48 protein-coding genes, 1 tRNA gene and 1 riboswitch (1 of these 50 running past the window's edge) are annotated in these 57,671 nt (G+C 30.8%); of the genes, 42 read left to right on the forward strand and 7 right to left on the reverse strand.

Annotation, left to right across the window (positions count from 1 at the left end; all coding sequences use genetic code 11):
* Positions 1-607: 607 nt before the first annotated feature.
* The 6 genes from RBH29_RS02015 (at position 608) to RBH29_RS02040 (ending at position 11,995) form a co-directional block, all read left to right on the forward strand.
* Complete coding sequence (locus RBH29_RS02015; RefSeq protein WP_306694772.1) at positions 608-1,990, forward strand: KAP family P-loop NTPase fold protein; 1,383 nt, start codon at positions 608-610, stop codon at positions 1,988-1,990.
* Between the two features lie 32 nt (positions 1,991-2,022).
* The gene (locus tag RBH29_RS02020; RefSeq protein WP_306694773.1) at positions 2,023-3,588 is read left to right on the forward strand and encodes a hypothetical protein; all 1,566 of its coding nucleotides are present in this window, start codon (positions 2,023-2,025) and stop codon (positions 3,586-3,588) included.
* A complete protein-coding gene (locus tag RBH29_RS02025; RefSeq protein ID WP_306694774.1) occupies positions 3,575-5,542 on the forward strand; it encodes a coiled-coil domain-containing protein in 1,968 nt (655 codons plus the stop codon). Before RBH29_RS02020 ends, RBH29_RS02025 begins: the two co-directional genes overlap by 14 nt.
* A gap of 1 nt (position 5,543) precedes the next feature.
* Positions 5,544-6,620, forward strand: a complete 1,077-nt coding sequence (locus RBH29_RS02030) for a hypothetical protein (protein ID WP_306694775.1) — start codon at positions 5,544-5,546, stop codon at positions 6,618-6,620.
* Between the two features lie 4 nt (positions 6,621-6,624).
* Complete coding sequence (locus RBH29_RS02035) at positions 6,625-7,812, forward strand: DEAD/DEAH box helicase (protein ID WP_306694776.1); 1,188 nt, start codon at positions 6,625-6,627, stop codon at positions 7,810-7,812.
* A gap of 262 nt (positions 7,813-8,074) precedes the next feature.
* The gene (locus RBH29_RS02040) at positions 8,075-11,995 is read left to right on the forward strand and encodes a DUF1998 domain-containing protein (RefSeq protein ID WP_306694779.1); all 3,921 of its coding nucleotides are present in this window, start codon (positions 8,075-8,077) and stop codon (positions 11,993-11,995) included.
* A gap of 120 nt (positions 11,996-12,115) precedes the next feature.
* On the opposite strand, the gene RBH29_RS02045 is transcribed toward RBH29_RS02040, so the two are convergent.
* Both RBH29_RS02045 and RBH29_RS02050 read right to left on the reverse strand, forming a co-directional pair.
* The gene (locus tag RBH29_RS02045) at positions 12,116-12,766 is read right to left on the reverse strand and encodes an RloB family protein (protein WP_306694781.1); all 651 of its coding nucleotides are present in this window, start codon (positions 12,764-12,766) and stop codon (positions 12,116-12,118) included.
* Positions 12,753-14,036: an AAA family ATPase gene (locus tag RBH29_RS02050; RefSeq protein ID WP_306694782.1), complete on the reverse strand. Its 1,284-nt coding sequence runs from the start codon at positions 14,034-14,036 to the stop codon at positions 12,753-12,755. The genes RBH29_RS02045 and RBH29_RS02050 overlap by 14 nt, the downstream gene beginning before the upstream one ends.
* Before the next feature lie 812 nt (positions 14,037-14,848).
* Here RBH29_RS02050 and RBH29_RS02055 point away from each other — a divergent pair.
* On the forward strand, positions 14,849-16,129 hold the full coding sequence (locus RBH29_RS02055) for a stalk domain-containing protein (protein WP_306694783.1): 1,281 nt from the start codon (positions 14,849-14,851) through the stop codon (positions 16,127-16,129).
* A 185-nt stretch (positions 16,130-16,314) separates the two neighbouring features.
* Here the strand turns inward: RBH29_RS02055 and RBH29_RS02060 are convergent.
* Positions 16,315-16,397: transfer RNA gene (locus RBH29_RS02060), tRNA-Leu, on the reverse strand.
* A 168-nt stretch (positions 16,398-16,565) separates the two neighbouring features.
* Positions 16,566-16,743: riboswitch (Lysine riboswitch) on the forward strand.
* A 107-nt stretch (positions 16,744-16,850) separates the two neighbouring features.
* Between RBH29_RS02060 and RBH29_RS02065 the strand changes: the two genes are divergently transcribed.
* The 4 genes from RBH29_RS02065 to RBH29_RS02080 all read left to right on the forward strand — a co-directional run bounded on the left by RBH29_RS02065 (position 16,851) and on the right by RBH29_RS02080 (position 20,125).
* Positions 16,851-17,849, forward strand: coding sequence for an aspartate-semialdehyde dehydrogenase (locus RBH29_RS02065; protein WP_306694787.1), 999 nt, complete (start codon positions 16,851-16,853; stop codon positions 17,847-17,849).
* 29 nt (positions 17,850-17,878) lie between these two features.
* The gene (gene dapA, locus RBH29_RS02070; RefSeq protein WP_306694788.1) at positions 17,879-18,757 is read left to right on the forward strand and encodes a 4-hydroxy-tetrahydrodipicolinate synthase; all 879 of its coding nucleotides are present in this window, start codon (positions 17,879-17,881) and stop codon (positions 18,755-18,757) included.
* A gap of 72 nt (positions 18,758-18,829) precedes the next feature.
* Positions 18,830-19,591: a 4-hydroxy-tetrahydrodipicolinate reductase gene (gene dapB, locus RBH29_RS02075; RefSeq protein ID WP_306694789.1), complete on the forward strand. Its 762-nt coding sequence runs from the start codon at positions 18,830-18,832 to the stop codon at positions 19,589-19,591.
* A gap of 60 nt (positions 19,592-19,651) precedes the next feature.
* Positions 19,652-20,125, forward strand: a complete 474-nt coding sequence (locus RBH29_RS02080) for an ACT domain-containing protein (protein ID WP_306694790.1) — start codon at positions 19,652-19,654, stop codon at positions 20,123-20,125.
* A gap of 50 nt (positions 20,126-20,175) precedes the next feature.
* Here the strand turns inward: RBH29_RS02080 and RBH29_RS02085 are convergent, their stop codons facing one another.
* Positions 20,176-20,706: a cob(I)yrinic acid a,c-diamide adenosyltransferase gene (locus tag RBH29_RS02085; RefSeq protein ID WP_306694791.1), complete on the reverse strand. Its 531-nt coding sequence runs from the start codon at positions 20,704-20,706 to the stop codon at positions 20,176-20,178.
* 239 nt (positions 20,707-20,945) lie between these two features.
* Between RBH29_RS02085 and RBH29_RS02090 the strand changes: the two genes are divergently transcribed.
* The 9 genes from RBH29_RS02090 (at position 20,946) to RBH29_RS02130 (ending at position 30,323) form a co-directional block, all read left to right on the forward strand.
* Entirely contained in the window at positions 20,946-22,562 is a 1,617-nt protein-coding gene (locus tag RBH29_RS02090) for a SpoIID/LytB domain-containing protein (protein ID WP_306694792.1), read from the forward strand.
* A 101-nt stretch (positions 22,563-22,663) separates the two neighbouring features.
* On the forward strand, positions 22,664-23,689 hold the full coding sequence (queA, locus tag RBH29_RS02095; RefSeq protein ID WP_306694794.1) for a tRNA preQ1(34) S-adenosylmethionine ribosyltransferase-isomerase QueA: 1,026 nt from the start codon (positions 22,664-22,666) through the stop codon (positions 23,687-23,689).
* 15 nt (positions 23,690-23,704) lie between these two features.
* A complete protein-coding gene (gene tgt, locus RBH29_RS02100) occupies positions 23,705-24,823 on the forward strand; it encodes a tRNA guanosine(34) transglycosylase Tgt (RefSeq protein ID WP_306694796.1) in 1,119 nt (372 codons plus the stop codon).
* A 62-nt stretch (positions 24,824-24,885) separates the two neighbouring features.
* Positions 24,886-25,170: a preprotein translocase subunit YajC gene (gene yajC / locus RBH29_RS02105; protein WP_306694797.1), complete on the forward strand. Its 285-nt coding sequence runs from the start codon at positions 24,886-24,888 to the stop codon at positions 25,168-25,170.
* Positions 25,171-25,392: 222 nt separating this feature from the next.
* Positions 25,393-26,148, forward strand: coding sequence for an ABC transporter ATP-binding protein (locus tag RBH29_RS02110; protein ID WP_306694798.1), 756 nt, complete (start codon positions 25,393-25,395; stop codon positions 26,146-26,148).
* The gene (locus RBH29_RS02115) at positions 26,148-27,791 is read left to right on the forward strand and encodes a putative ABC transporter permease subunit (RefSeq protein ID WP_306694799.1); all 1,644 of its coding nucleotides are present in this window, start codon (positions 26,148-26,150) and stop codon (positions 27,789-27,791) included. The genes RBH29_RS02110 and RBH29_RS02115 overlap by 1 nt, the downstream gene beginning before the upstream one ends.
* 62 nt (positions 27,792-27,853) lie before the next feature.
* Positions 27,854-28,837 (forward strand): ABC transporter substrate-binding protein, encoded by a 984-nt coding sequence (locus RBH29_RS02120; RefSeq protein WP_306694800.1) that lies wholly within the window; start codon positions 27,854-27,856, stop codon positions 28,835-28,837.
* On the forward strand, positions 28,812-29,591 hold the full coding sequence (locus tag RBH29_RS02125; protein ID WP_306694801.1) for an ABC transporter permease: 780 nt from the start codon (positions 28,812-28,814) through the stop codon (positions 29,589-29,591). Before RBH29_RS02120 ends, RBH29_RS02125 begins: the two co-directional genes overlap by 26 nt.
* Positions 29,592-29,606: 15 nt before the next feature.
* Complete coding sequence (locus RBH29_RS02130; RefSeq protein ID WP_306694802.1) at positions 29,607-30,323, forward strand: ABC transporter ATP-binding protein; 717 nt, start codon at positions 29,607-29,609, stop codon at positions 30,321-30,323.
* Positions 30,324-30,472: 149 nt separating this feature from the next.
* Here the strand turns inward: RBH29_RS02130 and trmB are convergent, their stop codons facing one another.
* Both trmB and RBH29_RS02140 read right to left on the reverse strand, forming a co-directional pair.
* The gene (gene trmB, locus RBH29_RS02135) at positions 30,473-31,156 is read right to left on the reverse strand and encodes a tRNA (guanosine(46)-N7)-methyltransferase TrmB (protein WP_306694803.1); all 684 of its coding nucleotides are present in this window, start codon (positions 31,154-31,156) and stop codon (positions 30,473-30,475) included.
* A 181-nt stretch (positions 31,157-31,337) separates the two neighbouring features.
* On the reverse strand, positions 31,338-31,805 hold the full coding sequence (locus RBH29_RS02140) for a carbohydrate-binding protein (RefSeq protein WP_306694804.1): 468 nt from the start codon (positions 31,803-31,805) through the stop codon (positions 31,338-31,340).
* 228 nt (positions 31,806-32,033) lie between these two features.
* Between RBH29_RS02140 and RBH29_RS02145 the strand changes: the two genes are divergently transcribed.
* From RBH29_RS02145 to RBH29_RS02190, 10 genes are all read left to right on the forward strand, one after another.
* Positions 32,034-32,444, forward strand: coding sequence for a TIGR04086 family membrane protein (locus RBH29_RS02145; protein WP_306694805.1), 411 nt, complete (start codon positions 32,034-32,036; stop codon positions 32,442-32,444).
* Positions 32,445-32,774: 330 nt separating this feature from the next.
* Positions 32,775-33,329, forward strand: a complete 555-nt coding sequence (gene pyrR, locus RBH29_RS02150; protein WP_306694806.1) for a bifunctional pyr operon transcriptional regulator/uracil phosphoribosyltransferase PyrR — start codon at positions 32,775-32,777, stop codon at positions 33,327-33,329.
* A 393-nt stretch (positions 33,330-33,722) separates the two neighbouring features.
* A complete protein-coding gene (locus tag RBH29_RS02155) occupies positions 33,723-34,661 on the forward strand; it encodes an aspartate carbamoyltransferase catalytic subunit (RefSeq protein WP_306694807.1) in 939 nt (312 codons plus the stop codon).
* Entirely contained in the window at positions 34,645-35,931 is a 1,287-nt protein-coding gene (locus RBH29_RS02160; RefSeq protein ID WP_306694809.1) for a dihydroorotase, read from the forward strand. The genes RBH29_RS02155 and RBH29_RS02160 overlap by 17 nt, the downstream gene beginning before the upstream one ends.
* Positions 35,932-35,962: 31 nt before the next feature.
* Positions 35,963-36,898 carry an orotidine-5'-phosphate decarboxylase gene (gene pyrF / locus RBH29_RS02165; RefSeq protein WP_306694811.1) on the forward strand — a complete coding sequence of 312 codons (936 nt, stop codon included), beginning with the start codon at positions 35,963-35,965 and terminating at the stop codon, positions 36,896-36,898.
* A gap of 26 nt (positions 36,899-36,924) precedes the next feature.
* Entirely contained in the window at positions 36,925-38,013 is a 1,089-nt protein-coding gene (locus RBH29_RS02170; protein WP_306694812.1) for a carbamoyl phosphate synthase small subunit, read from the forward strand.
* Positions 38,014-38,058: 45 nt separating this feature from the next.
* Positions 38,059-41,274 carry a carbamoyl-phosphate synthase large subunit gene (gene carB / locus RBH29_RS02175; RefSeq protein WP_306694813.1) on the forward strand — a complete coding sequence of 1,072 codons (3,216 nt, stop codon included), beginning with the start codon at positions 38,059-38,061 and terminating at the stop codon, positions 41,272-41,274.
* A 1-nt stretch (position 41,275) separates the two neighbouring features.
* The gene (locus RBH29_RS02180; protein WP_306694814.1) at positions 41,276-42,061 is read left to right on the forward strand and encodes a dihydroorotate dehydrogenase electron transfer subunit; all 786 of its coding nucleotides are present in this window, start codon (positions 41,276-41,278) and stop codon (positions 42,059-42,061) included.
* The gene (locus tag RBH29_RS02185) at positions 42,054-42,965 is read left to right on the forward strand and encodes a dihydroorotate dehydrogenase (protein WP_306694815.1); all 912 of its coding nucleotides are present in this window, start codon (positions 42,054-42,056) and stop codon (positions 42,963-42,965) included. The genes RBH29_RS02180 and RBH29_RS02185 overlap by 8 nt, the downstream gene beginning before the upstream one ends.
* A gap of 267 nt (positions 42,966-43,232) precedes the next feature.
* Positions 43,233-46,202, forward strand: coding sequence for a GH36-type glycosyl hydrolase domain-containing protein (locus tag RBH29_RS02190; RefSeq protein WP_306694816.1), 2,970 nt, complete (start codon positions 43,233-43,235; stop codon positions 46,200-46,202).
* Between the two features lie 85 nt (positions 46,203-46,287).
* Here the strand turns inward: RBH29_RS02190 and RBH29_RS02195 are convergent, their stop codons facing one another.
* Positions 46,288-46,644: a hypothetical protein gene (locus tag RBH29_RS02195; RefSeq protein ID WP_306694817.1), complete on the reverse strand. Its 357-nt coding sequence runs from the start codon at positions 46,642-46,644 to the stop codon at positions 46,288-46,290.
* 331 nt (positions 46,645-46,975) lie between these two features.
* Here RBH29_RS02195 and RBH29_RS02200 point away from each other — a divergent pair, with 331 nt between their 5' ends.
* The 12 genes from RBH29_RS02200 to fabG all read left to right on the forward strand — a co-directional run.
* Positions 46,976-47,401, forward strand: a complete 426-nt coding sequence (locus tag RBH29_RS02200) for a hypothetical protein (protein ID WP_306694818.1) — start codon at positions 46,976-46,978, stop codon at positions 47,399-47,401.
* Positions 47,402-47,810: 409 nt separating this feature from the next.
* Complete coding sequence (locus RBH29_RS02205) at positions 47,811-48,491, forward strand: histidine phosphatase family protein (protein WP_306694819.1); 681 nt, start codon at positions 47,811-47,813, stop codon at positions 48,489-48,491.
* Between the two features lie 150 nt (positions 48,492-48,641).
* The gene (locus RBH29_RS02210; RefSeq protein WP_306694821.1) at positions 48,642-49,637 is read left to right on the forward strand and encodes a metallophosphoesterase family protein; all 996 of its coding nucleotides are present in this window, start codon (positions 48,642-48,644) and stop codon (positions 49,635-49,637) included.
* Positions 49,630-51,366, forward strand: coding sequence for an AAA family ATPase (locus RBH29_RS02215; protein WP_306694823.1), 1,737 nt, complete (start codon positions 49,630-49,632; stop codon positions 51,364-51,366). Before RBH29_RS02210 ends, RBH29_RS02215 begins: the two co-directional genes overlap by 8 nt.
* Entirely contained in the window at positions 51,366-51,617 is a 252-nt protein-coding gene (locus RBH29_RS02220) for a hypothetical protein (protein ID WP_306694824.1), read from the forward strand. Before RBH29_RS02215 ends, RBH29_RS02220 begins: the two co-directional genes overlap by 1 nt.
* A 145-nt stretch (positions 51,618-51,762) precedes the next feature.
* Complete coding sequence (gene rimO, locus RBH29_RS02225; RefSeq protein WP_306694825.1) at positions 51,763-53,109, forward strand: 30S ribosomal protein S12 methylthiotransferase RimO; 1,347 nt, start codon at positions 51,763-51,765, stop codon at positions 53,107-53,109.
* On the forward strand, positions 53,093-53,710 hold the full coding sequence (gene pgsA, locus RBH29_RS02230; RefSeq protein WP_306694827.1) for a CDP-diacylglycerol--glycerol-3-phosphate 3-phosphatidyltransferase: 618 nt from the start codon (positions 53,093-53,095) through the stop codon (positions 53,708-53,710). The genes rimO and pgsA overlap by 17 nt, the downstream gene beginning before the upstream one ends.
* A 222-nt stretch (positions 53,711-53,932) precedes the next feature.
* Complete coding sequence (gene fapR / locus RBH29_RS02235; protein ID WP_306694829.1) at positions 53,933-54,502, forward strand: transcription factor FapR; 570 nt, start codon at positions 53,933-53,935, stop codon at positions 54,500-54,502.
* A gap of 119 nt (positions 54,503-54,621) precedes the next feature.
* Complete coding sequence (plsX, locus tag RBH29_RS02240; RefSeq protein ID WP_306694831.1) at positions 54,622-55,632, forward strand: phosphate acyltransferase PlsX; 1,011 nt, start codon at positions 54,622-54,624, stop codon at positions 55,630-55,632.
* Position 55,633: 1 nt separating this feature from the next.
* Entirely contained in the window at positions 55,634-56,620 is a 987-nt protein-coding gene (locus RBH29_RS02245; protein ID WP_459076749.1) for a beta-ketoacyl-ACP synthase III, read from the forward strand.
* A 44-nt stretch (positions 56,621-56,664) separates the two neighbouring features.
* Positions 56,665-57,597 (forward strand): ACP S-malonyltransferase, encoded by a 933-nt coding sequence (gene fabD / locus RBH29_RS02250; protein ID WP_306694835.1) that lies wholly within the window; start codon positions 56,665-56,667, stop codon positions 57,595-57,597.
* A 49-nt stretch (positions 57,598-57,646) separates the two neighbouring features.
* Positions 57,647-57,671, forward strand: partial view of a 3-oxoacyl-[acyl-carrier-protein] reductase gene (gene fabG, locus RBH29_RS02255; protein ID WP_306694837.1) — the 5' end (the start) only. The gene runs 728 nt beyond the window's last position; only the first 25 of its 753 coding nucleotides appear in the window; the start codon lies at positions 57,647-57,649; the stop codon falls past the right edge of the window.

The following is a 57,671-nucleotide window of genomic DNA, read 5'->3' on the forward strand; positions in this document are numbered from 1 at the left end:
TTACTTCGTGCAATTTTTCTGACCGACATCTGTCTTGACAAACGTCGGGCAAATATTTTAATGTTCAATAATTAAAAGCAGTCAGTTTTCTTAGTGAAATTATAGAAATTTCTTATATTAAGGCTTTAAAGTGGGGAATTTACTCCGCTTTAAAGCCTTCTTTATATATCAAAGTATTTAAAGGAAAATAAAAGAATGTATTGGCTTAAGTAAAAAAATAGAAGATAGTATTAATTAATATTAAAATAAAAGTGTTTTTTCATTCAGAACAGACTGATAAAAGCTATCTTAAATTTTATATTATACAAATTAACAACTCATTAACAATAATAATTATACTTACAGAAGGGACATTTTAGGCTGATCAATGTCGTGCTTTTCCCACAACTAGGGTATTTTTTCTTTTTAAAATGATAATAATTTATTTGCAATTAAGCATGTAGTTATGTTTATTAGAATAAATTAAAAAAAACACTGGCAAAATGCGACAATTAATGATAAAATAGCACTAAGTCTATATGTTTAGTTTAATTGTTTATTAACTAGCAAAAATCCAAATGTTCTCAAGGCGATTTTTCTAGCTCTTTTATTTTACGGAGGTGTTTTAATGAGTAATAGTTTTGAACACATTGAAATTAATGCTGAAAATCCTTTTAAAAATGATAAATTTAACAGAGAAGTTGTAGCAGATAATTTAGAAAGCCTGATAAAAAAGTCTAATGACAATTTGGTTATTAGTATTGATGCAAATTGGGGAATGGGCAAAACAACTTTTGTAAATATGTGGAGAAAAAAGCTTGATAATATTGGAGACTATAAGACTGTATATTTTAGTGCTTGGGAAAATGATGATTCAAATGACCCACTAGTATCAATTATATGTAATATGGAAAAAAGTTTGTCGTCAATGGAAAATTATAAAACTGAAAAAATAAAAGAAGTGGGAAAACATCTTATAAAAAAGTCAGTTCCAATAGCATTAAAAATTTTAACCCATGGTTTAATAGATACTGAAAAACTTAATATAAGTGATTTTAATAAAGAAAAAATAGTTGAATTAGCAGGAGAAATAGGGAGTATTGAGTTAGAAAAATATAAGGAAGAAGCTCAGGCGAAAGAAAAATTTAAAGAAGAATTAAAAAATTATCAACAATCAATAGATAAAAAAATTATTTTTTTTATTGATGAACTTGATAGATGTAGACCTACATATGCTATAGAAACTCTTGAAAGAATAAAACATCTATTTAATATTGAAGGGTATATTTTTATTCTTTCACTTGATAAATCTCAATTAAGACATTGTGTAAAGTTGTTGTATGGAAATGAAGTGGATTCTGTTGGTTATTTAAGAAGATTTATTGATCTTGAGTACTCATTACCAGAGCCAGACAGAAGTATTTACCTTGATTTTTTAATTAATAAATTTGAATTTAAAAGTGAGGTAACAGAGAAGTTTTTTATTCCATATTTAAAGGCCTTAGTTACTCAGTATAATTTGAGTTTGAGAGATATAAATAAGTTGATGTATTATTTGCATATTATTTTTCCAAGGAGTAACTTTTGTGATTTATCAAATGACTATAAATTTTCACCGTATAGTATGATGAAATTACAAATTTTGAGTAGTATTTATTCCTTATTTCCTGTTTTACGAATAGGTGCATATGATAAATATCAAAAGTTTTTAGAGGGTGATTATAAATTTGAATTAGATTTTACTGATGAAATTATTCCTTTTAGTCCAAAAGATGTATATAAAAACAAAGATAGAAAAGATTTTGATAGTATTTTTAAACATATAGTTCATAATATACTAAAATTACACAAAGATAGTATTGAGGGTACTATTGATAAGCGTCATAATAATTATTCAGTTAATTTTCATGAGGATGCAATGGAGTTAGATTTGAGTGAATTATTGGATTCAAAAAGAGAAAAATTGAAATTTATTAATAATCTTGAATTTGCAGACAGATTTGATTTTTAGTCAAAAAAAATCAATAAATATAGGAGGTTGTTATGCAGTATGCTCTTGATGCAAATGGAAAAAAAGTTCATCATTATAATGCAGATTCTTCTATAGAGTATAAATGTCCAGATTGTTTAGATACTGTATATATTCGAAAAGGACTAAATGCTTGTTTTTATCATAAGCCTATTCATGATAGAACACCTCTTCAGAGGACATGTCCAGAATATCATGAAAATAACAAAATAGAAAATAATGTGGACAAGCTCTATATTAACAATGGAGGAGTCCCTCTTTATTTGTGCAGTCAAAATGATATTTTTGAATTGCGGGCATATTTTCCTAGTGTAAGTGTCTCAGTTTTAAATGAATTAAAAAAAGTTAGAGCAAAAGTCCATATAAACACAAATGCAAAAAATAATTTTGACAGAGTAGTTTATAGCATTGATAATTTAAATTATTATAGAGTAACAACTATAGAACCATGGATTGATATAAAGTGTGAGCCTGAAATGGATGATTTGTTAGAAATTAAAAGAAAATGGCTTTGGGGCATTAGAGGTATAGATATAAAAAATGACCTATATCATTCGTGCAAAAACGGAGGGTATAGATTGGCAATAAAGTCAGATGTATATGTAGGTAAATCGTATAGAATAATTTTAAATAAAATACCGTCTGTTTGTGGAATAGAATTCACAAAAACAGGTTCTATATCACTTAGAAAAAGTTTAAACAAAGTAATATATAGTGTTTATGAAATGAAAGTAGAGTTTTTTACAAAAGAAGCTCAAAATTTTATTGAAGGAAAGGGATATAAATTATGCCAAAAAGCAGATGAATTAATACCAGTGTGGCCTCCGAGTATATTTACTGGAAATGATTTAACTTTTAATCAAAGAGAAGCATTCCTTTTACATTTGAAAAATTCAAGTAGTAATTATGTTTATTGTGAAGATTCTTGCAAAGTGAGTGAAATAAGCAAAAAAAAGGATATGATTAAAATGTTTATTTCTAACAATAATGCTATTGGTTTATCTAATGGAAAAAGCAGTTTGCCTGAAATTAAATATAATATTTTATATAACCATAAACTTTTGAAAAAGCCGACAGTTAAATTAAATATTGTTATTAAAGATAATGATGAAAATGAATTTGATTTCTTAGATAAAAATCAGCAACCTCCCGAAGATAGTATATTAAGAATTGAATCTAATGTTAAATTTATTGCTACAGTTAGTATTGGAAATTATGTTTTGTTTTCTAGCAGAAGTTATCTTGAATTTGTAAATTACTACAGACGGATAGTTATAAATAGTGGAGCGTTTGGGTTTAAACAATATCTTTTTGAGAGAAATTTTGTAAAAAAACAGATTGATAGTGAAATAGACTGGGAACAGGAGTATAAAAAGTTGTATATTTGTTGTGACTCTACAGTGAGTGCAAATAATAAAAATATTATGTTGATGCATTTGCTTTTAAAAAATTTAAATGAATCAAATAAAAATGTTTTTAGATTAGTTGAAAAGTGGATAAAAACAAATTCTGTACCTGTTTCTGCTATTAAATATCTTGATAATCTAATGAGGAGGTTGTTGTGTAATGAATCTAAATAAAAGTATATCTGAAAACAATGTATTAGATAAGCTAAATGAGGAGGAATTACAATTATTAATAGACTCACTTCCACCTGCAAGTATAATTTCTATTGTAAAAAAATATCCAAAACATTTTAGAGAGGTAACAAGAGGGTGTACTATAACGACAAAATCAAATTTATTATTTAAAAAAGTTAGAAATACTTTTTATAAAGATGCTTTAGAAGGTAATATGTTTACAATAGATTTAATTAATGATTATGCTAATTTTCAAATAACTACTGTAAAAGAAGCAGTAGAAAAAGCAAAGGATAAAAAATATTTTAATAAAGTTTTAGTAAATAATAATATTAATGATTTTGGTGATTTAATTGAAATTATATTAGATTTTTTAAAGCCTGAATATATAAAAGTATTTTTTAAACTTATAAACCATGAATTAACAGATGAACAAGAAGAATATATAAAATATGATATGAGATTTAAATTAGAGGCTAAGAAGCTTAAAGGTGAAATTGAAAGTGACTTATCAGATTCATTTAAAATACAGTTATCTGATGTAAAGAGAAAACATAAAAATGAAATTAATAAAATATTGGTAAAAAACAAAGAGTTTCAAAAGCAATTGAAAGCAAAAGAACAGGAAATAAATAAATTAAAAGAAAAAAATAATGAAGAAGAAAAAAAATATACTGAAAAAATAGCAAAATTACAAAAAGAAATTGAAATGCTAAATAGTTCAATTTTGAAATCAGAAGAAATTAAATTCAATTTAAAAAAAGATTTAGATAATAGAAATCAAACTGTTAAAGAACTAAATAAGTCTTTAGAAAAAAGGTATCGGGATTTTTCTGAAGAAGCATATAAGCTATGGAAAATTGAAAATCAAATGTTGTTAAAGTCTCAAGAAAAATTGAATAATACATGTGAAGAACTTAAAAATAAAGAGAATAAGATAGAAGATGAAATAAAAATTCTTGAAAAAAAGAAACTTGAGTTGGAGAATAAAGTTTATGAGTATAATTTAACAATTAGTGAATTTGTTAATAATATTGATGAAAGATTAATTGAAAAATCATTAGAAGATTCAATGATTAAACTCATTTCAAATAAAACTACAGATAGTTGTGTAAGAACTGTTTTACCATACATAAAAGAAAATATAAAAGCTGAAAATATTGAAAAAACTAAAGATATAAATGATTTTACTGAGTGTATAGCAGAAAATTTAGAAAATATCGGAGTTAAGTGTAAGGTTGATGAAATTGCTAATTATATAGTTGCTATTTTAGCATCTGGTATGATCCCATTAATATGTGGATATAAATCTAGAGATATAGCATCTGCTATAAGTACAGCTTATAGTGGAGAGATTCCGTATATTATAACTTTACCAAGTGGATATACAAATTCAAATGAACTTATCGAAATTTATAATTTGGCTAAAACTAATGCAGTTTTGATTGAAGATGCTGTAGGTACTATGAATGAAAATTCATTACTACCACTATTAAGGGGAAAAACAGAACATGGGGCTGATGATAAATTATTGATGATATCAACGGAGAATGAAGATTCAATAAAATATATGCCTAAAAACTTACTGTATTATTTAGCAATTGTTAGCATAGACAAATTTGGGATAGTCAAAAAAAGGGATTTTATATTTGCAAACTCTAGAAAAATATTTTATAAATTTTGCCAACTTAATAGTTTTGAAAAAGAATATAAAACAATTAAAAAGTTATTATGCAAATCAAATTTTAGTAGTTCATATTTAGTTTTAAGAGCAATTATTATTGCATATATGAATAAGTTTTCTGATATTAAAGAATCTTTTGAAATTTATGTGGAATCAGAATTGAGAGTTCTTTGTGATGCTGAAGAAATATATGAACAAATTGAAAAAAATATAATTAATCACAGCAATATTTTGGATAAATATTTAATTCATGTTCTTAAAGGAGAATAAAATGAGCAAATCTTTGATTAAAAAGATATCTAGTGATTTAAATATAATAAAATTTAAAAAAGAAACTTTAGAAGAGTATGGGAATAGACTTATATATTCAGCCCTTTGTGAATGGGCAAGAGTGCAATTGTTAGGAAAATCTTATACTGATATATCTTGCGAAAGAGAGATTAATGAGTTAGATTGTCACGATATTGATATTATGCATGTTCAATCAAATTTAGCAAAAGTTGCAGATGGACTTTTATTGTCAATATCGTGTTCTGATATGTGGATAAAATCTGATTTGCATGAAGAAAAAGCCAGCAAGTTAGCCAGTAAAATAATTAAGGATTTAATTTTCTGTAATGAGATATCTCAATTAATTGATGTTAGAAGATTAATTATTTCTCCAAAAAGGACAGCTGCATTTTCAAAATATAAGTTAATTCTAGGTGGGGCAGATATAGATTATATGAGCGAAAAGATTTGTTGTGTAGGCATGGGAAGATGGAAACAAAATTTAAATTCTTCTGAAAATTATAAAAAAATATTTATGCTGTCTGAATATAGTGCAAAAGAATATTTTGAAAAATTAATTATTAATGCGATTTGGGAAGAAAAAACACTGGATGGTATATATTTGATTTTGAGTTTGAAGCAAAGGGGTTGGTATTCAAAGACTTGGATAGATTGTAATATTTCTAAATTACCAGAAGGAGTTTCACTCCTTAAAAATAAAGACTTTAACGGAGGCTATTTTTTAATTCGTAATGATTCTAGAGGAATTAAAGTTGCAAGGATTGATCAATGGTACATAGATGAGAAGGAATTATGTAGAATAATCTATTCTATGGGTTGTTACAATAGTTTACCAGCAGTTTTTAATGCTGAAATTTGTGAAGACCATATTGTATTGCATTGTAATAGCATGCTTCCGAATACTGAAAGACGTTTATTATTGATGTTTTCCTGGCCATGGAGAAATTATAATGATATTCATTACAGAATAGTTCCAAAATTTCTCTGGAATGAACTAAAAAATATATTAAATAATTTAGGTATCATGATAAATTATAAAAATATTATTAGGAGGTAAAGGTGTGAAAGAGCTTGGTATAAGAAAAACACATGAAAGGTTAAAAGAAAAATTATCTAATTATATCAAAACGCAGTATTTTGCGGAAAATGATCTTTTAATTGAAGCAACAAAAGAATTATTGAGTAAAAATGATGTGTTGTTTAAAGAACCTTTTATAGAAGCTACAAAAAGTTATAAAATTTTAGAAGACGGATTTGAAAATTCAGCTTTACCAAATAATATAAAGAATTATTTAGATAAGCTGGTTGAAAACAATCTTGGTGTATTTAGAACTCCTTTTTACCATCAAGTCAGAGCTATTGAAGAATTTTACAAAGGCAAAGATTTACTTGTGACTACTGGAACAGGTTCAGGTAAAACTGAATGTTTCATTTGGCCTATGTTAACAGATATAATAAGAGAGTCTATTACAAAGCCAAAGACATGGGAAAAGGAAGGTATTCGAACCTTGATTTTATATCCAATGAATGCACTTGTATCTGACCAGTTAGGTAGAATACGTAATATTATTGGGCATTCAGAAGATAGATATATGAATATTATTAAATCTTATGCTGGTAATAATACAAGAAGACCTAGATTTGGAATGTATACTGGAAGAACTCCTTATGCTGGTGAAAATGATATTAATAAAAATAAGAATCTAGCAAAGTTAATTTCAAAAACTTATTTAAATTGCAATGAAGAAGTTTATTTGGAATTGTTTAAAATCGGAAGAATTCCAGCTAAAAATTTAGAGGTTTTTGTAAAAAAATTAAAAGATAATATTCAAAAAGCTTCAAGTAATGACGCAGAGTTATATACACGTGGTGAAATGCAGGATATATGTCCAGATATTTTAATTACTAATTACTGTATGCTAGAATATATGATGATGCGACCTATTGAACAAAGTTTTTGGGAAAAGACAATAGAGTGGTTAAGTTGCTGTAAAGATAATAAATTGCTTTTAGTCATGGATGAAGCTCACATGTATAGGGGAGCTTCAGGGGGGGAAGTATCCCTTTTAATAAGGCGATTAATGGATAAGTTAAATGTAAATAGAGATAAGATAAAATGTATTCTAACCAGTGCAAGCGTTCCGAAAGGTAAGGAAGAAGAATTAAAGAAATTTGCATGTGGCTTAACAGGGCAAGAATTGGTTAAAGATAATTTTTCAATAATACGAGGCATAAAGCTTTTTGTTTAAATAATGAAATTCTATGAAAACAAGAGATATTTGAAGAAAAATAAACTTTATAGAAGAAGGAGAATCTGAATGTATTGATAGGAATGAAAAAGGCAATGAAAAAGACATTTATTCTCTTCTTAAACTTGATTATGATAAATTACAGGGGAGTAATGAAGAGGTAAAAGAACAGTTAAAAATATTATCAAACGAATTTAGCTGGGGAAAGGTTGAAGAAAATATAAATGAGTGGCTTTATAATAACTTATCAAATTATCCACCAATGCTTGAGCTAATAAATTATTGTAGTGGAAAGGGAATAGAATTTAAAAAAATATCAAAGCATTTATTTAAAAATGCAAATTCTAAAGATGCAGAAAAAGCAACAGAAATCATGCTTTTACTTGGCACTATGGCAAAATCAGTTCAAGGTAAAGTATTATTACCATCAAGAGTACACTTATTATTTAAAGGATTAGGAGGCATTTTTGCTTGTATAAATCCTGAATGTAAGAATAGCCATGATGTTATGGATGTAAAACTTGGTAATATAGATGAGAAGTTGAGATTGAAATGTGAACATTGTGGTGCAAGAGTTTTTGAATTAGTATGTGATAGAAGGTGTGGTACTTTATTTATTCGTGCTTTTAAGGATGAGAGTGACTCACTATGTTTTTTATGGCAAGAACGAAATAAACTTTTATTTGAGCCTAAGGAAATTCATTTATGGGTAGTTCCAAAGGGAAGGAAAGATATATTTAAAAATGACTCAAAAAATAGTAAAGCCATGGAAAACTCTAGATTTGGTTATATTGATTCTAAAACAGGTATTTTGTTTGATGACGAAAAATATGAAGAAAATAAGCAGTTTATTAAAGTTTTAATTCCAACTAAAATAGATATGAATTCAAAAATGTATACGTTTGGAATTTGTCCTAATTGTGGAAGGGAAAAAACAAAACTTACGCCCTTTAGAACTAGAGGTAATGAGCCATTTGCAAATATTGTAACAGAACAGTTTGAATCTCAGCCAGTAAAAGATGAAAAATTGAAACATAAAGGAAAGAAAGTATTGCTATTTTCGGATAGTCGCCAACGTGCAGCTACACTTGCAAGAGATATTACAATTGCCTCAGATGGAGATGCAGGAAGACAATCATTATTTATTGCAGCGAAGCTTTTAGAAAAAAAATATGGTAGTGGAACATTTCCTTTAAGTTTATTGTATTATGCGTTTTTAAAAGTTGTTCATGACAATGAGCTTAGTTTTTTTTATGGAGATGAAAAGGCTGATTTTATGTCCCATATAGAAAAATATTCTGAATTATATGGAAGTAAAGATACGTTGCGATATACTCGAATGTCTAGTAAAATTGGAACTGCACCTAAAATGTTTTATCAATTAATTTTAAAAAATATTAGTGACAATTTTAGATCATTTAATAATTTATGTTTAGGACAAGTACTTTTAGTTGAAGGTGGTGAAGATGGCGAAGAATTAGAAGAAGATGTATTAGAAAAAGTAGAAAATCAAACTAATATTAATATTAAAGTAATAAGAGATATATATAATGCATGGATTCAAAAATTAATAGTGAAAAATATTGCAGTATTTCCAGAGTTAGAAGATGATATAAGAAATAGTATTTTACCTTATGATAAAGGAGGTTTTGGAATAGATGAAAAAGAAAATTTCCCAATATACCTTCAAAAGTTAATGAAGAGATATAGTATATCTGATCAACAAATAAAAATATTACGTGAGAAATTTGATTTGTTAACAGACACTAACAAAAGTCCAGAAAACAATCATAACAGAAAGTATATTTTACCTGGAAGACTTACACTTAAGACAAATGAAAAAGGAACATGGTACCGATGTAACAGGTGTTCAGGTACATCTACATTTAAATTGTTTGATAGTTGTATTTATTGTGGTAGCGATAAATATCTTGTGAATATATCTTGTGAAGAACTATCGAGATATGCTTTTTGGAGAAATCCTGTTTTAAATGCTGTTAATGGAATGAAGATTAAAAATGTTGTTACTGAAGAACATACAGCTCAATTGTCTCATAAAGATCAAAAAAGCAAAATAATGGTAACAACTGAAGAATATGAGATGAGATTTAGAGACATTATGGTAGAAGGTAATAGTGAGCCTATTGACATTCTTAGTTGTACTACTACAATGGAAGTGGGAATTGACATCGGATCACTTACAGCTGTAGGGCTTAGGAATGTCCCGCCTATGAGAGAAAACTATCAGCAGCGTGCAGGACGTGCAGGAAGAAAAGGTGCTGCAGTTTCAACAATTGTTACATATACAGAAGATGGACCACATGATTCATGGTATTTTAAAAATCCTGATGAAATTATTGCAGGAGAACCAAGAACACCATGGATTGATACAAGCAATTTTAGACTTGTCTATAGACATATGAATTTAGTGCTGTTACAGGAGTACTTAAATATAAATGGAAAAAGTCTTGATTTTATTGGTGTAATATATTTTTTTGACTTAGAAAATTCTTTAAATTATACTGATTTTATTAAATGGATAAAGCAAAAAACGCCATTGGATAAGGACAGAACGAAAATACTTGTTCCATATAATCTTAATTTAGATTGGACTAGCTATCAGGAAAGAATAGGAAAAGATATGTCGGTCATAAGTAAGAAAGTTAATAACAATCCTCAGATTTATAAAATAAAAGATTCTTTTATTGTTGATGAAAAAACTGGTAGTGTAATGCTTATGGATGTACTCTTCTCAGAAGGACTATTGCCAACTTATTCGTTTCCTAGAAATATAGTTCGTTTTTGGATAGAAGACAAATATGGTAAAGTGGAAAGTCCAGAAAGAAGTATTGATTTAGCACTTAGCGAATACGCACCAGGAAGAATCCTTGTTGTTAATAAAAAATCATATATATCTGGAGCATTATATGATCGTTATACTAAATATGATAAAGATTTTAGATATAAAGCAGCAGAACCTTGGTTAAAAATAAATGAGTATAATAAGCAGGTATATTGTTGTACTAATACAAATTGTGGATGGTTTGGCTTAGAGCATAAAGGATTAAATTGTCCATTATGTAGCAGTCAAATTGAAAAGCATAAATTAATAAAGCCTTGGGGATTTGCACCAAGGGATGGTGTTAATATACCTGAAACGCGTGATATGCAAGAATATTCAACTGTTAGCATTCCTTCATATTCATCAATGCCTAAGAACTTGAGTGAAATGAAAACAATATTTTCTACAGGTTTAATAAAAATGGAAAACAGAGAAAATCAGTTACTTGTAATGATAAATAAAGGGCCTAATGATGAGGGGTTTGACTTGTGTAATAAATGTGGTGCTATTGAGCCTGCGGAAAATTTAGAAGATGATAAAAGAAAAAGAAAGAGACCATATAAAATACCCTTTTTTAAAAATGATACCCAAACATGTTCTCATACAAGAGAGAATATTTATTTAGGTTATGAATTTAACACAGATATGCTGGTGTTGGAGATAAAACTTGATGCAGATAAAATTAATATTTCTCAGGAAACATTGAATATATGGGTAATACCAGCATTAACAACGTTTTCAGAAGCTCTTGCATTAGCGGCAAGTAAAGAACTTGATATAGAATTTAGCGATTTAAAATGTGGATATAGATTAAGATATAATGGAAATTGCATATATGCAGAAATTTATTTATATGATAGTTTGTCAAGTGGTGCAGGCTATTCAACTAGAGTTGGGGAGCTAATTAATGACGTTTTTGATGGTATTGAAAAAAGGTTGAATGATTGTGATTGTGAAACCGCATGTCCTAAATGTATACAACATTTTTGGAATCAATCAATAAAGGGATCTCTTGATAGAAAGTCCGGTCTAGAGTTATTACAATGGCTTAGATATGGGGAAATTGATAAGCAATTGTCTGTTAGCCAACAAAAAGAGTACTTAACCTTGCTTGATACTATAATTAAATTACAATATGGAAATGAATGCGGGATTATAGAAACACCTAAAGAAGATGGCTTTGAGATTAAAATAAATGAAAAAGTTAAGCCAATAGTTATTTACCCTGCAATGTGTGCCGTTAATTCAATTGATAATTATAAAAAAGCAATATTAGTTCCAGATAGGTTATTTAGAGTTGCTATTTCTAATGCATGGAAAATTGTAAGAGATAATTTTTAATATATTTTTTAGTTTAAAAAAATAAGAGGCTGTAGTATAAGGAGACTGATAGACTGTAAGTGAAAATGTGTAAATTAACAATATACTTACAGCTTATCAGTGTGTCTAATTAAAAGTCTATCATGAGATTTCCATCATAAGTTGTTTAACTAAGGTATGTACATTTGTATAAGGATTCATTTCAGTTATATTTAAGCTTAGTGTTTTTCCTTCTGACTTATATTTTTTTGCTAATGTTTCAGCATTTTCAATTGCTTTTTCTACATTACCTTTTAAGATGATTTCTCTTATTATTCCTTTAGCACCTTTTTTGTAATTTGTAGACAAATGATTGTTTAATTTTTGAGATATTTCATTTTTTCTAAGTTCAAATTTAACTTTCTCAAAATACATTAGTAACCATATTTCAAAAAAATAATTTGAAACTAATAGAGTGTAATCTGTATCTGATGATAGAATTTTCAAAATAACAGATTGGATGTTTGGAGGATCATCACAATCAAAAACAAGATATTTTTTATAATTCATATATTTTCTATTATTCTCTTCCTTACTCAAAAAATGTTCAGCATAATTATATACTGTTTGAGAATTCCCGTGTACATTTTGAATTTCAACTTTGATATCAGTATATTTATTGTTTTTAATTATTTCTACGAAATAATCAAAGTAATTTTTTTCTGTTTTTCCTTCGCAGAATATTAAAATCTTACCCAAATATTCTTTTTCAAACTCTACAAGCCTACGTGGTGATAATTTAGTTCTTCCCATCTTTTTCACCACCTAAAATATCATCATACTTAAAAATTGGAATAGCTCCATATTTGCCCTGTAGATAGTCCTTGTTGAAAGTAGCATCTTCTCGAATTTTTCGGTCTGAAAGAGCATATACTTTTGATTCTCCCTGATAATTTTTATCAACAAATACAACTTCATCACGTCTGAATTGTTCTTTGTTTAATAAAGAGACATCATGAGTTGTAAATATTAACTGAGCTTTCTTATTTTCACTAGATTGAAATATATCAATAATTAGTTTTGTCAAAAGTGGATGTAACCTTGCGGATAATTCATCCACAATAAACACTCCACCATTTTCGGTGAGTTCCACTATGTTTTGTATATAGGCTAAAAACCTTAGAGTTCCTGTGGATTCTTGAAATAAATCAAAGTGTTTTTCTCCAACAATATTTCCATTTTCGTCATATATATCATGGATGGTTTTTACCACTTTTTTTCTTTTTTCTTTACCATCATTCTCGTCAATAACTGTTTTTAGCTTAATATCAAGACCTTTTATTCCTATGTCTATTTTTTTTAGATACTGCTCTACCTTGAGCCTGAAGTTTTTATCATTAACTAATTTATTGCTTAAACTTACTGCTCCAACTACTTTTTTCACACTGGATTCAAACCAGATTTCAAAGAATACATTATATTCATTATTAAAAAAATCTATAAAATCCTTTAGAATTATTTCCTTGTTTTTATTTTCTAAAAAATAATCCAAAACTGACAAATATAGTCTTTCTTTTGGAACCTTACTGTATTGTTTTAAAATTTTTTGGTATTCTTTTGTGCCTAAAGATATTTCTGTTTTTTTACGTTCAAATACTTTTTTATCATTAATATAGTACCATTCATTTATAACTTCTTTAGAAGTACACTCAAACCCATATTGTATTAAGTTACCATTACGATGAAAGACAATCTCAAACTCAGAAACATCATTAACATGGTCAGTTAACAAAAACGGCTCTAATTTAACTTCTGTTTTTTTATTTTCAAAATCAGTATTTGTATTTTTAGTATTTGAAATAAATTGTTGAAAAATATACTGTTCAAAAAGAAACATAGCAGAAATTAAATTAGATTTTCCTGAAGCATTAGCACCATAAATTGCTATTGTTTTTAATAGTCCAAAATTTTCATCAATTTTTAAAACATGGGAAGGGTGCTGTTTATAAATTGTAGATCTCATGTCTAAAAATATTTCTTCTTTGAATGAAGTATAGTTTTTCACTTTAAACATTAAAAGCATGTGTTATTCCTCCACAAGTCATTATATATTAATATTATAACCAAACAATAAAAAAATCAATATTTTTACGAAAATTTCGAAGAAAACTATAGTTCTCATTAAAAATATAAAAAAATCAAGACTATAATTAGTATATTTCAAAATTTTTAGGTAACATGCATTGACAATGGTATTATATGGCGATGTATTCTAAATATTGTTAAGTATATTATGCATAATTATGAAGAATATGTATATGTTAAATAGACACTCTGAAAAGATTAGTAAACATAATGAAAGTTACTTAAATAATGCAAGCATAAATAATATAAATGATAATTTTGACAGTATTTATAGAGTGTATTCAGACGTCTTTTTTATTTTCTATATATTGAACCCTATCAGCTAACTCAAGAAGTTTAACATTTGACTTCCAAACTCTTATTAATATCTTTTGAGCTGTGAAGGAATCAATATTAGTTTTAAAATGATGTTGCATTATTTAGGACACCAAGCCACATGATACTTACGTGAATACACTATATTATTATTAGATTTATATTCAATACTTGCATTATATACCTTAATTTTAAATAATACGAGTATTATTTAAGAAGATTTTAAAAGATTTACGATTAAATCCCCATATCTGAAGAAAGGGGATTTACGCGATACATGATAAATTAGTTTAATTATTTAGGGAGGTTAATTACTCACAATAGAATTAAAAGAAAAAGAGCTGATTTTACATAAAATTAATTTTTTTTAGTGAAACAAATTATAAATAGTAGGCGTCTAATTATACAAATAAGTTTTTATGGAGGGTGATTTATATGTTTAGGTTAAAAAGGGTAGCTGCTATAGGTATTTGTTGTACAATAGTAACAACAGGTGCTGTATGGGCAGTGCTTAAGGATGAACCTGTAGATGACAAATCAAGAAATCAACCAGTTTTATTACCTGTTGATGATGAAAAAAAGGATTCAGAAGTTGAAATAAGGCCTGTAACAGAAGGTATTCCTATTCAGGTTAATGGTAATTGGCTTCAATTAGATGTAGAACCTTTTATTGAAAATGATCGAACGTTAATACCTTTACGTGGTATTATGGAAGAATTGGGTGCTGATGTGGGTTGGAATGGAGAAGAAAGATATGTTACAGTTGATAAGGATGACATTAGTATTAAATTGTATATTGGAAGTGACATTGCAACAGTTATAAGAGAGGGAGGAAAAGAAGAAAAAGTAGAACTTGATGTTGCTGCAAAAATTGTAAATGACAGAACTTTTATTCCAGGACGCTTTGTAAGTGAGACTTTAGGTGCAGAAGTTGATTGGGATTCAGCGCAAAGAGCTATGATTGTAAACACAGAAATTGAAGGGGAGATACCAGAAGATAGAGTTTCAGAAGTAGATTTTGAAATTATAGATAGAACAAAAATAAATGAAAATGAGGTCTTGTCAAAATGGTATCAAAATAACTACAAAAAAGAAGGCATATATACATTAAAGGATGGAGATTGGAAATATGCTCTTATATCTGCCGGTGAAAAAATGACAGGCGGTTATAATGTAAAAATACACAGAATAACAGAACCATCACCTACAGAAGCACATGTTTATGCCCAAGTAATGGAACCTGATGAAAATAGTTTTGTAACTATGGCAATAACATACCCAAATGTGTTGATTAGATTCAATAAAAATGATATAGTAAAAGTAGATGGAGAAATAATAGATTCAGAGAGTGGTATAGAGCCAAATGATGAGGTTGATAAGTCACTAAATGAAATGGGAAATGCTATACCTGCTGATTTAGTTAAAGAAATGAAGCTATTCTCCTTAATGAATGAAGAAATAAAGACATTTACCGATGAAGAAGCAAAGGAAATAATAGATGTATTAAATTCAGGCAAAACATATACTGGAGCATATATTATGATGCTGGCAGGTAATAATATTCAAGTGGAATTTAAAAACGGTTCAAATATTAAGTTAACAAGCTATGGAAATGAGAATCATGTAATACTATCGGGAGAAATTGATGGAGAACATATGAATTACTGTATAATTGCTCCAGAGGTTGGTAAAATTCTTTTAGATGTAAAAGATTAATTTAGACTTAGCCTTTTTAATATAGATTTATATTTTAGATTTATTTTGAGCCCCAGTAAAAATTACTGGGGTTCTTTATTTTTACTTATGAGTTTTGCAACAAAGTAAAAAATCTAAGAGAGAAGATTCAGTTTTTTCCTTTTAAAAAAGCTACTAAAATATAATTATATTTTAGTAGCTTTTTTTGGTGCGGACGGTGGGACTCGAACCCACATGCTCGCGCATACGCCCCTCAAGCGTACGTGTCTGCCAGTTCCACCACGACCGCATGATGAAATTTACTTTTTCAAGCATAATAAATTATACTAGCATATATTTTAGGTGTCAATAGTTTTAAATAAAATAACTTATAAATTTAAAACAAAAATGCAAAAACTGTTTGACATTTTGGAAGAAAGATGTTAAAATATTTGCAAATAATGATAAATGATATGGTGAGGTTGATAGAGGAGCAGTTTTCATTAGTACAATTCTTGAAAAGTTAGGGCTTTAATGATGGAGTTTGAAAGGGAAGGCTGCCGAAGAATGTACTGCCCTTTAAGAGTATGTTCTGGTTGTGTGGTTAATAGCTGTATAACTGTCATCATATAAGTTGATGGAGTGCTATCAGTTCAAAGCAAAAGGTGTTATAAAAATTTCTAATATCTTAAAATTTTGAACTGCTGGTTAAATACCAGCTTTTTTAATTTATTTTCACTGAAAAACTTAGGAGGTAATTTTAATGAAACAAGTAAACCTAGCAGTTGTAGGTGCAACTGGAATGGTTGGAAGAACATTTTTAAAAGTATTAGAGGAAAGAAAGTTGCCTATAGAAAAAATATATTTCTTTTCTTCAAAGCGTTCAGCAGGTAAAAAAATAACTTTTAATGGAGAAGAGTATACTGTTGAAGAGTTGACAGAAAAATCATTTGACAGAGGAATTGATATAGCCTTATTTTCAGCAGGGGGAAGTACAAGTAAAAAGTATGCACCTATTGCTGCAGAAAAAGGCTGTGTGGTAATTGACAATAGTAGTTGCTGGAGGATGGATTCTAAAGTTCCTCTAGTTGTTCCTGAGGTAAATCCAGAAGATATTTCTTGGCATGAAGGTATTATTGCCAATCCTAATTGTTCCACAATACAAGCTGTTGTGCCTTTAAAGGCATTAGATGATAAGTACAAAATTAAGAGAATAGTATATTCAACATACCAAGCTGTATCAGGTGCTGGGTTGGATGGGTATAAAGATTTGGAAAGAGGACTTAAAGGTGAAGAACCTGAAAAGTTTCAACATCAGATAGCAGGTAACTGTTTACCACATATTGATGTATTTCTTCCTGATGGATACACCAAGGAAGAGAAAAAAATGATTGACGAAACAAGGAAAATTTTAGGAAAAAAAGATTTAAAGGTCACAGCTACAACAGTAAGAGTACCTGTATTTAACTCTCATAGTGAATCAGTTAATGTTGAGTTTGAAAAGGAGTTTGATTTAGATGAGTTAAAAGAAGTATTAAAAAATGCTCCAGGAGTCGTTGTTGAGGACGATGTTTCAAAAAACATTTATCCATTAGCACTAAATGCAAATGGTAAAGATGAAACTTTTGTAGGAAGAATACGACGTGATGAAAGTGTTGAAAGCGGGATAAATTTTTGGGTTGTGGCAGATAATATCAGAAAAGGTGCGGCAACAAATACCGTTCAGATTGCTCAAGAATTAATTAAAAAGTGGAATGAATAGTACAATAAATCTAAAGAAGGGGTGTTTTCATGAGTAAACCAATATTTACAGGAGCAGGCGTGGCAATTATTACTCCATTTAAAGAAAATGGTGTTGATTTTGAAAAATTAGGAGAACTTATTGATTTTCAGGTTAAAGAAGGTATTGACTCATTAATTATTTGTGGAACAACAGGTGAAGCATCGACAATGCCAGATGATGAACATAAGTCAGTTATAAAATTTGCTGTGGACAGAGTAAACAAAAAAATACCTGTTATTGCAGGGACGGGAAGCAATGATACAAATCATGCGATTGACCTTAGCAAGTATGCAGAAAAGGTTGGTGCAGATGCAATACTCACAGTAACTCCATACTATAACAAGACAAACCAGAAAGGGCTTTATAAACATTTTAAAGCTATTGCAGACAGTGTTAAAATACCTGTTGTTTTATATAATGTGCCGGGGAGAACAAATCTTAATATTGAGCCTGAGACAGTAAAAGATTTGTCCCAAATTGATAATATTGTTGCAATTAAAGAATGTAACATTGAACAAGTTGCAGATATCATTAATCTTTGTGACGATGACTTTGCTGTTTATTCGGGTAATGACAACTTAGCTCTGCCGTTGTTATCTCTAGGAGGTAAAGGTCTTGTCTCTGTTATGGCAAATGTTATTCCTAAACAGACACATGATATGGTTGATAAGTATCTTTCAGGTGATACAGAAGGAGCTAGAAAAATACAGCTTAAATACATGGATTTAATTAATGCATTTTTCATGGATGTAAGCCCTATACCTTTAAAAGAGGCTATGAACCTTATGGGAATGAATGTAGGAAACTGTCGTTTGCCTTTGGTGGGCTTAGAAGAAGAAAAAGTTGCAGAATTAAAGAATGTTTTGAAAAAATACGAGTTGATTTAGTTTTTACGCCGTCTAAACGGCGTTTGCTAAATTATCAAATAGTATACTAAAGTTAAAGGAAGTGCGAACCAAATGACAAATATATTACTAAGTGGTTGCAATGGTGCAATGGGTCAGGTTATTACCAAATTGGCAGAGAAAAAGGAAAATTTAAAAATTGTTGCGGGCTATGATATGAATACATCAATTGAAAATACATATCCAGTATTTACTGATTTAAAAAAATGTGATGTAGACGTAGATGTTATGATTGATTTTTCCCATCCTGCAGCGTTTGAAAAATTAATTAATTTTGCCGTAGATAAAAAAATACCATCAGTTATTGCCACTACAGGACTTTCTAATTCGCAGATAAATACACTTAAAGATATATCAAAACATACACCTGTTTTCTATGCTGCTAATATGTCAATTGGCGTTAATCTGTTGATAGATTTAGTAAAAAAAGCAGCAAAGGTGCTTCAAAAAGATTTTGATGTAGAGATTGTTGAAAAGCATCATAACTTAAAAATTGATGCACCAAGTGGTACTGCTTTAGCAATTGCAGATGCTGCAAACTCTGTTTTGGATGAAAAACAGGAATATGTTTATGACAGACACTCAAGAAGGAAAAAAAGAAGTAAGAAAGAAATAGGAATGCATGCAGTAAGAGGTGGAACAATTGTTGGCGATCATTCAGTGATTTTTGCTGGAAATGATGAAATAATTGAGGTTAACCATGTTGCAATGTCAAAGGACATATTTGCAGAAGGTTCTTTAAATGCTGCAGCGTTTATGCATGGAAAAGATGCTGGCATGTATAGCATGGATGACTTGATACAAAGCAAGGAATAAATTAGTAATAAAATTTGATTATTCCTAAGTAGAAGCTTCAAATTTTGAGGAGGGATTAATATGAGTAAAAAACCTGTAACAAATATTGATGTTTCTCATAGTGTTGCCATGATAACTTTAGAGAATTTACCAGATGATATAATGCTTATCTCGGAAATATTCACAGCTATGTCAGATGAGGGTATTAATATTGATATGGTTAGTAAGCCAGCACCTTTTAAAGGAACAGTAAGCATGTCATTCAGTTTGCCGACAGATGATATGATGAAAGCTATTACTTTATTGAATGACTATAAGGATAAGGTAGAAGATTTTTCTGTAGAAGTAGATGCATATAACTCAAAAATATCTGTATTTGGTGAAGAAATGAAGTATATTCCAGGCGTTGCAGCAAGAGTATTTAAAGCGTTGGCTAAGGCCAAAATAGAAGTAAAGCTAATTACAACTTCTACAGTGGATATATCTTGCTTAGTTTTTGAGAGAAATGTTGATGATGCAGCGAATTCAATTAAAAAGGAATTTTCTTTAGAGTAAGAAATTAAAAACACCTTTATCTTTCTTAGATTCAAGAAGGATAAAGGTGTTTAATATTCTATACCTTTTCTTGCAGGTATTCCGTTTTCTAAGGGATGCTTTATGCTTTTGATTTCAGAAATATAATCAGCTATATCTTGTATTTCTTTTGGTGCATTTCTTCCTGTTAGAATAATTTCCATTTTTTCAGGTTTGTTTTTTAAAAGATTAATTATGCTGTTTATATTAATAAGATTATTACTTAATACACCAATAATTTCATCTAAAATCAACAAATCACAATTGCAATTAGAGATTGTATTTTTTACAAAATCAAAGGCAGTGTTTATCTGTTTTTTCAATTCCTCTATTTCTTCCTGAGTAAGATTGTATATAAAACCTTTGATTTTTTCAAAACGATACACTTTAAAATTTGGTTCTAAATTTTTTAAAGTTAATAATTCACCTGTATCTTGGCTTTTTAAAAACTGAATCATATATACTTTATTTCCTCTGCCGAAAGCACGTATCCCCTGACCAATAGCAGAGGTTGTCTTACCTTTACCGTCTCCAGTATAAACATGTATTAATCCTTTTCTCATATAAATCCCACGCTTTTATACAGTTTTCTTTATATTTTAACACTAGGCTATTAGTTTTTCAATTAATAAAATTAAAACCGGCGCATGTTATTTATGTGAATGAAAATATATACAGCTAATTAAAATCGCTCCTACATGGATGGTATATTTTACAATTGTGTTACAAGGAAGGTAAAGGTTATGTTTTGTCGAATCAAGTATAAAGTGTGCAATTACAAAAGATAAAGCAGGAGGTTATTATGAAATTAACTAATTTTTCTCAGAGTAACTTAAAAAAAATATTATTTCTTGTAGTTATTAGTATTATTTTTAATGTAAATAGTGTTAATGTTACATATGCAAGTGTACCTGAAATGGTTAGAATAGGACTTTACTTTAATGATTCACAAACTGGTCAGTATACAGCTCTTTCAAAATTTGAGGTTGATGCAGAGTATGGAATTCAGTTGGGAATTTTTGAAGATAACAAATTTACTCCTTTAGTTCAAGAAACTTTAGATGACACTGTTACAATATCAAAAGACGTGATTGAAGAGTCAACAGAAGCTTATCATATTAAAATTAGTGAGGGCTATGATGACTATGATTCTTTAATTGATGAGCTTTATGAAATAAATAAAAAAGGTATAGATGCCTATCCCGCGTATGTAGATGAATGGCAAATATGGGGAGGGGTTTATGCTGACGAGAATGAGGCAAAGGATGCAATGGAGGAACTGGAATTAGATGAAGATGACTATTCATTAGTAAAGCCTTCTTCAACAAGAATTGTAACTTTATCAGATGATGCTGAGGTTTTGCTTATGTTTGACAGCTCAGAAGGTGTATTTCATATTCGACCTGATTCGAAAAACACACCTAAGGTGCTAAGAATCAACAGGGATGATGAAAAAAGGTTCAGAGGAAGTTTTGAAGTTAAACGCCTTACAGATAGTGATATGACTCTTGTAAATATTTTGCCTTTAGAAGAGTATCTTTATGGTGTTGTGCCATATGAAATTCAAGCCAGTTCTCATCCAGAAGCTTTAAAAGCTCAGGCAGTGGCTGCAAGAACATATTCTATAAATAGTATGTACAAATATGAAAGACTAGGGTTTGGTATGTGTACAACAGTAAATTCCCAAGTTTATAATGGATATGATGGTGAAGCAGAAGAAACCAATAAGGCTATTGATGATACAAAAGGGCAAATAGTAACTTACAATGGAAGTACAGCTGCAGTATTTTACTTTAGTTCAAGTGGTGGAAGGACAGAGGATGTTAAAAATGTATGGGGAGGTAACAGCTATCCTTATCTTGTAAGTGTAGAAGATAAATATGAGTCTGGAACTTCATGGCGTTATGAATGGGAAGTATCTTATACTGCTCAAAGAATAAATGAAATAATGATAGGGAGAGGATTTGACCTTGGTAATATAAGGGGTATTAATATTACAAAAAGGTCTGAAGCTGGAAGAGCCATTGAATTAGTTGTTAATGGAAGTAGAGATAAAAGGGTATATACAAATGGTAATACCAGAAATTTTTTAAGTTTAGATAGCCAATGGTTTGACATTACTACAGATGCAGATGTACTGGTTAAAACAGATGAGGACAATTATGAGAAAACGCAATTGGCAGGAAAAAAAGTAATGACAAGCTCAGGACTTAAAACAATTGGTAATGATGTGAGTGTTGTAAGTGCAGGAAATAAAAAAACTACAATACCTGCAGTACCTACAATTTATACTTTTACAGGAAGAGGATGGGGACATGCAGTTGGAATGAGTCAAGAAGGTGCAAAGGGAATGGCTGACAATGGATATAAATATGAAGAAATACTTTCTCATTATTTTCCAGGCACAGAAATTGAGTAGAGAAGTATTTAAATTTCTAAATTTAACCTTGCGGATAAATAATTTTTAATGTATTATTCTACATATACTATGGTTAGAATCTAAAGAAAAATGGTGTTTAAATGAAAGTTAATGATTTTTATTATGATTTACCACAGGAGCTTATTGCTCAGGAACCATCAGGAGATAGACAGTTGTCTCGGATGATTGTACTAGATAAAGAAACGGGAAATATTGAACATAAAGTTTTTAAAGACATAATTCAATATTTAAATAGAGGGGATTGTCTTGTTTTAAATAATACAAGAGTAATTCCGGCAAGATTGATTGGGGAGAAGGAAGATACTGGTGGCAAAATTGAATTTGTTCTTTTAAAGAAAATTGATGGTGACGTTTGGGAAGTAATTTTAAAGCCAGGAAGAAAAGCAAAACCTAAAGCTAGGTTTGTTTTTGGAGATGGAATACTGAAAGCTGAAGTTTTAGAGATTTTAGAAGAAGGCAACAGACTTGTCAGATTTGAGTATGATGGTGTTTTTGAAGAAATTCTTGACAGGGTAGGAATAGTACCATTACCTCCATATATCACCAAAAAACTTGATGATTCTGAACGTTATCAGACAGTTTACTCAAAACACAAAGGTTCTGCTGCAGCTCCAACTGCAGGACTTCATTTTACCAAAGAGCTTTTAGATGAAGTAAAAGACAAAGGCGTTGAGATTGCTTTTGTTACTCTTCATGTGGGTTTAGGAACCTTTAGACCTGTCAAAGTAGAAAATATTAAAGAACATAAGATGCACAATGAGTTTTATTGGATAAATGAAGAAGATTGTGACAAAATAAACAGAGCTAAAAAAAATGGAAATAAAGTGATTTCTGTTGGAACAACAAGTAGCAGAGTTCTTGAGACTGTTGGTGATGAAAGTGGAATGGTAAATTCTCAAAGTGGCTGGACAGATATTTATATCTATCCAGGCTATAAGTTTAAAGTTGTAGATGCATTAATTACAAATTTTCATTTACCTGGCTCTACGCTAATTATGCTTGTAAGTGCATTAGCAGGCAGAGAAAAAATATTAAGAGCTTATGAAGAAGCAGTAAAAGAACGTTACAGATTTTTTAGTTTTGGAGATGCTATGTTTATAAAATAGAAAAGTAGGAGAGATATGAGCGCAATAAAATATGAATTTATAAAAAAGTGTAAGCAGACGGGAGCAAGGCTTGGAAGGGTTCATACACCTCATGGGTATTTTGATACTCCCGCATTTATGCCTGTAGGTACTCAGGCAACTGTAAAGGGGATGTCCCCTGATGAATTAAAAGACATTGAAGCACATATAATACTCAGTAATACATATCATTTGCATATGAGACCTGGGGAGGAAATTATAAAGGAAGCAGGAGGTCTTCATGGCTTTATGAATTGGGACAGGCCAATTCTAACAGACAGTGGAGGATTTCAAGTTTTTAGTCTTGGGGATTTTAGAAAAATTAAAGAAGAGGGAGTTACTTTTAAATCCCATATTGATGGATCAAAAAAATTTCTTTCACCAGAGAGTGCAACTAAAATTCAAAACTATTTAGGTGCAGATATTATAATGGCTTTTGATGAGTGCATTCCATATCCTGCAGAATTTGAGTATGCAAAAAAATCGTTAGAGAGAACAACTAGGTGGGCAAAAAGATGTATTAAAGCTCATGAAAATCCTGAAAAACAAGCGTTGTTCGGTATTGTACAGGGAGGTATGTATAAAGAGCTAAGACAACAAAGTGCAAATGAACTTTTAGAACTTGATTTTCCTGGTTATGCAATTGGTGGATTGAGTGTTGGAGAGCCTGGAGAAGAAATGTATGAAATGCTTGAGTGTACAGTGCCACTTCTTCCAGAGAAAAAGCCTAGGTATCTTATGGGAGTTGGAAGTCCTGATTATTTGATAGAAGGTGCAATTAGAGGGATAGATATGTTTGATTGTGTTCTTCCAACTAGAATGGGGAGAAATGGTACCATATTGACCAGCAGGGGAAGAGTGATTGTAAGAGATGCTTCAAATGCAAGAGATAATTCTCCTATGGATGCGGAATGTGATTGCTATGCTTGCAGGAATTTTTCTAGGTCATACATAAGGCATCTTATAAAAGTAGGAGAAGTTTTAGGCATTAGACTTACCACTTGGCATAATCTGAGATTTTTATTGAAATTAATGAAAAATGTAAGGGAGGCTATTAAGGAAGATAGGCTTGGAGATTTTAGGGATGAGTTTTTTGGAAAATTTGGTTACAAATAAGCTTTTACGTGCTTTTATAAAAAAGCACTAAAATAATATATAGAATTAGGAGGATTAGTATTATGGAAGGTTTAGGTGAATTATTTGGTGCATTTGCGTTTCCTTTATTTTTTGTAGTTATTATGTACTTTATTCTTATTAGACCACAAAAGAAAAGGCAACAGCAACACAGAGAAATGATTGAGGCAGTAAAAGTTGGTGAAAATGTTACAACATCAGGTGGGATAGTCGGCAAGATAATCAATATTAAAGATGATGAAGTTGTTTTAGAAACAGGTGTTGAGAAAACCCAAGTAAAGATAAAGAAATGGGCAATAAGTGACATCGAAGAAGTACAAAAGGCATAAAAAAAGGGACTTATATAAAGTTCCTTTTTTTTAGGTAAAAGAGATTGATATTTTTCTATACTTTTGCTTGAAAATTATTGTTAAAAATGCTAGAATTCTTTTAAAATAACATGCACCTAAAGTAGTGGTTAAATCAGTTTAAAAGTAAGTTTTATCATAAATAAAAATAAAGTCTTGTCAATAGATTAAAGATGTTACAAGACATATGAAAAGAGGGATTAAATGCTTGAGGTGATTGATTTAGTAAAAAATTACGGGAAAAAGCAGGCTGTTAAAGGAATTAGTTTTACAGTCAAGCCAGGTGAAATATTTGGTTTTTTAGGACATAATGGAGCAGGAAAATCAACAACAATTAAAATCTGCTCAGGCCTTTTAAAACCTACATCTGGAAATGTAAAAATATGTGGACATGATATAGCAAGTCATCCTATTGATGCAAAAAGAAATCTTGGATATGTTCCTGAAAATCCATATCTTTATAGTAAACTGACAGGAAGAGAATTTTTGATGATGGTATCAGGCATATATTCAAAAAAAGTTTCTAAAGATGAATTAAAAAGAATAGATGACTTACTTGAAGAATTGCAAATTATAGATGATGCAGATAAACTTATTGGTACTTATTCACAGGGAATGAGAAGAAAAATTACAGTAGGTGCTGCAATTTTACATAGACCTAAAGTTCTTTTGTTGGATGAGCCCACTACAGCTCTTGATGCTGTAAGTGCTAAAGTTGCAAAGGATTTATTTAGAAAGTATGCAAATGAGGGCTCTGCCATATTATTTACAACTCATATAATGGAAATTGCTGAGAGGATATGTGATAGAATAGGCGTTATTTATCAGGGAGAATTAATTGCTGTAGGCACACTGAATCAGTTAAAAGAAAAAGCCGCACTTCCTGGATCTACACTTGAAGATATTTTTGTAGAGCTTACAAAAAGTAACCAAATGGAATCTGATGGGAGTGAAGGTTGATGAATTATATTTTATGGTTTTTAAAATTAAGGTTTTTAATTTTAAAAAATATACTCTGGCGTGATAAAAAAACCATTGCCAGAACTATATTTATTGGAATACTTATTGTAATATCTCAAGTGTTTTTGATAAATATGGTTAATAGATTATTTATCAAAGATATATTTGTTGGTGATGAAAATGTAAGAATAGCTGTTGCAACTACTTTTTTTGCCATTGGAGTTGGGTGGATATATCTATTATGTTTTTTTGACAGTGCAAACAATTTAATTCGTAACTTCTATAGGTCACCGGATTTAAATTATCTTATAACCATACCAGTTCCTATAAACTATGTCTTTATGTCGAAGTTTATTGAATATATTGTAAAAAATACTTGGGGAAAACTTTTTTTGGTCTTTCCTGTTTTGTTTGCAATGGGGCAAAGTTTATCTGCACCGTGGTATTTTTATTTTCTTATAATACCTTTTTATATATTAATATCAATTGTACCTAGTGCAGCTGGAGTTATTATTGGTATGTTAGGTGTAAGATTGCTTTCATCAAAGATATACTCTTCAATAATTGTTGTTTTTTCTTTTGTTGTCAATATGGGTTTTTTTATACTCTTAGGAAGAATTGAATCTATAATAGACCTACACATGGAAAGTGTTTTGGAGTTTTTCCAAAGACCCTTTGTGATGGATTTATTTTCATTTACAGCAGGTATAAGGATATTTCTTTTTGCTGTGCTAGGTTCTATAGGTGAGCTAATGTTATCTTTGAGTTTATTAATATTGGTAACAGGTCTTATTACTGTATTAATTTTTATTTTTGCTCAAAGATTTTTTTATACAGGATGGAGTAAGAGCCAACATACTGAAGCTAAGATTTATAAAAATAAATGGGAAAAATCATATGATACTAAAAAAAATTATTTGTGGAATTGGATTAAGGGTGAATGGAAGATGGCATTTAGGAATAAAGAATTATTACCAGGGTGTGCCATGTTTTTAGGTGGATACTTAATAATGCTTATTGTATTAATTGCAAGAGATATTTTTAGCAATCCTTTATTTAATATTTATCTTTTAATGGCTATAGCAAGCTTTATTAATGTTATAGCTGTTTCAATACCTTTTATTCCTATTGAACTTGCCACAGATAAAAATCTTGTCAAAAACAGATACTGGCTTTTAAAAGTAATGCCTTTAAAGGCTTCAGATGTATTTAATATTCAATGTACAATGATTTTAGTGCCTGTATATATTATAAGTTTTACAGGAATAATGGTATATTCTATTTTAAATGGGGTAGGTATTTTGTCAATAATTTTAGCAGGTATTGCACTAGCACTTTTGCTATGTGGCTCTGTAGCTCTAACTTATGCTATAGACATATTTGTTTTGGATAAATTTTATGATAAAAATAAGATTATAGGAAATATAATAGCTATGGTTCTGCCTATAACATATTCAATTTTATCAGTTGGTCCTATAATTTTATTTTTAATAGAAGACTTTCCTGTAAGTGTTAGTTTTATACAAAAGTTTTTGAATCTTCCAATTGTAATTATTATTTTTGTCTTTGTTACAATATTTAGTTCTATAGTTTCTAGAAAAGTATTTGTACATTCGTGGAGCAACATGGAAATTAATAATTGATTGAAATCATTAATTTTGTGGGATATAATATAATACGGTTTAGAAAGGAGAGGGAGTATACCATGAAAAAAGTATTTAAAAAAACAATGATAGCTATTATTTCATCAGTTATTATATTAAGTATGGCTGGATGTAGTAATGAAACAGAGCAAAAAGAACCTGTTGCAGTGGCTGCACTAAATGGACCTACTGGGATGGGAATGGTTAAGTTAATTGAGGATAGTGAAGAGGGAAAAACTGATTTAGATTATGATTTCACACTTACAGGAAGTCCGGATAATTTAAATGGAAAGATTATTAGTGGAGAAGTTGATATTGCAGCAGTTCCAACCAATCTGGCCATGACTTTACATAATCGTACAGAAGGACAGATACAATTAGCTGCCGTAAATACATTAGGAGTATTATATGTTTTAGAAAATGGGAACAGCATCAATGCTATTGAAGATTTGAAAGGAAAAACTGTAAATGTAAGCGGTAGGGGTTCTATGCCGGATTTCCTATTCCAGTACCTTTTGAGCAAAAACAACCTTCAAATAAATGATGATGTTACAGTTGATTTTAACCTTGAACATGCTGACCTTGCGGCAGCTGTAGCAGAAGAGGATATTGATATTGCCCTTTTGCCACAGCCACATGTAACTACAGCTATGATGAGAAATGAAAATGCAAAAATTGCATTGGATATTACTGAGGAATGGGAAAAAGTATCTGATGGAAGAGAGCTTATAATGGGTGTTATTATTGTGCAAAGAGAGTTTGCAGAAAACAACAAAGAATTGTTGGACAATTTTTTGGATGAGTACAAACAATCTATAGAATTTGCAAATCAGAATGTGGATGAGACTGCAGAATTAATTGAAAAGTATGAGATATTACCAAATGCACAAATTGCCAAAAATGCAATACCTTACTCTAATATAGTGTATAGAGATGCTAGTGAGGCAAAAGAGTCATTACAGGAGATTTATGAAGTATTATATAGTTTTGAGCCTAGGTCTGTTGGGGGCAAAATAGCAGATGAAGAATTCTATTATGAAAGATAAAAACAGCCTTATAAAAAAGATATTTATATTTGTTTTTTGGATAGGCATATGGCAGATTATCCATTTAATTATTGGACGGGACATTTATGTTCCGTCTCCTTTAAGTGTTTTTATTCGTTTGAGTGAATTGATATTTTTAAAGACTTTTTGGATTTCTGTTGCTAATTCTATATACAGGGTAGTTTTGGGGATTTTTCTTTCAATACTAATTGGTGCATTAACTGCTGTTATTTCAAGTTTGAGCAACTTTGTATATAATCTTATACAGCCTTTAATGACTGCGATTAAATCAACGCCGGTTTTATCATTTATAATTATAGCTTTAATTTGGTTTTCTTCCGGGAATGTTCCAATATTTATTTGTTTTCTCATGTGTTACCCAGTAATATGGACAAACCTTGTTGCAGCAATTAAAGATGTGGATAAGAATCTTCTAGAAATGGCTGAAGTGTACAAAGTAAAAAAAAGCATTACATTAAAAAAAGTATATATTCCATCTATTTTGCCATATTTTTCAGCTGCATGTATTACATGTCTTGGGCTGGGGTGGAAAGTTAGTGTAGCAGCAGAAGTGTTAAGCCACCCTAAAAACGCTATAGGAAGCAATTTATATAGTGCCAAGGTATATTTAGATTCTTCAGAACTCTTTGCATGGACACTTGTAGTTATATTGTTAAGCTTTATATTTGAAATTATATTTGCAAAAATAATAAGGAAAGTTGCTATTAAAAGATCGTCGGTGAAAACTATTTAAATGGAGGAAAAATAATTGGAAGTAATTATTAATGAATTAAAAAAGAGTTTTGGAAATTTAAAAGTTATCGATAATTTAAGTTTAAAATTCAATTCAAATAAAATTCATTGTATATTTGGGCCTTCAGGATGTGGTAAAAGCACATTAATCAATGTAATGACAGGCATTATATCAGCTGATTATGGAACAATTGAAGGACTAGAACAAAAGAAATTTTCCTATGTATTTCAAGAAGAGCGTCTTTTGCCATGGGCAACGGTAGAAGAAAATATTTTGTTTGTGTTGGAAAGTTATTATAAAAAGGAGAGGGCAAAAAAGCTTTCAGATAAGTACATTTCCCTTGTTGATTTATCAGAGTTTAAAACTCATTATCCTGACCAGTTAAGCGGAGGAATGAAGCAAAGAGTTTGTATTGCTAGAGCTTTTGCATTTGATGGAGATATTCTTGTAATGGATGAGCCTTTTAAGGGATTGCATTTAGATTTAAAAAAGAAACTTATGAACTATATTATAAATTATTTAAAAGAAAACAATAAGACAGTTTTTTTTATTACACATGATATTGATGAAGCCTTATACTTAGCAGATAGCATACATATCTTTAAGGGGCCTCCTTTAAATCTTAAAAAAAGCATCAAAATAAATATCCCTTCTCTTAGAAGTAAAAACAAAAAAGAAGAAATGGAAAGTTTAAAAAATGAAATTTTAAATGTTTCTGGTATTAAATATTAAATCAAGATTCTTATTTTATCCACTTAAATAACATCCAACCAACTAGTGCAAGTTTCGTAAATTCATAAGCATACTTAATCCAGCTTTTATGATTGTTTTGAGCATTAAAATATGCTCACATAATAACTGTGTCTTGCACTAGTAAGTTTTTATTGAATGTGAAAGGCGCCAGAACTGTCTATATGTTTGGCTATTAGAAACATTATTTTGTGCCCCTCTTTAGAGTACATTTTCTCATGTTCTGTTTCTATATTTTCATCAAAGTCACTGGAATGAAGGTCGTATGTAAGATAATTTATGCTAAAGCCTGATTGTTCAAAATACTTTATAGAGTCTTTAAATAGCTGCAAATTATCTGTTTTAAACCAAATTTCACCTCCGAGAGATAAAAAGGTTTTGTACTGTCTCAGCTGATTAGGATGAGTAAGGCGTCTGGCTCTGTGAGTGTTTTTATACCATGGATTGCAAAAATTAATAAATATTTTATTGACAGAATCGCATTCATTCATTATTTTATGAATAATCATTATTTCAAAAGCCATAATTTTTATGTTCTTAGTATCTAAGTTAGAAATAGAATATTCTTTTTCAATTTTCTCTTTTGCCAAAATCAGCATTTCGTCTTTTATATCTATACCAATAAAATTTATATCAGGGTGGGAAGAAGCAATTTTTGATATAAAGCCTCCTTTGCCACAGCCTAATTCTAACCAAATTTCACTTTGGTTTGGGAAAATACTATGCCATTTTCCTATATAGTTTTGTGGATTTTCAACAAAAAAATCACATGCTTCAAGGGCAGGTCTTGCCCATGGTTTTTTTCTAGTTCGCATAAACTAACACCTCAAATTTAAAATGTAGATATTATTATAGCATAAAGAAATCAAAGAGCATATAGAGTATTTAAGTGAGGGTGTATATATTATTAGTGTTTAAAAAATGGAATGGGTATTTTGAAACAAGTTGCACTGCCTTCAAAAAGAAAACAGTGCAACTTTTATTAATGTGCTTTTTTTAGCAAACATAGTTTTCAAAATTATAGTTGTGACCTGAATTGTTATCCCAATGTTCTGCATTGTCTTTAAATGCAATGTTGATGTTTCCAGGTCTTTTAACGGTAAACATTAATTCAAACTTGTTATCTTTTGTTTTAGACATTGGATGTTCCTCAACATCTTCCCAGTTAAGGTTATTTCCATAGCCTACAATTGCATGGATTTCATCTGATCCATTTTTAGATAAAATACCGTCATAAAGTAATTTAAAAGTTTTTTGTGCATTTTGCATATAAACTCCACTTTGTGAATAAGAATTATTTTCTTCATATTTTGGAGCCTCTGAGTTCTCTGTAGCTAAGTCTTCAGAGAACTCGTGGTCAATTCTATTAACGTCAGCTGGTGCAATATCTGTAGGTCCTAATAGATTGTTATCTTTGATGTCAGCTTTTTTGGTTTTATTAAAAAGAAAATCTAAAAAACCCATAATTGAACCTCCTAAGTTTAACTTACAATGCACAAAAACTAATGGTTGTTTTAAAAAAGCACATCTTTATTTTAGACTGTTTGGTATCATAATATTTTATTAATATATAGGTATTCATGTGAAAAAAAGGGTTGAATTTGAGAATGCTTGATTTATTCGTGTTCTAATTTTAAGTACAAAGCAATAAATTATTAATGTACTAAAAAAGATTTATTTATGGAGGTTAATATGAATAATAAAACTGGTCAGTCGGCAAAAAATATTATGGATGAACATGCAAATACATTGAGCATAGCAAAAGCAATACTTGTGTCATATCTTATCACACTGCCTGTTTTTGCAATATTTGCATATATTTTGACTTTTACTGATTTTCCACAAAAGTACATATCATCTTTTGTAATTATTACTACATTGCTTAGTGTGGTGATAGCAGGATGGATTTCCACAAAATACATTAGAAGCAAAGGATGGTTAAATGGAGGCATTGTTGGTTTTGTATATATGTTGGTGTTGTTTTTGTTAAGCAGTACTACATTTGGAGATTTCAGTATAAACAAGCATGTTGTAACAATGTTTGTTATAGGCACTTTAACAGGCAGTATTGGAGGAATACTTGGGATTAATTTCAAAAGATAATCTGAAGTGAATAAATTTTTTAAACTGTATAACCAAATTGTATAGACAAGGATATTATTTTTATGATATGATGATATAAAGTTGAATAAATATTAGGGTACCTAGTCCCGATTTTGTTAAGTCTTTCACTTGGTGTAAGGCTTAGGTTAAAAACCTTTAATTGAGTCCAGAGAGGCTGGAAAGGTTAGAGTAACGAGTCAAACATAGTGTGTATTATACTTTGTGCTTTAGCTTCTTGCCGTCTGGTAAGAAGCTTTTTTGAAATATACTTAAACAAGATAAAGTGGGGCGTTTACAAAACCTATTACAAATATTAAGGGGTGTAAAAAAATGGCAGAAAAAGCTATAATAATGGATGAAAGTGGTATAATCAGAGCAGTAACAAGAATAGCACACGAGATTATTGAGAAGAATAAGGGTGTAAATGATTTAGCTTTGATTGGAATTCAACGTCGTGGTGTACCCCTTGCAAGAATGATTGCTGAAAAAATTAAAGGAGTAGAGGGAAAGGACATTCCGATAGGAATTTTAGATATAACTTTATATAGGGATGATTTAAGTCTTTTAGCGGAACATCCAGTAATAAATGGAACAGAAATTGATTTTCAAATTGATGGTAAAAAAATTGTTCTTGTAGATGATGTTATATACACAGGTAGAACTGTCAGAGCTGCAATTGATGCCTTAATGGATATTGGAAGACCAAAGATGATTCAACTTGCAGAATTGATTGATAGAGGACACAGAGAACTTCCGATACGTGCTGACTACGTAGGGAAAAATGTTCCAACATCTAAGTTTGAGGTTGTGAATGTTAACTTGTATGAAGTGGACAGAGTGAATTCTGTAACAATAAGTGATATGGAAAAGGGAGTTAGCCATTAAAGAATGCGATGAGAATAGGAGTTATTTCTTAGCCATTAAAAAAATAATGCCTTAGAAATAAAAAAGAGTTTTAATAATGTTTTATTTAAATAAAAGTAGGGATTTAAATGGTAAAGTTAGTTTGTTTTAAAAAAATAAAGGACAAGTATAAAATGTGTCTAAGTAGCGTTAGATATAATATTCCAGTTGGGGGTATTTACTTAAAGGCAAGTAATGTTACCTGCCTTCCACATTTAAATTATTCTATTTTTAAAAATGAAATTTGGAAAAAAGTTATTTTAAATGGTATAGATATTAAAAATAGTAAGGGGATTACCCTTACTATTTTTTTGAGTTCTTTTTGCTTGAAAAGGAAATCATATAATAAAGTTTTATTTTAAGTGAGGTGGGAAAATGGTTTTAAAATCAAAAAATCTTTTAGGATTAAAAGATTTAACAGCAGGTGAAATTGAACATATTTTGAGTAATGCAAAAACAATGAAACTTATTCTTGGTTCAAAGAATAAAAAGACCCCACATTTGCAGGGGAAATCCATTATAACGCTGTTTTACGAAAACAGTACAAGGACAAGACTGTCCTTTGAGCTTGCTGCTAAATACATGAGTTCTAGTGCTGCTAATGTATCAGCATCAGGAAGTAGTGTAGCAAAGGGAGAATCACTTATTGATACAGCTAAGACCATTAATATGATGGGAGCAGATGTAATTATACTAAGACATCCTATGTCAGGGGCTCCTCATCTTTTAGCTAAAAATGTAGATGCTTCTGTTATAAATGCAGGAGATGGAATAAATGAGCATCCTACTCAGGCTCTTTTGGATATGTTTACCATTATAGAAAAAAAGGAATCTTTAAAAGATTTGAAAGTTGCGATAATAGGTGACATATATCACAGCAGAGTAGCTAGGAGTAATATTTGGGGAATGTCAAAGATGGGTGCTAAAGTTAGTGTTGCAGGACCTACAACGCTAATGCCTCCTGAGTTAGAAAAAACAGGTGTAAAAGTTTTCAATACAGTTCAGGAAGCACTTATTGATGCTGATGTGGTTATGGGACTTAGAATGCAAAATGAAAGACAAAAAAGTGGCTTGCTTCCTGGAATAAGAGAATATGCAAGGTTTTTTGGGCTTGATGAAAAGAGAATGAAGCTTGCAAAAAAAGATGCAATTGTATTACATCCAGGCCCTGTAAACAGAGGCGTAGAGCTTACAACTTCAGTTGTTGATAATGATAAATCATTTATAGATGAACAGGTTACAAATGGTGTAGCTGTGAGGATGGCACTTTTGTATCTTTTGACAAGGAGGGATATTAATGAAAATACTGATTAAAGATGGTCATATTGTGGATGTTAGAATGAATTTAGATAAAAAAGCAGATATCTTGATTGAAGATGGAAAAATATCTGAAATAGGTGAAAATCTAGAGTTTTCTAGTGGGGATATAGTGTATGCAGAAGGAAAGTATGTTTTTCCAGGATTTGTTGATGCCCATTGTCATTTAAGAGATCCAGGATATGAGTATAAAGAAGATATAGAAAGTGGAACAAGAAGTGCAGCAGCAGGAGGATTTACATCTGTTGCCTGTATGCCAAATACAAATCCTGTTATTGATAATCAATCAATAGTAAAGTACATTATAAATAAAGCAAAGCAGGAAGATATGGTAAATGTATACCCGATAGGATCAATATCTAAAGGGTTAGAGGGAAAAGAACTCTCAGAAATAGGAGAGTTAAAATTTGCTGGGGCAGTTGCCTTATCAGATGATGGAAGACCTTTAGAGAACGCCTCACTAATGAAAAAGGCTATGGAATATTCATCAATGTTTGATATAACAATAATATCTCACTGTGAAGAACTTAGTTTAGCAGAAGAAGGTGTTATGAATGAAGGATATCAGTCTACAATACTAGGGCTTAAAGGAATACCTGCACCTTCGGAAGAAATTATGGTTGCAAGGGATATTATATTGTCAGAATACACCAAAGTACCAGTTCATATTGCACATGTAAGTACAGAGCTTTCGGTAGATCTTATAAGGCATGCAAAGAAAAGAGGAGTAAAAGTAACCTGCGAAACTTGTCCTCACTATTTTGTGCTTACTGATGAGGCGTGTAGTGATTTTAATACTTTTGCAAAGGCAAATCCTCCTTTGAGGACAAAAAAAGATGTTAATGGTATCATTGAAGGCTTAAAGGATGGAACTATTGATATTATTGCTACAGACCATGCACCTCACCACATAGATGAAAAAAATGTTGAATTTAATGTTGCTGCTAATGGAATATCAGGTTTTGAAACAGCTATTCCACTGGCAATAACTTATCTTGTAAAACCAGGACACCTAACACTAAAACAATTAGTTGAAAAGATGTGTATAAATCCTTCTAAGTTATTAGGACTTGGAAAAGGTACTTTAGAAGTTGGGAGTTATGCAGATATAACTATAATAGATATAGATGAAGAGTTTTTGGTTGATGTTCAAAATTTCAAATCCAAAGGAAAAAATTCACCATTTAATGGTTTCAAACTAAAGGGAAGTATTTATCATACCATTGTAAACGGGAAAATATTGGTTAAAGAAAAGATTTTATTATAAAGAAATATTTAGTAAAAAGGAGAGTTATGAAATGTTTGTTGATGTATTAATTGAAAAAATCAAAGAAAAAAACAACCCATCTGTAGTTGGATTAGACCCTAAAATTGACTATGTACCTACTTTTATAAAAAAAGAATCATTTAAAAAACATGGAAAAAGTATAAAGGGAGCAGCAAATGCAATTTTAAAGTTTAACAAGTATATTATTGATGCTGTATATGACATTGTTCCAGCGGTTAAGCCTCAGATGGCCTATTATGAGATGTATGGAGTTGAAGGTGTGAAGGCTTTTTCTGATACATGCAAGTATGCAAAAGAAAAAGGTCTTTTAATACTAGCAGATGGAAAAAGAAATGACATAGGTTCAACAGCTAAAAGTTATTCTACGGCATTTTTGGGAAAAAGTTCAATTGATAATGACGAAAAGGAATCTATATTTGATGTAGATGCACTTACGGTAAACCCATATCTTGGTGTGGATGGAATAAAACCTTTTATTGCTGACTGTGATAAGTATAACAAAGGGATTTTTGTTCTTGTAAAAACTTCAAATTCCTCTTCTGGGCAGTTTCAAGATATTCTTACTCAAAGGGGAAAGAGTATGTATGAAATTGTTGCAGAATACGTTGAAGAATGGGGAAAAGAAGTTAAAGGGAATTATGGATATAGTAGTGTTGGTGCAGTTGTTGGAGCGACATATCCCAATCAGGCAAAGGTACTTAGAAGCAAATTAAAAAGTGCATATATTTTAGTTCCAGGTTATGGTGCTCAGGGAGGAACTGCAAGAGATGTGGTTCATTCCTTTAATCCAGATGGCTTGGGGGCTATAGTAAATGCATCGAGAAGTATTATTTGTGCCTATAAGTCAGAAAGATGGAGAGAAAAATATACAGAGGAGAAGTTTTATGAAGCTTCAAGAGCAGAAGCATTGAGAATGAAAGAAGATATTAACAGTGTGTTAAAATAAACTGTTTTAAATAAGGTGGGATTATTATGAAAGCTGTTTTAGTACTTGAAGATGGTACGGTGTTTGATGGTGAAAGCTTTGGTGTAAAAGGAGAAGTTGTTGGAGAAATAGTGTTTAATACAGGTATGACAGGGTATCAGGAGGTTCTGACAGACCCATCATATCATGGACAGGTTGTAACGATGACTTATCCTCTTATCGGGAATTATGGGGTTAATATAGACGATTTGGAATCAGCAAAACCTCAGGTTAAAGGTTTTGTTGTCAGAGAATTGTGTGATAGGCCTAGTAACTGGAGATCTGTTGAGACATTGAATGAATATTTTAAAAGAAATAATATAATTGGTATTCAAGGTGTTGATACCCGAGCGTTAACGAGACATCTAAGAGATAAGGGAACTATGAGAGGAATAATTAGCACAGATGTTAAATTTAAATTTGAGGATAAGAAAGAAGAGGTAGAGGCATATAAAATTAAAAACCCCGTAGATTTAGTTACAACAAGGGAAGTTAAGCACTATAAAGGGGATGGATATAAAATTGCTTTAATAGATTTAGGAATTAAGCAAAATATTATAAGGTCACTTTCAAAAAGAGGTTTTGATATATATGTTTTTCCGGCTTATGCAGAAGCAAAAGAGATTTTAGATATAAAGCCTGATGCTGTAATGCTTTCAAATGGTCCGGGAAATCCAAAGCACTGTGTCGATACAATAAACACTGTAAAGCAATTAATAAATGACCTTCCGTTTTTTGGAATATGCCTTGGTCATCAGGTTATTGCCCTTGCAAACAATGCAGATACACAAAAGCTTAAATTTGGACATAGAGGTTGCAACCATCCTGTTAAAGATATACAAAAAGATTTAACTTATATTACATCCCAAAATCATGGGTACACTATTATAGAAGAATCATTGGATAAAAGTAAAATGGAAGTGAGTCATATAAATATGAATGATAATACAATTGAAGGAATAAGGTACAAGGACATTCCAGTGTTTACAGTGCAGTTTCATCCTGAGGCTTCTCCAGGACCTACAGACACTGCATATCTTTTTGATGAATTTTTGGAAATGATAAAAAAGTGTAAAGATAAAAGTGAATCAGCATGATACGATATAAAATTTTTAAGAAAGCCTAAAGAGGGGGGATGTTAAATGCCTAAAAGAAATGATGTTAAAAAGGTTTTGGTTATTGGTTCAGGTCCTATAGTTATAGGACAGGCTGCAGAGTTTGATTATGCAGGAACACAGGCTTGTAGAGCTTTAAAAGAAGAAAATATTGAAGTTGTTTTGGTAAACAGTAATCCAGCAACAATAATGACAGATATTAATATTGCAGATAAGGTTTATATAGAACCTCTTACTTTAGACTCAGTCAAAAATATAATAAAAATAGAAAAGCCAGACAGTATACTTCCGACGTTAGGAGGACAGACAGGATTAAATCTTGCCATGGAGCTTGAAGAGATAAATTTTCTAAAAGAAAATAATGTTAAACTTTTAGGAACTGCAACTGATGCAATTAAAATGGCAGAAGACAGACAGGCATTTAAAGATACTATGGAGAGTATTGGAGAGCCTTGTATAGCAAGCAAAGTGGTTGGGACAATCGAAGATGCAATGCTTTTTGCAGAGGAAATTGGATATCCTGTTGTTATAAGACCAGCCTATACAATGGGAGGTGCTGGTGGAGGTATTGTATACAATGAAGAGCAGTTAAAAGAAATAGGGAGTACAGGACTCAGACTTAGCAGAGTTCATCAGGTGTTAATTGAAAAATGTATTTCAGGTTGGAAGGAAATTGAGTATGAGGTTATGCGTGACAGCAAGGGGAATGTAATTACAGTTTGTAATATGGAAAATATAGATCCTGTAGGTGTTCACACTGGAGATAGTATAGTTGTAGCACCTTCACAGACACTTTCTGATAAAGAGTACCAGATGCTTAGAACTGCTTCATTAAAAATTATTTCTACTTTAGGGATTGAAGGAGGTTGTAATGTTCAGCTTGCTCTTCATCCTACAAGTTTTGAATATGCAGTAATAGAAGTTAATCCAAGGGTGAGCAGGTCATCAGCCCTTGCGTCAAAAGCTACCGGATACCCAATTGCAAAGGTGGCATCAAAAATAGCTATAGGGTATGGATTGGATGAAATTGAGAATGCTGTAACTAAAAAAACACTAGCATGTTTTGAACCAACTCTTGACTATGTGGTAGTTAAAATACCAAAATGGCCTTTTGATAAATTTGTAAAAGCTAGAAGAACTCTTGGAACTCAAATGAAAGCCACTGGTGAAGTAATGTCTATCAGTACGTCTCTTCAAGGAGCTTTGATGAAAGCATTAAGATCTTTAGAGCTTGGAATTTTTACATTAGAGCAGGATATTTATAAAAAATTTACCGATGATGAAATAAGAAAAAAGGTTAAAGATGTTGATGATGAAAGGCTTTTTGTGATAGCAGAGGCAATGAGGCGAAATGTTTCGGTAGAAGATATTCATCAAATTACAAAAATTGATTTATTCTTCTTGAGCAAAATAAAGGAAATTGTAGATATGGAAGAAAACCTCAAAACCATTAAATTAGAGGGTCTTACTATAGAAGTGATGAAAAAGGCAAAGAAAATGGGCTTTACCGATAATATAATTGGAAAGTATATTGGGTGCGACGAAAAAGATGTTTTGCAAAAAAGAAAAGAATTCGGTGTTTGTGCAGTGTATAAAACAGTAGATACCTGTGCAGCAGAGTTTGAAGCAATGACCCCTTATTATTATTCAACTTACGATCAACACTGTGAAACAAAGCCATCCAAAAACAAAAAAATACTAGTAATTGGTTCTGGACCAATAAGAATAGGTCAGGGAATAGAATTTGACTACTGTTCGGTACATTCAATATGGGGACTAAAAGAAGAGGGCTATGAAACTATAATTGCAAATAATAATCCTGAAACTGTAAGTACAGATTTTGATACTGCAGACAGACTCTATTTTGAGCCGTTAACAGATGAAGATGTTAAAAACATTGTAGAAACTGAAAAAGTAGATGGAGCAATAGTTCAATTTGGAGGTCAAACAGCCATTAAGCTTACAAAATCACTTGATGAAATGGGTGTCAAAATATTTGGAACAGAGCCAGAGTATATTGACGCAGCAGAGGACAGAGAAAAGTTTGATGCAATACTAGAAGAGGTCAAAATCCCAAGACCTCAAGGTAAGACTGTGTTTACACTAGATGAGGCATTAAAAGTTGCACAAGAACTTAAATATCCTGTTTTAGTAAGACCATCTTATGTGCTTGGCGGTCAGGGAATGGAGATTGCATTTAATGAAAAAGACATTGAAGAATTTATGGAAATAATAAACAGAGTAAAACAGGAGCATCCTATATTAATAGACAAATATATGATGGGTAAGGAAATAGAAGTTGATGCAATTTGTGATGGTGAAAGCATTTTGATTCCAGGCATAATGGAGCATCTAGAAAGAGCAGGAGTGCATTCTGGTGACAGTATATCTGTTTACCCAACACAGACTATTGATGAAAGTATAAAGAAAAAAGTGGTTGACTATACCAAAAGGCTTGCAAAAGCACTCAATGTTATAGGCTTGATTAACATTCAATATGTCTATTATGATAATGAAGTTTATGTTATAGAGGTAAATCCACGTTCTAGTCGTACAGTTCCATATATAAGCAAAGTGACAGGCATTCCAATGGTGAATATTGCTACACGCATTATGATGGGTAAAAAACTTTCGGATTTTGAGTTTGGAACAGGGCTTTATAAAGAATCAGAATATGTTGCAGTAAAGGCACCAGTGTTTTCTTTTGAAAAACTTCACGATGTGGATATCAGTTTAGGACCTGAAATGAAATCAACTGGTGAGGTTTTAGGTATTGCAAAAACATTACCTGAAGCTTTATACAAAGCTATTATTTCATCAGGTATAAAAATTCCTAAAAAAGGTGGAGGAATTCTTATGACCGTTAGGGATACTGATAAGACCGAATTAATACCGATTGCAGAAGAATTTGAAAAACTTGGATTTGACCTTTATGCAACAGGAAAAACTGCTAATATGTTAAACAACCAAGGAATTGCAACTAATGCAGTTAGAAAAATTGGAGAAGGTGAACCAAATATACTTCATTTAATTCAATCGGGAAAAATCAGTCTTATAATTAATACTCCAACAAAGGGAAGAAAACCCGATCGAGATGGTTTTAAGATAAGAAGAAAGGCAGTGGAAATGTCCATACCATGTCTTACTTCACTTGATACGGCAAGGGCTGTTGTTGATTGTGTTAAAATTAAAAAAGATGAAAAGGATTTTGAAGTGATTAATTTGAGTGTTTTTGGAGGATAATATGTCTAGGATTTTAAGTGAAAAGGTTGAAAGTGTAGAAAAATTATCAAGGTCTATTTATAAAATGACTATTAATTCAGAATATATAGTGGAAAGGGCATATCCTGGACAGTTTGTTAATATTAAGTGCTGTGATGGAATAAATGCTCTTTTAAGAAGACCTATCAGTATATGCAATGTGGACAAAGAAAAAAAATGCATTGACATTGTATTTCAAGTAAAGGGGATTGGTACAGAATATTTGTCAAAGAAAACACTTGGCGATAAAGTAGATTTAATTGGGCCTTTAGGGAATCCTTTTACAATATTGAAAGAAGTCAAAAATGTAGCTGTTGTTGGTGGAGGTATAGGAGTTTTTCCACTTTTGTATCTTTTAAGTGAGATAAAAGCTGCAAAAAAGTCAGCTTTTTTAGGTTTTAGAAATAAAGACTTTGTTGTATTAAAAGATGAATTTGAAAAAAACTCTGATAAACTTTTTATTTCCACTGATGATGGAAGCGAAGGTTCTAAGGGACTTATAACTGTTCCCTTAGAAGAGCAGCTTAAAAGTAGTAAGTTTGATATAATTTATACCTGTGGACCGACGCCTATGATAAAGAAGGTTGTGGATATAGCAAAGGAAAATGAAATTAAATGTCAGGTTTCTTTAGAGCAGAGAATGGGTTGTGGAATAGGGGCGTGTCTTGTGTGTGCTTGTAAAACAAAAAGTGACGATGGGTGGAAATATAGTCATGTATGCAAGGACGGGCCTGTATTTTGGAGTAATGAGGTGATTTTCGATGACTGATTTAAGTGTTGATATAAAAGGAATGAAGTTTGAAAATCCTGTTATTGCGGCATCTGGTACGTTTGGATTTGGAAGAGAGTTTAAAGATTATACTGACCTTGATATGATAGGAGGTATATCAGTAAAGGGATTAACTTTAGAGTCTAGGCAGGGAAACAAACCGCCAAGAATTGCAGAGACTCCAGCAGGAATTTTAAATAGTGTAGGGCTTCAAAACCCAGGTGTTAAAGGGTTTATAAGAGATGAAATCCCTTTTTTGAGAAAGCACAAAACTAAAATTATTGTCAACATTGCAGGAAATACAATAGAAGACTATTGCGAAATGGCAGAAATATTATCGGATGAGGATATTGACGGCATTGAACTCAACGTTTCCTGTCCAAATGTAAAAAAAGGATGTGCAGCTTTTGGAACTACTTCTGAAGGAATTAGTGAAATCACAAAAAAAGTAAGAAAGTATTGCAAAAAGCCTCTTATAGTAAAGCTTACGCCCAATGTAACCGATATAAAAGAAGTAGCTAAAGCTGCAGAAGAGGAAGGAGCAGATGCCATATCACTTATCAATACCATTTTAGGCATGGCAATTGATATACACAAAAAAAGGCCTGTTCTTGCCAATAATATGGGTGGTATGTCAGGACCTGCAGTAAAGCCAATTGCAGTTAGGATGGTTTATGAAGTAGCACAGTCTGTAAATGTACCTGTAATAGGTATGGGAGGTATTTCGAATGGAGATGATGCCATTGAATTTATGTTAGCTGGAGCCAGTGCGATAATGGTGGGAACGGCGAATTTTGTAAATCCTGCCGCCTGTGTTGATGTTGTAAATGGTATCAAAAACTATATGAAAATTCATGATTTTAAAAGTGTTTATGATGTAATTGGAAAAGTTAAATTATATTGATTGAGAAAAACAGTATAAACCCTTGAATTAAATACTGCCTACATATATAATAACTATTAATAAAAAGGATTTTTAGCCTTGTTAATAGAAAAATACCTTTAAATAATGGCTAAGAAATAACATCTGATTCTCATAGTCAAAAACCTGTTAAATCATCGGGATTTTCTTCTTGAGAATAGGGCGTTATTTCTAAGGTATTCCTTAAATAAAAACAAAAGGCGATTAAGGTATTAGATATTATTAAAATGAAAAAAATGGAGGTCTGTTATGTTACAGAAAATTGTAGCCAGAGATTTTAAACTATCCCCTGAAAAGGTACTAAGAGAATGTTTTAAAAATTTGTTAGATAAAAAAATAATTGTTGATTCAATTTTTGTTAATACCAATTATAAAACAGTTATTGGAGTTGCAAATTTGCCTTTTAAAGCTCCAGCTGTTTTGCAACTTCTTAAAGATGAACAGGTATCAGCTTATATATTACAACAGTGTGGTGATTCATCTTCAATATTATTGTTTTTACAAGAAGATGAGGTAAAGATATACAAAGATGGTTCAAAAAAGGAAGTGTTGGTACCTACTGCAATTGAACAGGGAATTAAAAGAATACTGAAAAACTCTAATCAATGGGCAGGAGTTTTAAATGAAAGAGGAGAACACACAGTTGATTTGCGTACTCCATCACCAGGCCCCCATTTTTACGTTAATCTTTTAATGGGTAACAGAATGGGTTATGACTATGCCCTTCAGACAACTCCTAAGAGCGTTGTTGACAGAGTTGGGAGAGGAGCCTTTAGGTCCCATGCAGATACCCAAGTTTTAGCAACAAGATGGGATATGAGAGCCGAGGAAAATGGTTTTCCTGCAAATCGTCAGTTTTATCTTGTAGAAAATTTCAAAAAAATATTTTATTCAGCAGATGTAAATGATGAAAATATAGAATCTGCAGTTTGTACTCATTCACAAAACCATAGTGTTATACAGTACAAAACAAAATGTGGTCTTGAAATTAAAAGAACTATTTTTATACTTCCTCAGTTTAATGGATTGCCATTGGCAACAGAAACACAGCGAATTGAAATAAAAAATGTATCAGGAAAGAAAAGAGACTTAAAAATTGTATATACAGGAATGTTTGGCACTGGAAAGCCTCACGCAATATTTGAAGATGTTGTGTATACAAATGTTATAATGCAGGCTTCTGTATTAAGGCAGGATGATGGAGGCATAGCTGCTATATCACCTGACTATTATCCTGAATCATGTCATGAAGATTTGAGATTTAGTACACTGATGATTAGAGATGGTAAAAATGTAGAATTTCCGAAGGAATTTTGTTCAAATTATAATGACTTTGTTGGTAATGGAACTTTAGAAAATCCTGAAAATATTAGTAAGCTTGGCAACAGTTTGTATAAAAAAGGCCCTGGTTTTTTTGCATTAGCTGGAGATATTGCAGTTGAACCAGATGATGTTAGAGTGGTTGATAATTTTACCGGACTTGTTTCAAGTAAGGCAAATCCTGATTTTGATAAGGATAATACTTTAATAGAGGAAGTTTCAAATCTTATTACTAAGTTTATAGATAAAGAAGAGGTTTTGAAAGCATTAAATGAAAATATAGAGTTTTATGATCAATACAGGAATTTTGTCCAGTTAAACTCAGAGGATGAACAGCTAAATACTTATTTTAATAGAAACCTTCCGTTTCAGATTTTGTATCAGACATTTGTTTCAAGGTCTTTTGGTCAGACCCAGAAAGGTTACAGAGAAATAGGTTTTAGAGAAATTCAGGATATTTTTGCTACAATGTATTACTTTGTGAGTATGGGAGAGCCTGACTTTGTTAAACAGCTTTTAAAAGAATGGTGTTCAAAGGTATTTGAACTTGGATTTGCGTATCATAATTTTTACTGGGAAGGTAAGGAACCAGGAAGATGGTCTGACGATGCACTATGGTTTATACAGGCTGCTTACCGATATATCAATCTTACAGGGGACCTAGAATTCTTAAATGAGGAAGTAATAGTGGCAGGTAATCCTACTATTTCAACTAGACCTGTATATGAAACAATTAAAGCAATAATCAAATACTCAGCAGAGATTTCTGTTGGAAAACACAAAATGCCACTTCTTGATTTTGCAGATTGGAACGATTGTTTAAGGCTTGACAGTGACTTTATAAATGGAATTGAAAAGGAAAAACAATATAAAGAGCAGCTTAAGAACAATGATGGAGAAATGGGAGATTCTTTTGAAAGTGATTATACTGAAAGCGTTATGAATGCATTTCTTTTAAAGGTCGCAATAGACGAAATGATTGAACTTTCAGAAGAAAAGAAAGATTCAGATTACAATAAAGAGCTAAAGCAGTTGGCTAAAAGCTTATATGATAATATCCAAGAGCATGCATGGAAGGATGTATTTTTTGCAAGAGCGTTATTTAACAGATATGGAAAAGGTGAATTCTGTTATTTAGGTTCAAAAGGCGATAATTTATCTGCTGACCCTGATTTAGATGGCTCATACTTTATAAATTCTTTTAGCTGGGCTGTACTTGCAGATTGTGCAAGTGAAGATCAGATTAGAAGTATGCTGGATGTAATAGATAAACATTTAAAAACTCCATATGGCATTAAGCTTGTTACTCCTACAGATTTAGGGAAAGTTGCAGAAGATACTGCAGCTGGAAACTATTATCCAGGTGACAGGGAAAATGGTGCGGTATTTAAACATGCAACTATGATGGCTACTGCAGCAATGTTTAAAGCAGCTAAAAAGGTTAAAGATAAGGAGTTAGCAGCTAGGCTTGCAAATCTTGGTTACTGGATGGTAGAACTTGTATTGCCGTTTAAATCAATGGAAAATCCATTTGCCATATGTGGAAATCCAAGAATTTGTACTCAGTATAACAACAGTGAAACAGGGGAAAATATAGGGCCTCTTTTAAGTGGAACAGCAACATGGCTAAACCTTACAATGATATCAGCTATTGGTGTTGAGTACAATATAAATGGTATAATTATAGATCCTATATTAAAAGAAGACCAAGAATCAATGAATTATGTGGTGAATACAGGTAGGGCTTTATATAATGTAAGTGTTAGTAAGCCTGAGGGTTTCTATCGCTTGGCAGATTGTGATGCAACTATAACTGTTGATGGTGATAAGATAGATGGAAATCTTGTTCCTGTCTTTACTGACGGAAATGAACACATAGTAGAAGTGATATTTGAGTAAAAGTAAAAAGAAGCAGGAGTACACTCCTGCTTCTTTTTATGTAATTTTACGACTCCATCTTCCATAAGGTGGAGTTATTTAATGTTTACTCTTCTTTTGCTTCGCAGAGGTAATATTTGTCATTATACTCAACTGCTATAGAGTCTGTCGTATCTATATCTTTTATTTTATAAACTGCACATCCTACATCAAAAGTATTTGCTTCCCCATTTTCTTCAGGAAACTTGCTACCATCAATTACTTTAGTTATTTCACCAATCTTATTTTCAATATCATTTTTATTAATGCATTTGCTCATATCTTGTACGTAATAATGAGTATCTTCCCATACTACAGCAGGAGGGTAAGCCCATTTTTTTTTGTCTTCGGTTTCGTTAGAATTACAGCTGTACAAAAAGCAAAAACTAATTAAACTTAAAAAAAGCAAAATTTTAATCTTCATTATGCCCAACCTTTCACATTATATATTATTTTACTCAGCTATATTATATACATATATAACAATAAGTGTCAATATCCTTTACTTTTAATGATTTGTTTGTAATAATAGTAAAAAAACAAAAACCTTTATAAGTTATTGGATATGGATAAAGTAGTTACAACTAAAAAAGAAACCTTGAGAATACGAAATTATTTTTAAGGCATTACTAAGTAGAAAGTAAAATATTTGAACTTAAATTATTGGGACAAAATTAATATAAATATTGTATTTATACCTAGTACATTATATAATTAAACACATAAAATTTTATAGTTAAAAGGAGGGAGTAAAAATGACTGATAGGGAATTACTAGAATTAATAGCTACAGAAGTTAGTGGATTAAAAGATGAAGTTGGAGGATTAAAAGATGAAGTTGGAGGACTGAAAGCAGGACAACAAAGGCTTGAAGATGAAGTTGGTGGACTGAAAGATGACTTTGGAGGACTGAAAGCAGGACAACAAAGGCTTGAAGATGAAGTTGGTGGATTAAAAGATGACTTTGGAGGACTGAAAGCAGGACAACAAAGGCTTGAGAATGTAGTCACTAGAATTGAAAACAATCATGGACAAAAGTTAGAAGCTTTATTTGATGGGTGGAAACAAAATACACAACAACTTAAAAAACATAGTGAAATATTAGAAACAATAGACAGTAAATTAGAAAAGCAGGAAGTAGAAATAAAAGTTATAAAAGGTAATAAAAGAAGTTCGGTATAAAAATTTAAATTAAAAACTTGAATCAGTATAACAATGTAAATTATTGACGTAATCTGATGTGGTTTGGGAAACAGCTTAATCGTGAACTTAAATTATTATATAAAGTTATTGGTACATATTTTTTAAATAGATTAAAATTAGTTTTTAAAATGCAAATTTAATAGTAGCACAAAATAAATATGAAAATAACTGGTTAAATCCGAAAAAATATATTATAGGTAAAAAATTTATTATGAGTTTTAATACAAAACAAACATTATAGAGCAAGTTGTAGAGCCTGTAAATCCTCTTTAGGAGTATTTACAGGCTCTAAATTGTGAGTAACCCACTATGAAATAATGCTTGAAAAAGAAGCATAATAACTATAGACTATATTATAATAATACAAGTTTCTAGAAAGGAATATATTATGAAAACAACACTAATTTTTGTTCGTCATGCAGAAGCTGAAGGTAATCTTAACAGAATATTTCATGGTTGGACAGATGCTGATATTACAAAAAAAGGACATGTACAAGCAAAACTTGCAGCACAGAGTCTTATAGACAAAAAAATAGATGTAATTTATTCAAGCAGTATGAAAAGGACTATTAGTACAGCAGAATATATAGCAAAATTAAAAAACCTTCCAATTATAAGAACTGATAAATTAAAAGAAATAAACGGAGGAGAATGGGAAGGCAAGAAATGGGAGGACTTACCTGGGTTGTGGCCGAAAGAATATGATACATGGGAAAATAGTCCTCATAGTCACAAAATGCCAAATGGTGAGAATATGGTGGAATTTCAAAAAAGACTAATTGATCAAGTTGAATACATTATTAAAAATAATAAAGATAAAAATATATGTATAGTTACTCATGGTACAGCAATAAGAGCATTGATGTGTTACTTTTTTCAGTGTGATCTTACTAAAATGATAAAGGTTAAGTGGTATGACAATACTTCTATTACAATTGTTGAACATGATGAGGACAAGTTTAAAGTGCTTTTAGAAGGTGATGCTTCTCATCTTGGAAAAGAACACAGTACTATACAAAATCAAGAGTGGTGGAGTGAATATATAAAAAAATATAATAACTTAAAATAGTATGATATAATTATTGAGGAATATCTTAGAAATAACGCCCTATCCTCAAGGACAAAATCCCGATGATTTAATGAGGGCTGAGCTATTAGATTGGGATGTTATTTATTAACTATTCCTGAAGTAAAAAATTAACTGAAAGAGGAGACATAGATGAAGTTTCTTTTTTTTACAGATTCTCATATTAGAGGAACTACCCCTAAAAATAGAAAAGATAACTTTTATGAAACATTAAAGTCTAAATTTGAGGAAATCATAAACATTTCCAAAGATTTGGATGTAGACTATATATTGCATGGAGGAGATTGGTTTGACAGACCGGATATTTCTCCTTCTATAGTAAGAGAATTTGCTATTATTATAAAAGGTTTTAATAAACCTATTTATACCATTGCAGGCAATCATGATATCTATGGACATAACCCTAAAACCATCGGAAGAACCATGTTAGGACTTCTAGAAGGTACAGGAATAGTTACTCTTTTAGGGTATGATGATGAGATGGTTTTAAAAAAAGGCGGAATATCCACTAAGATTACAGGCAGACCATATAATTATGACATTGACAGTGAAGAATACTATAAAAAATACTACATTGTAAAAAAGCCTGATGATGTAGATTATACCATTAATATCATTCATGGTATGCTTCTTTCAAAGCCCTTTTTTAAAGGAATTGCCTATACACTTCTTGATGATATAAAAGATACAGAAGCAGATATAACTCTTGCAGGTCACTATCACAGTGGTTTTGGTATAAAAAAAAGAAATGATAAATTTTTTATAAACACAGGAAGTATTGTGAGAATTTCTAACAGTTTAGCTGAGATAAAAAGAAAGCCCAGCGTTGTGTTTGTAGAAGTAAAAGAAAAAATTCATGTAGAAGAAATTCAACTAAAAACAGCACTTCCGGGGGAAGAAGTGTTAGACAGGGAACAGCTTGAGATGTCAAAAGATAGAAATTTAAAATTGCATGAATTTTATCAGGGGATTTCCTCTAAAGGTGAGTATAAAAAAATAGACCTTTTCAAGATTATTGATGAGATAACTTCAAATCAGGAGCTTAGTCGTGAAGTCAAAGAAGAGGCGTTGAGAAGAATCGGGATTGCCCGTGAAAGTTTTTCTAAGGGAGAGGAACAAAATGATTAAAATTGAAAAAATTGAAATTGAAAATTTTCAATCCCATGAAAATACTCAAATCACCTTAAAAGATGGTCTAAATGTAATTATTGGAGCATCAGATCATGGAAAGTCAGCTATAGTAAGGGCTATTAAATGGGTACTTTATAATGAACCTAGAGGAACTGAGTATATAAGGCAGGGTACTAAGTGTGCAAAAGTAACATTAGAGATAAGTAACGGTTACACAATAACAAGAGAGAGAAGTTCGGGTAAAAATAGATATATCTTAAAAGATAGTGAAGGAAATGCCACTGTTTTTGAGGGCTTTGGAAATGAAGTTCCTCATGAAGTGGTTAAAGCCCATGGAATTCCAAAAGTTATTTTAGATGCAGATAAAAAATCATGTATTAATATAGGGGGACAACTAGAAGGTCCTTTTCTCCTTTCAGAATCCGGTGCATTACGTGCAAAGGCTATCGGGAGGATGACTGGACTTCACATATTAGATAAATCTATTAAAGACAGTGCTATAGATTTAAGAAGAGAAAATCAGACAAAGGAAAGACTTGATAATGAATTAGAAAATATAGATGAAAAACTTTTAGAGTTTAAAGACTTAGATACATTAAAAGAAAAATTAGACCAATCGAAAAATATTATAACAGAGCTTGAAATTTCAATAGATAGAATTGAAAAGTTAGAACATAAGCGACTAAAATTAGAAGATATAGAAAATAGATGTTTAAAAGCTAATGAAATGCTTTCAAAGCTTGACAAAATAAATGAAGGAGAAATGGTTTTAAAAACTATTGAATTAAACCTTTTAAAACTAAACAGTTTAGTAAGTGTACAAAAAAGGTTTTTAGAAGTTAAAAAGGGTATAGAAAATATAGATATAATTTTAAATAAAACTGACAATGTAAACAGAGGAATTGAACTTGTTAATACTACAAATCAAAAAACTTTAAGATATGAGAAAGCTAAAAGGTATCAAACAGCTTTAAGCAATATACAAAAAGAGGTAGTTGATAAAGAGGAAATTTTAAATAAAACTGATAATGTAAACAGAGGAATTGAACTTGTTAATACTACAAATCAAAAAACTTTAAGATATGAGAAAATTAAAAAGCATCAAATAATTTTAAGTAATATACAAAAAGAAATAGATGATGGAAGAGAAATTTTAGAGAAAACTGGTAATGTAAACATAGGTATTGAGCTAGGTGAAACTATAAAACAAAAGGCTTTAAGATATGAGAAAATTAAAAAGCATCAAACAATTTTAAATAATATACAAAAAGATACATTTAATGGAGAGATAACTTTAAAAGAGACAAAAGACATTTATGATGTTGAAAAGATAATTAATAAGGTTTTTGAAAACAACTTAAATATAGATAAGCTTAAATTATATCAGAATAAATATAATTTATGTAAAAAAGATATATTAAATGTTGAAAAGCAGGTAAAAGCATGTGATAATGTTAATGAAACTAAAAGTATAATAAAAAAGATTGATGAAAAGATGAAATTAGAAAAAAAGCTAATTGATTTAAATGAAATATATACAAAAAACTCCAAAAGAATAAAAGATGGATCAAATTACATTGATGAAGAGAAAAATAAAGTGGAAAAACATTTGAATGAATATATAAAGGTTTTAAAAAACAGGGGAAAGTGTCCCTTATGCGATAGTTTAATTGGGCAGGATATGATAAATAATATTATTGCTCATTACAAGGAGGAGAATAAATAATGTCCGAATATGAAAAAAAGATAAATACAATAAAGGAAAATTTGGATAAAGCTAAGAATCTTAGAATTAGGGCAGAAGCTAGGCTGGAGGATTTAAACAAACAAAAGCAGGAAATATTAAAAGAACTAGATGAGCTTGGAATAGAACCTGAGGGTTTAGAAGGGGAAATATCTAGACTAAAATCGGAAATAGAAGAATTAATTAACAGGGCGGAAAAACTTATTCCCGAAGATTTGATAAAAAGTAATTGACTTTTACCCTGTAAGAGTTAATAATATAATAGACTCATTTTGTATTTTAAGGTTTAAGTATAACTCTTTTATACAATTGTAAAAAGAGTATAAAGCCTTAAAATAGAGTTAAGTAATATATTAATATTGTTTTGAGGTGCAAGTTTTGAAAAAGAAAATAGGTCTTGTTTCACTGGGATGTGCAAAAAATTTAGTTGACAGTGAAATAATGTTAGGATTATTAGAAAAAGAAAAATTTGAAGTAACTAATGATGAAGAAAAAGCAAATATTATAATTGTTAATACCTGTGGATTTATTGATTCTGCAAAAGAAGAGTCAATTAATACAATATTAGAAATGTCTGAATTTAAAAATAACAATTGTGAATTTTTAATTGTTACAGGTTGTTTAGCTCAAAGGTATAAGGATGAAATAATCAAACAAATGCCGGAAGTAGATGCTGTTGTTGGAACAGGTGAATATGGAAATATTGCCCAAGTAATACAAAGTGCTTATGAGGGAAAGGGAAAACATTATACAGACTTAAATAAAGGTGATAACATTAAATATTTAAATGAAAAAAGAGTGTTATCTACAAAAAATGGATATGCCTATTTAAAAATAGCTGAAGGTTGTGACAATTGCTGTACATATTGTGTTATTCCTGCTTTAAGAGGTGCTTATAAGAGCAGAAAAATTGAGGATATTAAAAATGAGGCTTTATACCTTTCACAAAAAGGTGTAAAGGAAATTGTTCTTATAGCTCAAGATGTTACCAGCTATGGGAAAGACATATATAACAAAAAAGAGCTTGTCAATTTGATAAGAGAGTTAAGTCAAATTGATGAAATAGAATGGATAAGGCTTCTTTACTGTTATCCAGAAGAAATTGATGATGCGTTAATAGAGGAGCTTTCATCTAATTCAAAACTAGTAAAATATATAGATATTCCCATACAACACGCCAGTGATAACATACTGGGGAAAATGGGAAGAAGGGGAACTTCTGAAAATGTTAAACATGTTCTTGAAAAAATAAAAGAAAAAATACCCTATATTGTTATCAGAACGTCATTAATTGTTGGATTTCCAGGGGAAGATGACAGGGATTTTAAAATTTTGTATGACTTTGTTAAGAACAATGAATTTGACAGATTAGGAGTGTTTACATATTCTAAAGAAGAAGGAACCTTGGCTTATAATCTAAAGCCTCAAATTAAAAGGAATGTAAAAGAATCAAGAAAAAATGATATAATGCAGTTGCAAAAAGAAATTGTGTTAAAAAAGAATAAACAAAGAATAAACAAAGTTTATAAAACTTTGGTAGAAGGAGTTTCGGATGATGGAATATTTTATTATGGTAGAACATATAAAGAAGCTCCAGATGTTGACGGTTCTATATATTTTACAAGTATGGAACCCCTTGAAATTGGAAAGTTTAAAAATGTAAAAATATTAAATGTTGATCAATATGATTTAATAGGAGAGGTTGTAAATGAATCTTCCCAATAAGTTAACTTTATCAAGAATACTTATGGTACCGATTTTTATGTTGTTAATAATACCAATACCTGACTGGATGTTTGAAGCAAATATGCTTAGTTTTATGCGTCCTCAGCTAAAATCTGTAAACGAGTATATTTTAAATTACGGAAATTATTTTGCTGCTTTTCTTTTCTTTATTGCGGCAAGTACTGATGGATTAGATGGATACATAGCAAGAAAGAGAAAACAGATAACCAGATTTGGAAAGTTTTTAGATCCTATTGCAGATAAGCTTCTTATTACAGCTGCTTTAATTGCACTTGTTGAAAGAAATGATCTCACTTCATGGGCTGCAGCGGTTATAATAGGAAGAGAATTTATTATCACTGGATTGAGACTGGTTGCAGCAAGTGATGGGATAGTTATCGCAGCAAGCAAGTGGGGAAAAATAAAAACAATAACTCAAATTGTAGCAATAATTGCCACACTGTTAAAAAATTATCCTATTAGTTTGTGGTTTGATTTCCCTTTAGATAGATATTTAATGCTTATTGCCGTCGGTGCAACTATATATTCAGCGTATGATTATATAATGAAAAATTCAAGTGTAATTGACTTTAATAAATGATTTTAAATAAAAATTTGAGGAAATTCTTGCACAAACAAAAAAAATATAATATACTTTTATTATTAACAATTAGTATCAGGTGATAATTATATTAAATAAAATAAAAATCCTGTACAGAAAATGGTGTTTTTATAAACATGTAAAGGATGCATTAAAATATGGTGCGATTATATAAAACATATGATATTAAATGTTTTAAGTACAGTTAAAAGAGGTGGTTTTATGAGCAGACCGTCATCTGTGAAGAAGGAACGACAGTCTGTTTTATTAGAGAAGCTGTCACAGGATCCCTTTTTAACAGATGAAGAGTTGTCAGACATTTTTAAAGTGAGCATTCCCACCATAAGACTTGACAGACTTGAATTGGGTATTCCTGAGCTAAGAGAAAGAATTAAAAATGTGGCGGAAAAAAATCACAGCAAGGTAAAATCACTTAAAGGTAAAGAAATAGTTGGGGAACTTTTAGATATTTCTTTAAGTGTTGGTGGTATATCAATACTTGAGACAAATGACAGTATGGCATTTGAAAAAACTAAAATAATTAGAGGACATTATATTTATTCCCTTGCAGAATCCCTAGCAATTGCAGTGATTGATGCTGATGTAGCTTTAGTAGGTGTGGCAAATATAAAGTATAAAACGCCAGTTTATTCAGGAAACAAACTTTTAGCAAAAGCAGAAGTAAAACAGGTAAAAGACAACAAAAACATAGTTTGGGTGAAAATTTTGCATAAACAGATTGAAGTTTTTAGAGGGAAATTTATACTTGTATCCCTTGAAAAAAATTTTTAACTATGTTAAACAAGAATATAGTTAAAAATTTAATAATAAAATACAGCGGGGCTTTTGATATAAGCTTTAAATAGAATAGTGTTTAGTAAGAAATGATTATTTTTCCGGGAGTGAAAGTTTTGATAATATTGGTAGATGCAATGGGTGGAGACAGTGCACCGGATTCTGTTGTTAATGGATGTATAGATGCTGTTAATGAAGTTGATGGATTTGAAATATTACTACTAGGAGACAAAAATAAAATTACAGAGATATTAGATAAAAGGAATTTTAATGGTAATCGAATTAAAATTCGTGAGACATCTGAAGTTATAACTGTAGAAGATGTTCCTACTAGAGCAATTAAAACTAAAAAGGATTCTTCAATGGTAGTTGGATTTAAAATGCTTAAGGAGAAAAAAGGCGATATATTTGTTTCCTGTGGTAACAGTGGTGCATTGATGGCAGGGGCACTTTTGATTTTAGGCAGAACAAAAGGTGTTGACAGACCGTCTCTTGCTGCAATGATACCTACTAAAAAGGGAAAAGGTCTTATTATTGATGCAGGTCTTAATACTACATGCAAACCGATAAATTACCAACAATTTGGTGTTATGGGTTCTATATATTCAAAAGCAATGCTTGGATTAAAAGAACCTCGTGTTGGCCTTGTAAATATTGGTTCAGAAGAGGGGAAAGGCAATGAAGTTTTAAAACAAGCTCATAATTTACTTTCAAATTCAAATGTGAATTTTGTTGGAAATATTGAAGGCAACGATGTTATGATAGGTAAGGTTGATGTAATTGTTTGTGACGGATTTACAGGAAATGTTCTTCTTAAATTTTTAGAAGGAGCAGCATCATTTTTTATGGGAGCATTAAAAAATATTTTTAATAAAGGTTTTATGACTAAATTATCAGGTCTAATGATAAAAAGTGGAATTAAGAAATTTAAAAAAGGCTTAGATGCTGAAGAACATGGAGGAGCTCCAATACTAGGGGTTAATGGATTGGTGCTAAAGAGCCATGGAAATTCCAGTGCAAAAACAGTAAAAAATGTTGTGATAAAGGCAAGCAGATTTGCAAGTGAAAATGTACTCAAAAGCATTAAAGAAGAATTTTCTAATATGGAGGTTGAAAACATTGAATAAGATGTATAGCTGTGGAATACAGGGGGTAGGAAGCAGTTTGCCGCAAAAGGTTTTAACTAATTTTGATTTAGAAAAAATGGTAGATACAACAAATGAATGGATAGTAAAAAGAACTGGTATTTCAGAAAGAAGAGTACTTGCTGAGGATGAACCAGCACATGAACTTGCAGTTGATGCATCTAAAAAAGCTTTAGATGATGCAGGCATTTCTGCTGAAGATTTAGATTTGATAATTGTGGTAACTGAAACCCCGGATTATTACACACCTTCTATGGCATGTATTGTTCAAGGTAGCCTTAAGGCAACAAATGCGGCTGCTTTTGATTTAAATTCGGCATGTTCAGGCTTTATTTATGGGCTGACAGTTTCAAATCAATTTATTCAAAGTGGTTATTATAAGCACATTCTTGTAGTAGGATGTGAAGGTCTTTCTAAAATTGTCGATTGGGAAGACAGAAATACATGCGTTCTTTTTGGAGATGGTGCTGGAGCGGCAGTGTTAGGACGTGTAGAAGATGGGTATGGTATTATGTCTACCCATATTGGTGCTAATGGTGATTTAGGAAGATACATTACTGCACCTTCTTGTTATGCAAGTGATGAAGATTTAGAGGTTAGAAAAAGAGAAAACAAAAGAGTTTTATGGATGGATGGAGGAGAAGTTTTTAAATTTGCAGTTAAGGTTATGGAGAGGGGAACAAAAAAGGTATTAGAAGATTCTAATTTATCTTTAGATGATGTAAAACTTATCGTTCCTCATCAGGCAAATATCAGAATATTAGATGGAGCAGCGAAGAGGTTGAAAGTTTCTAAAGATAAAATTTTTTCCAACCTTCACAAGTATGGTAATATTTCTTCTGCATCAATACCAGTTGGACTGGAAGAAGCCTATAAAAATAATATATTTTCTAAAGGAGATAATTTAGTTTTAGTTGCCTTTGGTGGTGGACTTACTTGGGCTTCAGCAGCAATTAAGTGGAGTAAGTAAAAATATTAGAAAATTAATAGAGTTATAGAAAAAGGGGGGCTACTATGAGCAAGATTGCATTTTTATTTTCTGGCCAAGGTGCTCAATATGTAGGCATGGGAAAAGAGATAGCAAAGGAATATAAATCATCCGATATGATATATAAAGAGGCGTCTGAAGCACTTGGTTTTGATACAAAAAAGATGATTTTTGAAAGTGACGATGAGACTCTTAAAATTACTGAAAATACACAGCCTGCTATTTTAATTACAAGTATTGCATGTATGCAGCCTTTAAAGGAAAAGGGAATAGTTCCTGAAGTTGTTGCAGGTTTGAGCCTAGGTGAGTATACCTCACATGTGGAGGCAGGAACAATTGACTTTAAAGATGCTGTGCCTTTATTAAAGAAAAGAGGAAGATATATGCAGGAAGCTGTGCCTTTGGGAAAAGGTACAATGGCAGCTATTTTAGGTCTTGACAGAGAAAAAGTTTTGAGTATTTGTGAAGAGGCATCTAAAGAGGGAGTGGTTGAACCTGCAAATTTCAACTGTCCAGGTCAGATTGTCGTAGCAGGAGAGGTAGCGGCTTTAGACAGGGCAATAGAGGTTGCAAAAGAAAAAGGAGCAAGAAGGGCAATGGTACTTCCAGTGAGTGCACCTTTTCACTGTAGCATGTTAAAACCGGCAGGAGACAGATTAAAAGAAGAACTTGATAAAATTAATTTAAATGATATTAAAATTCCTGTGGTAACCAATGTAACTTCAGAATATATTTTAGATAAATCAAAAGTAAAAGATTTGTTAATAAGCCAGGTAAGCAGTCCAGTTTTGTTTGAAGACTCTATTAAAAATATGTTAGAAAAAGGTATAGATACATTTATTGAAATAGGTCCTGGAAAGACACTTTGTGGATTTGTAAAAAAAATAAATAGAAAAGTTAAAGTTTTAAATGTTGAAGATATTGCTTCTTTAAATAAAACATTAAGTGAAATCATGTAATTTAGATAGAATATTTACTTGCAAATAAAAGATGAAGGGAGAGAGACTAATGAATATTAAGCAGTTAGAGGGGA

This window comes from Herbivorax alkaliphila (assembly GCF_030848475.1).
Lineage (GTDB): Bacteria > Bacillota > Clostridia > Acetivibrionales > Acetivibrionaceae > Herbivorax.

Bases quoted from the DNA above. Each gene is read 5' to 3' on its own strand.
- RBH29_RS02015 (WP_306694772.1), top strand. From the start codon at position 608: ATGAGTAATAGTTTTGAACACATTGAAATTAATGCTGAAAATCCTTTT.
- RBH29_RS02020 (WP_306694773.1), top strand. From the start codon at position 2,023: ATGCAGTATGCTCTTGATGCAAATGGAAAAAAAGTTCATCATTATAAT.
- RBH29_RS02025 (WP_306694774.1), top strand. From the start codon at position 3,575: ATGAATCTAAATAAAAGTATATCTGAAAACAATGTATTAGATAAGCTA.
- RBH29_RS02030 (WP_306694775.1), top strand. From the start codon at position 5,544: ATGAGCAAATCTTTGATTAAAAAGATATCTAGTGATTTAAATATAATA.
- RBH29_RS02040 (WP_306694779.1), top strand. From the start codon at position 8,075: ATGCTTGAGCTAATAAATTATTGTAGTGGAAAGGGAATAGAATTTAAA.
- RBH29_RS02045 (WP_306694781.1), bottom strand. From the start codon at position 12,766: ATGGGAAGAACTAAATTATCACCACGTAGGCTTGTAGAGTTTGAAAAA.
- RBH29_RS02050 (WP_306694782.1), bottom strand. From the start codon at position 14,036: ATGCTTTTAATGTTTAAAGTGAAAAACTATACTTCATTCAAAGAAGAA.
- RBH29_RS02055 (WP_306694783.1), top strand. From the start codon at position 14,849: ATGTTTAGGTTAAAAAGGGTAGCTGCTATAGGTATTTGTTGTACAATA.
- RBH29_RS02065 (WP_306694787.1), top strand. From the start codon at position 16,851: ATGAAACAAGTAAACCTAGCAGTTGTAGGTGCAACTGGAATGGTTGGA.
- dapA (WP_306694788.1), top strand. From the start codon at position 17,879: ATGAGTAAACCAATATTTACAGGAGCAGGCGTGGCAATTATTACTCCA.
- dapB (WP_306694789.1), top strand. From the start codon at position 18,830: ATGACAAATATATTACTAAGTGGTTGCAATGGTGCAATGGGTCAGGTT.
- RBH29_RS02080 (WP_306694790.1), top strand. From the start codon at position 19,652: ATGAGTAAAAAACCTGTAACAAATATTGATGTTTCTCATAGTGTTGCC.
- RBH29_RS02085 (WP_306694791.1), bottom strand. From the start codon at position 20,706: ATGAGAAAAGGATTAATACATGTTTATACTGGAGACGGTAAAGGTAAG.
- RBH29_RS02090 (WP_306694792.1), top strand. From the start codon at position 20,946: ATGAAATTAACTAATTTTTCTCAGAGTAACTTAAAAAAAATATTATTT.
- queA (WP_306694794.1), top strand. From the start codon at position 22,664: ATGAAAGTTAATGATTTTTATTATGATTTACCACAGGAGCTTATTGCT.
- tgt (WP_306694796.1), top strand. From the start codon at position 23,705: ATGAGCGCAATAAAATATGAATTTATAAAAAAGTGTAAGCAGACGGGA.
- yajC (WP_306694797.1), top strand. From the start codon at position 24,886: ATGGAAGGTTTAGGTGAATTATTTGGTGCATTTGCGTTTCCTTTATTT.
- RBH29_RS02110 (WP_306694798.1), top strand. From the start codon at position 25,393: ATGCTTGAGGTGATTGATTTAGTAAAAAATTACGGGAAAAAGCAGGCT.
- RBH29_RS02115 (WP_306694799.1), top strand. From the start codon at position 26,148: ATGAATTATATTTTATGGTTTTTAAAATTAAGGTTTTTAATTTTAAAA.
- RBH29_RS02120 (WP_306694800.1), top strand. From the start codon at position 27,854: ATGAAAAAAGTATTTAAAAAAACAATGATAGCTATTATTTCATCAGTT.
- RBH29_RS02125 (WP_306694801.1), top strand. From the start codon at position 28,812: ATGAAGAATTCTATTATGAAAGATAAAAACAGCCTTATAAAAAAGATA.
- trmB (WP_306694803.1), bottom strand. From the start codon at position 31,156: ATGCGAACTAGAAAAAAACCATGGGCAAGACCTGCCCTTGAAGCATGT.
- RBH29_RS02140 (WP_306694804.1), bottom strand. From the start codon at position 31,805: ATGGGTTTTTTAGATTTTCTTTTTAATAAAACCAAAAAAGCTGACATC.
- RBH29_RS02145 (WP_306694805.1), top strand. From the start codon at position 32,034: ATGAATAATAAAACTGGTCAGTCGGCAAAAAATATTATGGATGAACAT.
- pyrR (WP_306694806.1), top strand. From the start codon at position 32,775: ATGGCAGAAAAAGCTATAATAATGGATGAAAGTGGTATAATCAGAGCA.
- RBH29_RS02155 (WP_306694807.1), top strand. From the start codon at position 33,723: ATGGTTTTAAAATCAAAAAATCTTTTAGGATTAAAAGATTTAACAGCA.
- RBH29_RS02160 (WP_306694809.1), top strand. From the start codon at position 34,645: ATGAAAATACTGATTAAAGATGGTCATATTGTGGATGTTAGAATGAAT.
- pyrF (WP_306694811.1), top strand. From the start codon at position 35,963: ATGTTTGTTGATGTATTAATTGAAAAAATCAAAGAAAAAAACAACCCA.
- RBH29_RS02170 (WP_306694812.1), top strand. From the start codon at position 36,925: ATGAAAGCTGTTTTAGTACTTGAAGATGGTACGGTGTTTGATGGTGAA.
- carB (WP_306694813.1), top strand. From the start codon at position 38,059: ATGCCTAAAAGAAATGATGTTAAAAAGGTTTTGGTTATTGGTTCAGGT.
- RBH29_RS02180 (WP_306694814.1), top strand. From the start codon at position 41,276: ATGTCTAGGATTTTAAGTGAAAAGGTTGAAAGTGTAGAAAAATTATCA.
- RBH29_RS02185 (WP_306694815.1), top strand. From the start codon at position 42,054: ATGACTGATTTAAGTGTTGATATAAAAGGAATGAAGTTTGAAAATCCT.
- RBH29_RS02190 (WP_306694816.1), top strand. From the start codon at position 43,233: ATGTTACAGAAAATTGTAGCCAGAGATTTTAAACTATCCCCTGAAAAG.
- RBH29_RS02195 (WP_306694817.1), bottom strand. From the start codon at position 46,644: ATGAAGATTAAAATTTTGCTTTTTTTAAGTTTAATTAGTTTTTGCTTT.
- RBH29_RS02200 (WP_306694818.1), top strand. From the start codon at position 46,976: ATGACTGATAGGGAATTACTAGAATTAATAGCTACAGAAGTTAGTGGA.
- RBH29_RS02205 (WP_306694819.1), top strand. From the start codon at position 47,811: ATGAAAACAACACTAATTTTTGTTCGTCATGCAGAAGCTGAAGGTAAT.
- RBH29_RS02210 (WP_306694821.1), top strand. From the start codon at position 48,642: ATGAAGTTTCTTTTTTTTACAGATTCTCATATTAGAGGAACTACCCCT.
- RBH29_RS02215 (WP_306694823.1), top strand. From the start codon at position 49,630: ATGATTAAAATTGAAAAAATTGAAATTGAAAATTTTCAATCCCATGAA.
- RBH29_RS02220 (WP_306694824.1), top strand. From the start codon at position 51,366: ATGTCCGAATATGAAAAAAAGATAAATACAATAAAGGAAAATTTGGAT.
- pgsA (WP_306694827.1), top strand. From the start codon at position 53,093: ATGAATCTTCCCAATAAGTTAACTTTATCAAGAATACTTATGGTACCG.
- fapR (WP_306694829.1), top strand. From the start codon at position 53,933: ATGAGCAGACCGTCATCTGTGAAGAAGGAACGACAGTCTGTTTTATTA.
- RBH29_RS02245 (WP_459076749.1), top strand. From the start codon at position 55,634: ATGTATAGCTGTGGAATACAGGGGGTAGGAAGCAGTTTGCCGCAAAAG.
- fabD (WP_306694835.1), top strand. From the start codon at position 56,665: ATGAGCAAGATTGCATTTTTATTTTCTGGCCAAGGTGCTCAATATGTA.